45 protein-coding genes, 1 tRNA gene and 1 pseudogene (1 of these 47 running past the window's edge) are annotated in these 57,671 nt (G+C 61.9%); 30 read left to right on the top strand and 17 right to left on the bottom strand.

What is annotated here, in order from left to right; genetic code table 11:
* The 3 genes from hemH to RSO67_RS13930 all read left to right on the top strand — a co-directional run.
* On the top strand, positions 1-772 hold the 3' portion of the coding sequence (gene hemH, locus RSO67_RS13940; protein ID WP_315843928.1) for a ferrochelatase. 266 nt of this gene lie to the left of the window's left edge; the window shows 772 of its 1,038 coding nt (coding positions 267-1,038); the start codon falls outside the window, past its left edge; its stop codon occupies positions 770-772.
* 148 nt (positions 773-920) lie between these two features.
* Positions 921-1,910 (top strand): SPFH domain-containing protein, encoded by a 990-nt coding sequence (locus RSO67_RS13935; protein ID WP_089265787.1) that lies wholly within the window; start codon positions 921-923, stop codon positions 1,908-1,910.
* A gap of 10 nt (positions 1,911-1,920) precedes the next feature.
* Positions 1,921-2,364 (top strand): NfeD family protein, encoded by a 444-nt coding sequence (locus RSO67_RS13930; RefSeq protein ID WP_093757207.1) that lies wholly within the window; start codon positions 1,921-1,923, stop codon positions 2,362-2,364.
* On the opposite strand, the gene RSO67_RS13925 is transcribed toward RSO67_RS13930, so the two are convergent.
* Positions 2,365-2,706 (bottom strand): helix-turn-helix domain-containing protein, encoded by a 342-nt coding sequence (locus RSO67_RS13925; protein WP_315843927.1) that lies wholly within the window; start codon positions 2,704-2,706, stop codon positions 2,365-2,367. It abuts the gene before it with no gap.
* Between the two features lie 72 nt (positions 2,707-2,778).
* Between RSO67_RS13925 and RSO67_RS13920 the strand changes: the two genes are divergently transcribed.
* On the top strand, positions 2,779-3,327 hold the full coding sequence (locus RSO67_RS13920) for a carboxymuconolactone decarboxylase family protein (RefSeq protein WP_315843926.1): 549 nt from the start codon (positions 2,779-2,781) through the stop codon (positions 3,325-3,327).
* A 6-nt stretch (positions 3,328-3,333) separates the two neighbouring features.
* Here RSO67_RS13920 and RSO67_RS13915 read toward each other — a convergent pair whose 3' ends face one another.
* The gene (locus RSO67_RS13915) at positions 3,334-4,311 is read right to left on the bottom strand and encodes an SIS domain-containing protein (RefSeq protein WP_410001886.1); all 978 of its coding nucleotides are present in this window, start codon (positions 4,309-4,311) and stop codon (positions 3,334-3,336) included.
* Positions 4,312-4,653: 342 nt separating this feature from the next.
* Between RSO67_RS13915 and RSO67_RS13910 the strand changes: the two genes are divergently transcribed.
* The gene (locus tag RSO67_RS13910; protein WP_315843925.1) at positions 4,654-6,258 is read left to right on the top strand and encodes an outer membrane beta-barrel protein; all 1,605 of its coding nucleotides are present in this window, start codon (positions 4,654-4,656) and stop codon (positions 6,256-6,258) included.
* Between the two features lie 34 nt (positions 6,259-6,292).
* Here the strand turns inward: RSO67_RS13910 and RSO67_RS13905 are convergent, their stop codons facing one another.
* On the bottom strand, positions 6,293-6,565 hold the full coding sequence (locus tag RSO67_RS13905; RefSeq protein WP_089266229.1) for a hypothetical protein: 273 nt from the start codon (positions 6,563-6,565) through the stop codon (positions 6,293-6,295).
* Positions 6,566-6,765: 200 nt separating this feature from the next.
* Here RSO67_RS13905 and RSO67_RS13900 point away from each other — a divergent pair, with 200 nt between their 5' ends.
* A complete protein-coding gene (locus RSO67_RS13900) occupies positions 6,766-8,262 on the top strand; it encodes a diguanylate cyclase (protein WP_410001854.1) in 1,497 nt (498 codons plus the stop codon).
* 3 nt (positions 8,263-8,265) lie between these two features.
* Here RSO67_RS13900 and RSO67_RS13895 read toward each other — a convergent pair whose 3' ends face one another.
* Positions 8,266-9,150 (bottom strand): UTP--glucose-1-phosphate uridylyltransferase, encoded by an 885-nt coding sequence (locus RSO67_RS13895; RefSeq protein ID WP_315843923.1) that lies wholly within the window; start codon positions 9,148-9,150, stop codon positions 8,266-8,268.
* Between the two features lie 262 nt (positions 9,151-9,412).
* Here RSO67_RS13895 and RSO67_RS13890 point away from each other — a divergent pair, with 262 nt between their 5' ends.
* Together RSO67_RS13890 and RSO67_RS13885 are read left to right on the top strand one after the other, a co-directional pair.
* Positions 9,413-10,810 carry a lytic murein transglycosylase gene (locus tag RSO67_RS13890; RefSeq protein WP_315843922.1) on the top strand — a complete coding sequence of 466 codons (1,398 nt, stop codon included), beginning with the start codon at positions 9,413-9,415 and terminating at the stop codon, positions 10,808-10,810.
* A 94-nt stretch (positions 10,811-10,904) separates the two neighbouring features.
* The gene (locus tag RSO67_RS13885; RefSeq protein WP_315843921.1) at positions 10,905-11,870 is read left to right on the top strand and encodes a tripartite tricarboxylate transporter substrate binding protein; all 966 of its coding nucleotides are present in this window, start codon (positions 10,905-10,907) and stop codon (positions 11,868-11,870) included.
* A gap of 52 nt (positions 11,871-11,922) precedes the next feature.
* Here RSO67_RS13885 and RSO67_RS13880 read toward each other — a convergent pair whose 3' ends face one another.
* Both RSO67_RS13880 and RSO67_RS13875 read right to left on the bottom strand, forming a co-directional pair.
* Complete coding sequence (locus RSO67_RS13880; protein ID WP_315843920.1) at positions 11,923-12,810, bottom strand: TauD/TfdA family dioxygenase; 888 nt, start codon at positions 12,808-12,810, stop codon at positions 11,923-11,925.
* Between the two features lie 117 nt (positions 12,811-12,927).
* Positions 12,928-13,707, bottom strand: a complete 780-nt coding sequence (locus tag RSO67_RS13875; protein ID WP_315843919.1) for an SDR family NAD(P)-dependent oxidoreductase — start codon at positions 13,705-13,707, stop codon at positions 12,928-12,930.
* A 107-nt stretch (positions 13,708-13,814) separates the two neighbouring features.
* On the opposite strand from RSO67_RS13875, the gene RSO67_RS13870 reads away from it, so the two are divergent.
* Positions 13,815-14,549 carry an SDR family oxidoreductase gene (locus RSO67_RS13870; RefSeq protein ID WP_315843918.1) on the top strand — a complete coding sequence of 245 codons (735 nt, stop codon included), beginning with the start codon at positions 13,815-13,817 and terminating at the stop codon, positions 14,547-14,549.
* An 82-nt stretch (positions 14,550-14,631) separates the two neighbouring features.
* A complete protein-coding gene (locus RSO67_RS13865) occupies positions 14,632-14,994 on the top strand; it encodes a CsbD family protein (RefSeq protein WP_089266232.1) in 363 nt (120 codons plus the stop codon).
* 144 nt (positions 14,995-15,138) lie between these two features.
* Here RSO67_RS13865 and RSO67_RS13860 read toward each other — a convergent pair whose 3' ends face one another.
* Positions 15,139-16,839, bottom strand: coding sequence for a GDSL-type esterase/lipase family protein (locus RSO67_RS13860; RefSeq protein WP_315843917.1), 1,701 nt, complete (start codon positions 16,837-16,839; stop codon positions 15,139-15,141).
* 167 nt (positions 16,840-17,006) lie between these two features.
* Positions 17,007-17,387: a DUF930 domain-containing protein gene (locus RSO67_RS13855; protein WP_093757198.1), complete on the bottom strand. Its 381-nt coding sequence runs from the start codon at positions 17,385-17,387 to the stop codon at positions 17,007-17,009.
* Positions 17,388-18,131: 744 nt separating this feature from the next.
* Between RSO67_RS13855 and RSO67_RS13850 the strand changes: the two genes are divergently transcribed.
* Positions 18,132-18,815, top strand: a complete 684-nt coding sequence (locus RSO67_RS13850) for an adenylate kinase (RefSeq protein ID WP_315843916.1) — start codon at positions 18,132-18,134, stop codon at positions 18,813-18,815.
* Between the two features lie 99 nt (positions 18,816-18,914).
* Here the strand turns inward: RSO67_RS13850 and RSO67_RS13845 are convergent, their stop codons facing one another.
* Both RSO67_RS13845 and gltB read right to left on the bottom strand, forming a co-directional pair.
* Positions 18,915-20,372: a glutamate synthase subunit beta gene (locus tag RSO67_RS13845; RefSeq protein WP_315843915.1), complete on the bottom strand. Its 1,458-nt coding sequence runs from the start codon at positions 20,370-20,372 to the stop codon at positions 18,915-18,917.
* Positions 20,373-20,502: 130 nt separating this feature from the next.
* Positions 20,503-25,259 (bottom strand): annotated as a pseudogene (gltB, locus tag RSO67_RS13840) (glutamate synthase large subunit).
* A gap of 554 nt (positions 25,260-25,813) precedes the next feature.
* Between gltB and RSO67_RS13835 the strand changes: the two are divergent.
* Positions 25,814-26,659 carry a hypothetical protein gene (locus tag RSO67_RS13835; RefSeq protein WP_315843914.1) on the top strand — a complete coding sequence of 282 codons (846 nt, stop codon included), beginning with the start codon at positions 25,814-25,816 and terminating at the stop codon, positions 26,657-26,659.
* 93 nt (positions 26,660-26,752) lie between these two features.
* Here RSO67_RS13835 and RSO67_RS13830 read toward each other — a convergent pair whose 3' ends face one another.
* Entirely contained in the window at positions 26,753-27,229 is a 477-nt protein-coding gene (locus tag RSO67_RS13830) for an Hsp20 family protein (protein ID WP_068730352.1), read from the bottom strand.
* A gap of 198 nt (positions 27,230-27,427) precedes the next feature.
* On the opposite strand from RSO67_RS13830, the gene RSO67_RS13825 reads away from it, so the two are divergent.
* Together RSO67_RS13825 and RSO67_RS13820 are read left to right on the top strand one after the other, a co-directional pair.
* Positions 27,428-28,375 carry an alpha/beta hydrolase gene (locus RSO67_RS13825; RefSeq protein ID WP_315843913.1) on the top strand — a complete coding sequence of 316 codons (948 nt, stop codon included), beginning with the start codon at positions 27,428-27,430 and terminating at the stop codon, positions 28,373-28,375.
* Positions 28,376-28,387: 12 nt separating this feature from the next.
* On the top strand, positions 28,388-29,026 hold the full coding sequence (locus tag RSO67_RS13820; protein ID WP_315843912.1) for a LysE family translocator: 639 nt from the start codon (positions 28,388-28,390) through the stop codon (positions 29,024-29,026).
* Here the strand turns inward: RSO67_RS13820 and RSO67_RS13815 are convergent, their stop codons facing one another.
* Complete coding sequence (locus RSO67_RS13815; RefSeq protein WP_315843911.1) at positions 29,027-29,779, bottom strand: sulfite exporter TauE/SafE family protein; 753 nt, start codon at positions 29,777-29,779, stop codon at positions 29,027-29,029.
* Between the two features lie 94 nt (positions 29,780-29,873).
* Between RSO67_RS13815 and RSO67_RS13810 the strand changes: the two genes are divergently transcribed.
* Entirely contained in the window at positions 29,874-30,767 is an 894-nt protein-coding gene (locus tag RSO67_RS13810) for a LysR substrate-binding domain-containing protein (protein ID WP_315843910.1), read from the top strand.
* A 10-nt stretch (positions 30,768-30,777) separates the two neighbouring features.
* Here the strand turns inward: RSO67_RS13810 and hisN are convergent, their stop codons facing one another.
* From hisN to RSO67_RS13795, 3 genes are all read right to left on the bottom strand, one after another.
* Positions 30,778-31,560, bottom strand: a complete 783-nt coding sequence (gene hisN, locus RSO67_RS13805; protein WP_315843909.1) for a histidinol-phosphatase — start codon at positions 31,558-31,560, stop codon at positions 30,778-30,780.
* A gap of 619 nt (positions 31,561-32,179) precedes the next feature.
* Complete coding sequence (locus RSO67_RS13800) at positions 32,180-32,344, bottom strand: Flp family type IVb pilin (protein WP_315843908.1); 165 nt, start codon at positions 32,342-32,344, stop codon at positions 32,180-32,182.
* A gap of 230 nt (positions 32,345-32,574) precedes the next feature.
* The gene (locus RSO67_RS13795; protein ID WP_315843907.1) at positions 32,575-33,462 is read right to left on the bottom strand and encodes an N-formylglutamate amidohydrolase; all 888 of its coding nucleotides are present in this window, start codon (positions 33,460-33,462) and stop codon (positions 32,575-32,577) included.
* Between the two features lie 291 nt (positions 33,463-33,753).
* Here RSO67_RS13795 and cpdR point away from each other — a divergent pair, with 291 nt between their 5' ends.
* The 3 genes from cpdR to RSO67_RS13780 all read left to right on the top strand — a co-directional run bounded on the left by cpdR (position 33,754) and on the right by RSO67_RS13780 (position 35,302).
* Complete coding sequence (cpdR, locus tag RSO67_RS13790; protein WP_015669438.1) at positions 33,754-34,113, top strand: cell cycle two-component system response regulator CpdR; 360 nt, start codon at positions 33,754-33,756, stop codon at positions 34,111-34,113.
* Positions 34,114-34,241: 128 nt separating this feature from the next.
* A tRNA-Val gene (locus RSO67_RS13785) sits at positions 34,242-34,316 on the top strand.
* Positions 34,317-34,480: 164 nt separating this feature from the next.
* Entirely contained in the window at positions 34,481-35,302 is an 822-nt protein-coding gene (locus RSO67_RS13780; protein WP_315843906.1) for a gamma-glutamyl-gamma-aminobutyrate hydrolase family protein, read from the top strand.
* Here RSO67_RS13780 and RSO67_RS13775 read toward each other — a convergent pair.
* Positions 35,262-36,680 carry a DHA2 family efflux MFS transporter permease subunit gene (locus tag RSO67_RS13775; protein ID WP_315843905.1) on the bottom strand — a complete coding sequence of 473 codons (1,419 nt, stop codon included), beginning with the start codon at positions 36,678-36,680 and terminating at the stop codon, positions 35,262-35,264. The genes RSO67_RS13780 and RSO67_RS13775 overlap by 41 nt on opposite strands.
* 161 nt (positions 36,681-36,841) lie before the next feature.
* On the opposite strand from RSO67_RS13775, the gene RSO67_RS13770 reads away from it, so the two are divergent.
* The 11 genes from RSO67_RS13770 to RSO67_RS13720 all read left to right on the top strand — a co-directional run bounded on the left by RSO67_RS13770 (position 36,842) and on the right by RSO67_RS13720 (position 54,912).
* Complete coding sequence (locus tag RSO67_RS13770; protein WP_089265826.1) at positions 36,842-37,759, top strand: amino acid ABC transporter substrate-binding protein; 918 nt, start codon at positions 36,842-36,844, stop codon at positions 37,757-37,759.
* A 247-nt stretch (positions 37,760-38,006) separates the two neighbouring features.
* Positions 38,007-38,738, top strand: a complete 732-nt coding sequence (locus tag RSO67_RS13765; RefSeq protein ID WP_089265827.1) for an amino acid ABC transporter permease — start codon at positions 38,007-38,009, stop codon at positions 38,736-38,738.
* Between the two features lie 3 nt (positions 38,739-38,741).
* Complete coding sequence (locus tag RSO67_RS13760; RefSeq protein ID WP_068728918.1) at positions 38,742-39,434, top strand: amino acid ABC transporter permease; 693 nt, start codon at positions 38,742-38,744, stop codon at positions 39,432-39,434.
* A gap of 51 nt (positions 39,435-39,485) precedes the next feature.
* A complete protein-coding gene (locus RSO67_RS13755; protein WP_089265828.1) occupies positions 39,486-40,217 on the top strand; it encodes an amino acid ABC transporter ATP-binding protein in 732 nt (243 codons plus the stop codon).
* Positions 40,218-40,533: 316 nt separating this feature from the next.
* Positions 40,534-42,564, top strand: coding sequence for a HAMP domain-containing methyl-accepting chemotaxis protein (locus RSO67_RS13750; RefSeq protein ID WP_315843904.1), 2,031 nt, complete (start codon positions 40,534-40,536; stop codon positions 42,562-42,564).
* A 4-nt stretch (positions 42,565-42,568) separates the two neighbouring features.
* Positions 42,569-44,656 carry a methyl-accepting chemotaxis protein gene (locus tag RSO67_RS13745; protein WP_410001853.1) on the top strand — a complete coding sequence of 696 codons (2,088 nt, stop codon included), beginning with the start codon at positions 42,569-42,571 and terminating at the stop codon, positions 44,654-44,656.
* 279 nt (positions 44,657-44,935) lie between these two features.
* Complete coding sequence (locus tag RSO67_RS13740) at positions 44,936-46,936, top strand: methyl-accepting chemotaxis protein (protein WP_315843903.1); 2,001 nt, start codon at positions 44,936-44,938, stop codon at positions 46,934-46,936.
* A gap of 527 nt (positions 46,937-47,463) precedes the next feature.
* Complete coding sequence (locus tag RSO67_RS13735) at positions 47,464-49,224, top strand: HAMP domain-containing methyl-accepting chemotaxis protein (protein ID WP_315843902.1); 1,761 nt, start codon at positions 47,464-47,466, stop codon at positions 49,222-49,224.
* Between the two features lie 54 nt (positions 49,225-49,278).
* Complete coding sequence (locus tag RSO67_RS13730; protein ID WP_315843901.1) at positions 49,279-50,970, top strand: methyl-accepting chemotaxis protein; 1,692 nt, start codon at positions 49,279-49,281, stop codon at positions 50,968-50,970.
* Between the two features lie 284 nt (positions 50,971-51,254).
* Positions 51,255-52,934 carry a methyl-accepting chemotaxis protein gene (locus RSO67_RS13725; RefSeq protein WP_315843900.1) on the top strand — a complete coding sequence of 560 codons (1,680 nt, stop codon included), beginning with the start codon at positions 51,255-51,257 and terminating at the stop codon, positions 52,932-52,934.
* Between the two features lie 286 nt (positions 52,935-53,220).
* A complete protein-coding gene (locus RSO67_RS13720) occupies positions 53,221-54,912 on the top strand; it encodes a methyl-accepting chemotaxis protein (RefSeq protein ID WP_315843899.1) in 1,692 nt (563 codons plus the stop codon).
* A 65-nt stretch (positions 54,913-54,977) separates the two neighbouring features.
* Here the strand turns inward: RSO67_RS13720 and RSO67_RS13715 are convergent, their stop codons facing one another.
* Positions 54,978-56,780: a carbamoyltransferase gene (locus RSO67_RS13715; RefSeq protein ID WP_315843898.1), complete on the bottom strand. Its 1,803-nt coding sequence runs from the start codon at positions 56,778-56,780 to the stop codon at positions 54,978-54,980.
* A gap of 388 nt (positions 56,781-57,168) precedes the next feature.
* Here RSO67_RS13715 and RSO67_RS13710 point away from each other — a divergent pair, with 388 nt between their 5' ends.
* Positions 57,169-57,483: a hypothetical protein gene (locus RSO67_RS13710; RefSeq protein WP_089265834.1), complete on the top strand. Its 315-nt coding sequence runs from the start codon at positions 57,169-57,171 to the stop codon at positions 57,481-57,483.
* The last annotated feature ends 188 nt before the right edge of the window (positions 57,484-57,671 follow it).

Raw genomic sequence — 57,671 nt, 5'->3', positions numbered from 1 at the left:
CGAGTCTCCGCTGAAGACGATTACCCGTGCGCAGTCGGACAAGCTGGCTGCGTCGCTCGATAGTCATACCCATCTTGTGGTGGACTGGGCGATGCGCTACGGCAATCCGTCGATCCGTTCCCGCATCGCTGAACTCACCGCAAAGGGCTGCAACCGCATTCTGGTGGTGCCGCTCTATCCGCAATATTCTGCCGCGACCTCTGCGACCGTCTGCGACGAAGTGTTCCGCGTGCTCGGTACCATGCGGGCGCAGCCGACGCTGCGGGTCACGCCGCCTTATTATGACGAGCCGGATTATATCGGCGCGCTGGCGATCTCGATCGAGAAGCATCTGGCGACGCTGTCCTTCGTGCCGGAAATGATCGTGGCGTCGTTCCACGGCATGCCGCAGAAATATATCGACAAGGGCGATCCCTATCAGGCGCAGTGCGTGGCCACGGCCGAAGCGCTGCGCAAGCGGCTTGGACCGGACGCGCCGAAGCTGCTGCTGACCTTCCAGTCCCGTTTCGGCTTCGATGCCTGGCTTCAGCCGTATACGGACAAGACCATCGAGCAACTCGCCAAGGACGGTGTGCGTCGCATTGCCGTCGTAATGCCTGGCTTCTCGGCCGACTGTCTGGAAACGCTGGAAGAAATCGCGCAGGAGAATTGCGAGATCTTCATGCACAATGGCGGCGAGCAATTCTCTGCGATCCCCTGCCTCAACGATAGTGATGAGGGTATGGATACGATCCGCCAGCTGGTGCTGCGCGAGCTGCAGGGCTGGATCTAGAAGCCATCAAGCTCCGCGGTCCGCGGAGTTTCCTCGCGCAGACGTGACGGCGCTCGCTTTTCCCGGTCTCGAACCTTAAAATCCTTCACGCCGACAAAACAACGAGGCGCCATATGTTGCGCGTCCATTTTGCCGCAGGGAGACTTTGATGTCCGGTTACGACATTTTCGCCATCGCCGTTGTGCTGCTGATCATCTTCACGCTGTTTGCCGGTGTGAAGACTGTGCCGCAGGGCTATGACTGGACCATCGAGCGCTTCGGTAAATTCACCCGTACGCTGTCGCCGGGCCTCAATCTCATCATTCCGTATTTCGATCGCGTCGGTCGCAAGATGAACATGATGGAGCAGGTGATCAGCATCCCCGAGCAGGAAGTGATCACCAAGGACAACGCCACCGTCACCGTGGACGGCGTCGCGTTCTTCCAGGTGTTCGACGCGGCCAAGGCAAGCTACGAAGTGTCCGACCTCAATCAGGCGATCATTGTGCTGACCATGACTAATATCCGTTCGGTGATGGGCTCGATGGACCTCGATCAGGTGCTGTCGCATCGCGACGAGATCAATGAGCGGCTGCTGCGCGTCGTCGATGCCGCGGTGTCGCCATGGGGCCTCAAGGTCAACCGTATCGAAATCAAGGACATCGTACCGCCGGCCGATCTGGTCGAAGCCATGGGCCGGCAGATGAAGGCCGAACGCGTCAAGCGCGCCGACATTCTGCAGGCCGAGGGTCAGCGCCAGTCGGAGATTCTCCGTGCCGAAGGTGCCAAACAGGGCCAGATCCTGCAGGCGGAAGGCCGCCGCGAGGCTGCGTTCCGTGACGCCGAGGCACGCGAGCGGTCCGCAGAGGCCGAAGCCAACGCAACGCGGGTGGTGTCGGAGGCAATTTCGAAGGGTGACGTTGCGGCGCTGAACTACTTCATTGCTGACAAATACATCAAGGCATTCGGCCAGCTCGCGGAATCGCCGAACCAGAAGGTCATCATGCTGCCGGTGGAAGCCATGAGCATGCTGGGCTCGCTGGCCGGTATCGGCGAGATCGCCAAGGCGACCTTCGGCGAGAACTCGACCTCGGCCCAGGCTGCCGCGCGCCGCAGCGGATCAGTGCCGCCGGCGGGTACAACGCCGCCGCGCAGCTAGGGATTTCGCAATGGCCGAAATGTTCGTCACTTTGGGTAGCTGGAACTGGTTGATCTTCGGCGTGCTACTGATGGCGCTGGAGCTGCTGGCGCCCGGCGTCTTCATGTTCTGGCTTGGGCTGTCCGCTTTCCTGGTCGGCGTGCTGTCCTTCATCGTCACGCCGTCCTGGCAAGTGCAGATCCTGCTGTTCGGGTTGTTCGCGCTGGCAGCCGTCCCGCTGTGGCGACGGATTGCGCGTCAGAAGCCCGGCGCCAATCCGAACCCGTTCCTCAATAAGCGCTCCGATGCGCTGGTCGGCCGTGTCTGCACGCTCGATCGGCCAATCATCGACGGTGAGGGCATCGTGCGCATCGACGACACGGTCTGGCGCGTCAGTGGCCCGGATACGCCGGCAGGCACCAAGGTGAAGATCGTGAAGGCGGACGGAGCGAGCCTGACGGTGGATGTGGCTTGATCAGTCAGCCGCCAGCGATTTGCTCCACCGCTCCGCAAAACGATGCAGTGGCAGGAAGGTGTCCTGCAACTCCCGGCCTGTATCCGTCAGCCCATAGCCGTCCGGCTGCAGCGCGATCAGACCCGCGTCCCTGAGATCGCTCAGGCGTGCTTGGAGAACGGTAGGGGACGCGTCGTCGCAAGCCTCGCGCAGCGCTCGTGAGGTCAGGGAGCGCTCACGCAACTCCCAAAGAATGCGCAGCGTCCAGCGCCGGCCTAGCAGGTCGAGCAGCGCCATGATCGGTCGGCCGGTCGTCGAGCCACGCACAGCGCGTCTGGGCTGTTTGGAAACGGACTTTGCCATCACATTCTCTCTTGCAGGGTGCTACAGAATATGTAGCATATCGCTACGATTATTGTAGCGCTGGAGTTGGCTATGTCACGCATCGCGCCGTTGCAGCCGCCCTATGATCCTGACATTCAGGCGCAATTCGATGCGATCATGCGCGGCGCGCCGCCGCTGATGCTGTTTCGCGTGATCGCCGGTCATCCGAGGGCATGGAGCAAATTTCGCACAGCTGGCCTGCTTGATCGCGGACCGCTGTCGCTGCGGGAGCGCGAGATTGTCATAGATCGCACCTGCGCACTGACGGGTTGCGAATACGAATGGGGCGTCCATGTCGCGGCCTTCGCAGACGCAGCGAAATTGACGGATGCGGAGGTGAGGGCGACCGTCGATGACGACGCACAGGCGACATGCTGGTCGTCAGCGGAACAAGCTCTGATCGCGGCAGTCGATGCGCTCCATCATCGCGCGACGCTCAGCGATGAGGAATTCAAGACGCTGGCCGCTCACTACGATGACGCGAAAACCTTCGAGATCATCCTGCTGTGCGGATTCTATCGCACGGTGTCGTACATCGCGAACGGCTTGGCATTGCCACTCGAAGCGAATGCGGCAAGGTTCCCGCGAACTGCCAGCTGACGTGGCTTACGCCACGCCTGCCCGCAGCAGATCATGCAGATGCACGATGCCGACGGGCTTTCGCGCATCCGTCACTAGCAGCGCGGTGATCTTCGACGAGTTGAGGATTTCCAAGGCTTCGCCGGCGAGCAGGTCACGGCTGATGGTCTTGGGGTTCTTGGTCATGACTTCATCGACCGACACCGTCATCAGGTCGGCGCGCATGTGACGGCGGAGATCGCCATCGGTGACGATGCCGACCACATGGCCGTTGCCGTCGGTGATGCCGACGCAGCCAAAGCCCTTCGATGACATTTCCACCAGCGCGTCGGACATCTTGGTGCCGAGCGGCTTGAGCGGCACGGCGTCGCCTGAATGCATGAGGTCGCGGGTGTATTTCAGCATCGCGCCCAGCTTGCCGCCGGGATGCAGCACGCTGAAATCCACCGACGTAAAGCCACGGCCTTCCAGCAGCGCGATCGCCAGCGCGTCGCCCATCGCCAGCATCATCAGCGACGACGTCGTGGGGGCGAGATTATGTGGGCAGGCCTCGCGCGCCTTCGGCAGCGTCAGCGCGACATCGGCGGCCTCGGCCAGCGTCGAGGTGGCTTCGGAGGTGATCGCGACCACGCCGATCCTGAAACGCTTGGCATAGGTGATGAGGTTCTTCATCTCCGGCTGCTCGCCGGACCAGGACAGCGCCATGATGACGTCGTCGGGCGTGATCATGCCGAGATCGCCATGGCTGGCTTCGGCGGCGTGCACGAAAAAGGCGGGTGTACCGGTCGATGCGAAGGTCGCGGCGATCTTGCGGCCAATATGACCGGACTTGCCGAGGCCCGTGATGATCAGGCGGCCTTTGGCCTTGAGGATCAGGTCGGCGGCCGCGACGAAGGCCGGGCCGAGGTCGGATTGCAGCGCGGTTGCCAGCGCAGTGACGCCGCTGGCTTCGGCCTCCAGCGTACGCAGCGCCGAGGCAATCGCTTCAATGGCCTGATCGCTCATCGCTGCCGTCGTTTTCGTCGGAAGGCCGGGTGTCTTGGAGAGGGGCATCAATCGCATCCTGGGGCCGTAAATTGTCCGGCTGTGTCGCCGTCCTCTTAGCACGGCTGGGCCTGCCTGGCGAAACCCCGCCGATGCGATCTCAACGGGCCATTAACCATAAGCGTTTTAACTCCCTTAACCATGAGTTGTCGCGCGCGCCTCCGGCGTCGCTCTTGGTGGATTTTGTAAGCTTTTGATGGTGTTGGAGTTTTTCTGATCGTGAGGATGGGTCGAGTACGCGACCGCCGCAACCGCGCCTGGGCCAACGGCGCGGTTTCGGCATGTCTGTGTCTGAGCCTCCTGATGCCATCTCCGGCATTCTCGCAAGCATTGACGTCAGACCTGCTGGCGCCGGTCCCGGGCGGCTTCGTGTCGCCGCAGAATCTGCCCACGCGCCGGACGACGGATGCGCCGCTTCAGCCAAATGGAACGCTGCAGAGCAGCCAGCTATCGCCGGATCGCCTGCCACAGTCGATCATCACACCGCCCATACCCGCCGCATCGGGCGCCGCCGGCACCGGATTCGATGCGCTCAACCGCAAGCGCAAGCAGATCAAATATTATCCGGGCGCGAAGAAGCCAAAGCCGCCGGTGGGGCCTGGCAGTCCGCCGCCACCGCTGGTGCCCGAGACGCGGCCGGCCCCGCCATCGGCCAAGGCCGCGAAGCCTCCCGTCGCGCCATCGGTTGCCGGCACCGTGGTGGGTCAGCCGCCGCGCCGGCGATTGCCGGTTGATCCCGATCCTTATGCGCCGACCGGCGTGCGCGTCGGCAGCTTCCTCGTGAAGTCAGCCGTGGAAATCTATGGCGGTTTCGACAACAACCCGGCGCGCTTCGTGCAGCCGAAGGGGTCGTCGTTCTACAAGGTCGCGCCGGAACTGCTGGCCGCAACCGACTGGACGCGGCACTCGATCATCGTGGATCTGCGCGGTTCCTTCACCGGCTATGAGAAGCAGTTTCCCGCAGCGCCATTCCAGACTTCGCCGGCACCCGAAAATGTCGATCGCGCCGAATTCAACGGCAAGATCGCCGGTCGTCTCGATGTCGCCCGCGACCTGCGCGTTAACAGCGAAATGCGTATGCGGGTCGGCGCGGATAATCCGGGCAGCCCGAACATTCAGGCCGGCTTGAAGGAGTTCCCGCTGTTCACGACGACTGGTGGGTCGCTCGGGGTCGAGAAGGACTTCAACCGCCTTCAGATCAAGGTCGATGGTCTCGTCGATCGCACCGTCTATCAGGATTCGAAACTGACCGACGGCACCCAGACCAACAACAATGACCGTAATTTCAATCAGTATGGCGGCGTCGGCCGCGCCACCTATGAAGTGCTGCCGGGTCTGAAGCCATTCGCCGAAGTCCAAGGCGATGTCCGTGTGCACGACGATCGGGCGGATCGCTTCGGCTATCTCAGGGATTCCAGCGGCGGCTATATCAAGGCCGGCACGACGTTTGAATTCACGCGTCTGCTGACGGGCGAAGCGTCGATCGGTTATGCAGCGCGCAGCTATACGGATACGCGGCTGGAGGTTCTCAAGGGCCTGCTGACGTCAGCGTCGCTGATCTGGACGGCCACACCGCTGACGACTGCGAAATTCGTTTCGACCACGTCGATCGACGAGACCACCGTGCCCGGCGTTCCCGGCATTCTCACGCGCACCTATACGGTTGAGGTCAATCACGACTTCCGGCGCTGGCTGACGGCCACGGGCAAGTTCACTTACGTGACGCAGGACTATCAGGAAAACTTCCGCTTCGATAAGATCTACTCGCTGCAGGGTGATCTCGTTTACAAGCTGAACCGTGAAATCCAGCTCAAGGCGCAGGTGCGCCGCGATATCCTGGATTCAAACATCCTTGGCGCGAGCACGGCCTCGACGGTGGTGATGCTGGGTGTGAGACTGCAGCGATAGCGGTCAAAAATCGCTGGGCGCCACGTCGCTCGTCCTAATTCCACTTCCGCATGAACTTGGCCGTCTTCCGGCGAAATTTCACACCGGAGCCATCGGGCAATCGGATGGCGATGAAGCCGGCTGCGATACAGGCCTCGCGCTGCGGCATGTGCTCATCGGGCGCGCGCTCGGTCTCCCACCACGAGGCCCGGTGCGACGCGCGCGGCAGCGCGTCGTCGATGATCTCCTCGATCGCATCCATGCTCAGCACGAATTCGTCCTTGGTCTGGCTGGCCAGGTAGGCGCGGAGCAGGTCGTAGTCAGGCACGGAATTGTCCTCGGTATAATCTCGCAAACGTCATACGCGCCCGCGCGACCGGGCGCTACAGCTCCGATTCGGTAAATCAGCACCGGGGGTGCGTCATCCGAGCATTTTCCGCAACCGTTCGTTAACGCCGTGTGGAACCCGGGTCGCGGTATTTAAGCGCTCGGCAAGCATTGGCGTGCCATCCGTCTGGTACGGAGCACATGATGACGTCGGGGAATGCAAGCACGGGAATTCGACGCTGGCCATTATCGGCCAAGCTGTTGATTCTGTCGTCGCTGGTCACGATCATTGGCTTTTCGGCCGTTTGCGGCACTGTGATGCTCGATATGCGCCGCGGCGAGGAAGCGCTCGCGCGACAGACTGCCGAGAACCTCGCCACCTCCATCGATTCTGATATAGGTCGAACCGTTGAACAATACGATCTGTCGTTGCGCGCTGTCATCTCCGGCATCAATACGCCCGAGATCGACAAGCTCAGCAAGGAAATGCGCCAGCTGATCCTGTTCGACAATGCGGCATCAGCGCGCCAGTTCGCATCCATTCAGGTGTTCGATGCGTATGGCGATCTTATCATCGATGCGGCATCGCTCGATCCTGCCAAGCAGAGCAGTGCCGACGAAGAGTTCTTCAAGGTACACAAGTTCGATGGTGAGCGCGGGCTCTATGTCAGCAAACCGATGCTGCACCGGGGCGCGTATTCCGTCGTGCTGAGCCGCCGCATCACCGACATCGATGGCAATTTTGCCGGCGTCGTCGCGGGTGCCATCCGGTTCGCCTACTTTCATGATTTGTTCGGCCGCTTGCGGCTAAACAAGGACGACAACATCACGGTGATCCGCCGCGACGGCGTCGTCATCATGCGTACGCCGTTCGATCTCGATGTGGTCGGCAGGGATCTGAGCAAGACCCCCGGCGTGATGCGGGCGCTGAGCCGGTCCAACGGGTCGTATTCGGGCGTCGGTGTCGTTGACCAGATCGAGCGCCTCTATGTGTGGCGCGACAGCGGTCGGCCGTTGCTCGTGATCGTCGGCCGACCGTGGGCCGGCATCTACAGTCTGTGGTATCAGCAGGCGATCAAGATCGGCGGCATCATGCTGGCGCTGATTATCTTCATCACCGCGGTGACACTGTTTCTGGCGCGCGAAATAGGCCGCCGCGCACACGCAGAGCACAAGCTCGAAGAACTGGCCACGACCGATGGTCTCACTGGACTGCGCAATCGCCGCAAATTCGATGCGGCGATGGAGCTGGAATGGCGCCGTGCCATCAGGCATTCACGGCCGATGGCACTGCTGTTGATCGACGCCGACCATTTCAAGGTTTTCAACGACAGCTTCGGTCATCAATCCGGAGACACCGCCCTGATCGCGATCGCAAATTGCATCGCAGGAGCGGCGAAGCGCGCCGGCGACTGTGCCGCGCGCTATGGCGGGGAAGAGTTCGCCGTGCTGCTGCCCGGTGCGACCGTGCAGGATGCCTATGAGGTTGCCGAAACCATTCGGCGCCGCGTCGAGCAGGTGCCGGCGGATCCCGCGATGCTCACGGTCAGCGTCGGCGTCGCCAGCGTGAAGCCGCTGGTGACGATGGAGTGGACGGGACTGGTCGAAGCTGCCGACAAGGCGCTCTATGCGGCGAAGGCGGCAGGCCGCAACCAGTGCGTCATCGCAGGCGATGCGCACCAGGCGATCGCAGCCTAGCGCTTACTCTCCGAGATAACGCAGCATTTCGGCGCGCAGACCTTCGCGCAGATCAGGGCGTTGCAGGCCGAAGGCGATGTTAGCGCGCAGGAAGCCCGACTTCGAACCGCAATCGTGCCGCTCGCCTTCGAATTCCACGCCGTAGAACGACTGGCTCTTGGCGAGGCCGATCATCGCATCGGTGAGCTGGATTTCGCCACCCGCGCCGCGCTCCTGGGTCTCCAAAATTTTGAATATCTCCGGCTGCAGGATGTAGCGGCCGGTAATCGACAGGTTGGACGGCGCGGTGCCCTTCGGGGGTTTCTCGACCATGCCCTCGATGCTGAAAGCGGTCTCGTGGGTCGGGTGGCGCTCGCCGACACCGCAGATGCCGTATTGATGCGTCATGTCCATCGGGACTTCCTCGACGGCAACAAGGTTGGATTTTTCGCCAAGTGCTCCCGCGATATCGACCATCTGCTTCAGGCAGCCCGGGGAATTCAGCACCAGCTCATCCGGCAGCACCACGGCGAAGGGCTCATTGCCAACGATATCGCGGGCACACCAGACAGCATGGCCAAGCCCCAGTGGGGCCTGCTGGCGCGTGAAGCTCATGGCGCCGGCAGCAGGCTGGGACAGCGCCAGCTGTTCGATCTCGGCAGACTTGTTGCGGCTCTTGAGTGTCTCGTCGAGCTCGAACATGCGGTCGAAGTGATCTTCGATGATGCCCTTGTTGCGGCCGGTAACGAAGATGAAATGTTCGATGCCGGCCTCGCGGGCTTCGTCGACCACATATTGGATCAACGGCCGATCGACGATGGTCAGCATTTCCTTCGGCATCGCCTTGGTGGCGGGAAGGACGCGGGTGCCGAGGCCGGCGACCGGGAAAACGGCTTTGCGAATTTTCATCAGGGGACTTTGCAATGACCTTGGAGGGGAGCGACACAGGCAGGCCAACGAAGATTGCGCCTGCTGGTTCCGTTTGCAACCGGGAACAAAGGCGGATGTGTGGTGCCGGGCTGTGTGTCTGCAATTATCCTTTCTGCCGCGCGGCACGTTCGCCCAGCCGGCCAAAACTGGAATAGTGTTAAGCTGATGGAAACCCTCGCCGGGCCTCCTGTCATGCCACAGTCATGACCAAATTCCGGTCAGATTCCCGAGATGGATAGTGATGAAATCTGCGACGAAGATGGCGCGTAGCCTGACATGCGGTGTAGCTGCGCTCGGCGCAGTTTTGCTTACGGCAGCCCTGCCCGTGGCGGCGCAGGCGCAGAGCAAGAGCGGCCCTTTCAGCCTGTTCGACAATATCTTTAGCGGATCGTCGCAGAGCCAGGACCCGCCGCCGCAGGCAGCCTTGCCCGGTGCGCCCAGTGTGCAGCCATGGAGTGGTGAGGACGGCGCATCCGGCCATCCGCTGATGACCGCACAGGCGATCCGCGAGGCCGCGGGTAATTTCGACAACTGCATTGCCGGGCTGTGGCCTGATGCCGCACGCCGCGGCATCTCGCAGGACAGCTATCAGCGCTTCACGGCCGGGCTGACGCCGGATCTGCGAATCATGGACCTGATGGATTCGCAGCCGGAATTCACCAAGGCGATCTGGGACTATCTCGACATCCTGGTGAACGACAATCGCATGGCCAAGGGCCGTGAGGTGCTGGCGCAGTACAAGACGATCTTTGACGCGGCCGAGAAGGCCTATGGTGTCGATCGCTACATTATCGCGTCGATCTGGGGCATCGAGTCGAACTACTCGACGATGATCGGCGATCGCAGCGTTCTGCGCTCGACGGCGACGCTGGCCTGCGTCGGCCGCCGTCAGGCCTATTTCAAGGACGAGTTTCTGGTCGCACTGGAAATCCTGCATCGCGGCGATCTGAGGCCTGAACAGATGCGCGGCTCCTGGGCTGGCGCATTCGGGCCGACCCAGTTCATGCCGACCGCGTTCAAGCGTTTTGCGGTGGATGGTGACGGCGACGGTCGCCGCGACGTGGTCGACAATCCGACCGATCTGATCTTCTCGACGGCCAATAACCTGAAGAAGGATGGCTGGCAGAGCGGCCAGACCTGGGGCTACGAGGTCGTGGTACCGCAGGGCTTCAACTACATGCTGGCCGACAAGGCCAAGGCGATGACCCTGCCGCAATGGGAGCAGCTCGGCCTCAAGCGCGCCAACAACCAGCCGTTTCCGCGCATGACGGAAAAGGCCTATCTGCTCGCGCCCGCCGGTTCGCAGGGGCCGGGCTTCCTCATGATGACGAATTTTCGCGTCATCATGAAATACAATCCGGCTGAGGCCTATGCGATGGCCATCGGCCATTTCGCCGACCGGTTGCGCGGCGGTCCGCCCTTCGTGCAGCCATGGCCGCGTCAGGAGCGCGTGCTGTCCCGCGCCGAGCGGCTGGAGCTACAGCAGCTGCTGGCGCAGCGCGGCTTCTACAAGGGCACGCCGGACGGCCAGTTCGGCGGCCAGACCCGTGAGGCTCTGCGCAACTACCAGGCCTCCATCGGCGCGCCCGCCGACGGGTTTGCGTCATCGGAGATGCTGGATCGGCTCCGGGTGAGATAAGCGCCCTGTGCAGAGGGCCATAGCGCATAACATTATACCGCAATGCAGCATGCGTGTTAGGCTGCTCCCCTTGAGGCATTCTTGGGGACTATCGATGTTGAACAGGCGCGCGCTGCTGGCCGGATTGTCGGCAAGCCTTCTTCCATTTCAGGCCAAGGCGGCGTGGCCGGAACGGTCTATCACCCTGCTGCACGGTTTCGCGCCGGGCGGTGGCACCGATGCAACCTCGCGTGTGCTCGCCGAAGGTCTGTCGAAAATCCTCGGCCAGACGGTGGTGGTCGAAACCAAGCCGGGCGCCGGCACGACGCTCGCCGGGGCGCAGCTCGCCCGCGCGGCGCCTGACGGCTACACGATCTCGCTGATCACCGCGACCTATGGCGCGTCGTCGGCCTTCTACAAGAGCCTGCCTTACAAGCCGGTCGATGACCTCAAAGGCATATGCCAGGTCTCCGAAGCGCCCTACATGTTCTCGTGTAATGCGGACGCGCCATTCAAGAATCTCGCCGAGTTGATCGCGGCTGCCAAGAAACAGCCGGACAAGCCGCTCACTTACGGCACGCCCGGCGTCGGCTCCGGACCGCATTTGATCGTCGAGCAGATCGGGCAGTTGGCCGGCGTGAAGTTTCAGCACATTCCGTTCCGCGGCGGCGCTCAGGCCGTTGTCGAAGTCCTCGCGGGTCGCATCGACTTCATGGTCGATCCGCCGATCTCGATGGTCGAGCAGATCAAGGCCGGCAAGTTCCGCGCACTGGCCGTCACCACGGCTGAACGCTTCCCGTCTTTTCCCGATATTCCGACCGTGGCCGAAGCAGGTTTTGCGGGCTATGCCGCGCCGGGCTGGTACAGCCTCGTCGGACCGATCGGCCTTCCCGATGACGTCGTGGCGAAGCTGAACGCCGCAACGGTTACGCTGCTCAAGGATGAGAGCGTGAAGGAACGCCTGCTGTCGCTGGGCAGCCAGGCGAAGGCCTCGGAGCCAAAGGAAGTCACCGACCTCCTGGCGTCCGACGTGAAGCGCTGGAGCGAAGTGCTGGAGAAGGCGAAGATCGAGCGGATCTAGAACGCACACAGGCGCGCTGCATCGCGCGGCGCGCCTGTCGTTTGATGGCAGGCTATTCCGCGGCCTGCTGCGCCACGGTCGGTGCATTGCCGGCGACGGTCGCGCGGCGCATGTCGCGCGGCTGCGACTGGTCATAGCGGCGGACACGATGCATGGTCTGGCGATTGTCCCACATCACGAGATCATGCAGTGTCCATTTGTGGACATAGACGAATTGCGGCTGCGTGGCGTGCTCGTTGAGATCGCGCAGCAGCACGCGGGCTTCGGGCACCGACATGCCCTGGATCGCACCGGCATGCGACGACAGATACAGCGACTTGCGGCCGTGCACCGGATGCGTGCGCACCAGCCGCTGCAGCACCGGCTTGAACATCTCTTTCTCTTCGTCAGTGTAGTCGAGAAAACCGAGCGCACCGCGCGATGTCATCAGCGAATGTTCGCAGATCATGTCTTCGATCTCGGCCTTGGTGCCGCTGTCGAGCGCATCATAGGCGGCGCGCATGTCGGCAAATTCGGTATTGCCGCCTTTCGGATTGACCACGCGCGCCGACAGCAATGAGAACTTCGCGGGGATAGGCCGGAAGGAACTGTCCGAATGCCACAGGCAGTTGCCCAGATTGAAGAGATGAGCGCGGCTGTCTTTCGGTAGCGGCTTGCCGTCCTTGCCGAGATTGGACACATCTGCAAGCCCCGATGTCAGCCGGTAATCTTCCTTCTTGGTGACGGAACCGCCTTTTCGATTTTCGCGCTCGCCGAAATTCTGTGCGAAAGCGAGTTGCTGTTCGTCGGTGATATCCTGCTTCGGGAATATCAGGACGGCGTAGTCATCCATGCCGCGCTCGATGGCAACGGCGTCATCGGGGCTGACCGGCTTGGTCAGATCGACGCCGGTCACTTCGCCGACGAACAAGGAATGCAGTTTGCGGATCGTCACGGGCATTGCAGATTTCCTCCGTGTGGAATGGTTGACCCATTCGATTGCGGCTTCCGATCATGTCGGGCCGCTTGAGAAAAATGCTACGCCCGCAAGGTGCGAAGTCAACCGGCGTGAATGCCGTCAGGCATTGCGTGCCATCAGGCCGCCGTCGACCGGGATCACCGCGCCTGTGATATAGGACGCGGCCGGCAGGCACAGGCTTAGCGTCATATGCGCGACTTCTTCCGGATCGCCGTAGCGGCGCAGCACGGTGCGGCGTTTGGCGAAGATCACTTTGTGTTCGTCGCTGATACGCTCGGTGATCCCGGTCGTGATCGGCCCGGGACAGATGCAATTCACCGTAATGCCGTCGCGGCCAAGCTCCACCGCGAGCGAGCGCGTGAGGCCGGTGACGCCGGCTTTCGCTGCGGAATAGGGACTGTGCAGTGCGGTGGCGCCGAGCGCTTCGGTGGACGCGATGTTGACGATCCGCGGCGAGGGTGATTTGCGCAGGTGCGGCAGCGCGGCGCGGATGATGCGCTGGTGCGAGGTCAGCATCACGGCGATGGCGCGATCCCACGCGGCGTCATAGCCGTCCTGATCAATCGCGGTGGAAACCGAGATGCCGGCATTGTTGACGATGATATCGAGACTGCCGAAATGTGCGGCGACGTCGCTGACCACCGTGCGGATACGATCGGGATCGGCGACATCGAGCGTCCAGGCGTGAGCGCTTCCGCCGCCAGATGTGATCGCGTCAACGACGGCAGCAATGCCGTCTGCCGAAATATCCGTGACGGCGACATTGGCGCCTTCGTCGCCGAACACGCGTGCGGTCGCGCGGCCCATGCCGCTTGCGGCGCCGGTGACGAGGACTGTGAGGCCGCGCACCGAGCGGCTGAGCTGTTTGAAATCCGACACGGTATCCTCCGAATTTTGCGCCTTCATGATGAGGCTTGATTGAAGGCTTGCACCGATCGCGGGCGCGGTCAAACATGCGCCGATAAAATCAAGAAGGACAATCAGGGATGAACGAACTCGATTTCAGCGGCCAGCAGGTGCTCATCGTCGGAGGATCCAGCGGAATCGGCAACGGCATGGCGCAGGCATTTCGCGCGCGCGGTGCGCGCGTGCATGTGTGCGGGACGCGCGCCAAGGCCAACGACTATTCCATCGATGACGGCTCCGATCTCGACGGACTCGGCTACAGCCAGCTCGATGTGAGCAGCGCGTCGGCCATCGAGGCGTTCGATCCGAAGCTCGATCGGGTCGATGTGCTGATCCTCGCGCAGGGTGCGGTGATGTATCGCCGCGGCGAATTCGAGATGGATGGCTTCCGCAAGGTGATGGAAGTCAACCTGATGAGCCTGATGGGCTGCGCGACGAAGCTTCATGCACAGCTCAAGGCAAGCCAAGGGCGATTGATTATCGTCAGCTCTACCGCGGCCTATCATGCGACCAAAGGCAACCCGTCCTACAACGCGTCGAAGACCGGTGCGGTCGGTCTCACGCGCACATTGGCGCAGGCGTGGTCGGAAGACGGCATTCGCGTCAATGGTATTGCGCCGGGGCTCGTTGACACCAAGATGACAAAGGTCACGACAGCGAATCCGAAGCGGCTGGAAGGTGCGATTGCCAGGATCCCGCTGCAGCGTCTCGGCACGCCCGCCGATATGGCCGGCGCCGCATTGTTCCTCGCGTCGCCGCTGTCATCCTATGTTTACGGTCATACGCTGGTTGTCGATGGCGGTTTGATCCTTTAAATTCACGGCGCCCGCATCGCGACGGAACCAGTACTAGCCTCAGGCATTACACCGGCGAGAATTTCCTCACGGAGTAATGGACATGGACAAGGACCGTATTGCGGGCGCAGCCAAGGATGCAGCCGGCAAGGTTGAAGGTGTGATCGGCCGAGCCACGGGCGATGAACGGACAGAAGCCTCGGGCCGGGCGCGCGAAGCGACGGGCACCGTGCAGAACCTCTACGGCCAGGCCAAGGATGCCGTGCGCGACGCATCGGACGCGGCCACCAGCTATGCCAAGGATGCGCTCGACAGCGACGTCTATCGCGACGGAACGCAGGCGATCACCGACAAGGTCCGCGACAATCCGCTCGGCTCGCTACTGATCGCAGGCGGTATCGGCTTTGCGCTGGCGATGCTGATGACGCGTCCACCGCGCCGTCGTCCGAACCGTTTCGGCTACTGATCGCGTATCGCGACTGACTAACAGACGCCGCAGAAGCGTCAGCAGTCGCATCTGAGAAGACGTGCAAGAAGTGAAAATCCCTCAGGCCGCAAAGGCCGAGGGATTTTTTTGACTCTGAAATTTCGCGTCGGAATTTTTCGCGCTCTAGCGCGTGAAGAAACCGGAGGGGGCGGAGGCGGCGGGGCCGACATTGGCCGGCGGACGCGGGCCGGGTGCCTGGGCAGGGCGGGGGCGCTGGGGCGCCTGCTGGACGGGCGCGCGGCGCGGCTCGTCGAACCCGAAGAAGCTACCGAAGGATGACGGCGCTTCGGTGGCGATGACGGGCTTCGGCTTTTTCTTCGGCGCGGCCGGCGGCGCCATCACCGGAACGATTCCATCCGGCCCTGTCGCCGCAGCGGTGCCGCTCGTGCCTGAGGTAGCAGGTGTGGCCGCAGCCACGGGAACGTCGCCCTTGGCTTGTTCGCGGCCGATCTCGCGGCGCGGCCAGGCGAAGTCGTCGGCGCGGCCGGCGGGCGCAGCGAGCGGCTCGCCCTTCACCAGCACGCGCGCCACCAATGCATCGACGCTCACCGGCTTCACGCCGGGGCCGCCGAGCAGTTGATCGGTGCCGACGGAGGAGGCGACCAATGGCACGATGGGGCCGGCAAGCGGACGCGGCGCCGGCGCGCCGGGCACGGCATTGAGGTCCGGCGTCGCAGGCTCGCTCGGCAGCGCGATCGGCGCGGAGCGGCCGGAGAGCAGGCGGGTGATCTCGCGCTCGACGTAATGCGCCATCTTGCGGGCGCCGGCCTTGGAGAAATAAACGCCGTCGGCCGAGCGCAGCCGGCGGATCTGGCCTTCGAAATCCGGGCCCTGCTGCAGGAAGCGGCCGGCCTCGTCGACGAAGCCGTCCCAGATATCGACATAGGTGATGCCGGCCTTGGTCGCAGCATCGCGATAGAGATTGTCGAGATAGAGCATGTCGGCGGTCGCCTTGGTGCCGCGCACTGCGGGCAGGCCGACCCACAGCACGGGCACGCCCTTCGCCTTCACGACATTGATCATCTCCTCGATCTTCTTCGAGTAAAGCTCGCCCCAGCGCTCGTCGCGGAAATCGACCATGCCGCCGGTGCGCGCGCCGCGCTCGGCGACGATCGCGCCGGGATCGGGGATGTCGGCATCGTCAGCTTCCGGCTCCGCCGGCTTGTCGCCGGGCTTCACCTCGGCCGCGCTGTCCTTCTTCTCGTCCTTCTTGGCGCCCTTCTTCTCGGCCGCCTTGTCAGGCTCGCGGATCGCGACACGGTCATTGAGACCGAGCATGACGACAATGGCATCGGGCTTCTCGGTGGCGAGAATGCCCTTTGCCGCCGCGGCCCAATCCGCGGGATCGCCCTTCGGCTGATAGCGCAGCAGGCCGGAGACGGTCTTGTGCTTGCGGATCACGCCCATGTCGGGCTGTTCGGCATAGGCGTCCTCGAGACCATAAGCGAGCCAGTCGGCCATACTGTCGCCGAGCACCAGCACGTTGCGTTCGGCCGGGGCATCGCGCTTTTCCGGCGACGGTGCGCGCGAATAGTCCTCGCGCGGAGCGGCTCGCTTCGGCGCCTGCTGTTGCTGGAACGGCGCGAAGAACGGGCTGTCATTGCCACCGCCGAACCAGCCGAAGCCGCCACCGCCGCCTTGCGGCACATTGCGCTGCGGACGCGGAGGAGGTTGCTGCGGACCGCCGAAACCGAAGAACTGCGCCGATGCGGGAGCCACGATGCCGATCAGCAGGCCCAAGGCCACGGCGAGCACCATCAGCGTGCCCTTTTCGGCACGCCAGTGATCGATCCGCCATCTCGGCAAGTTGGGCTTCTGTGACATGCGCCTCGACCGCAATCGCAGGGTCCGCAGACCCGGGTTCCCGCTCGACATACTACCGGATTCGGGCCGCAAGCGGGCAGCCTCAATCCCGCCATCAAGCGCCGCGCGGCGTTAACGTCAAGCAAATCCCGGAACTTTTAGCGGCAGGGTGAACGGCGAGGCCTGGATTACTTCCAGAGCCCCAAAGACTGCCATTTGGCGGGCGGAATGACCGTTCCCGTCTTGTAGGTGAAATCCAGCACCGTCTTGTGGTCCGGCGTCGCCTTGCAGGTGAAGGCGACCTGCATCCATTTGCCGCCCGCGCGATAGGCGCCGCCCTTGGCGATCAGCGTGTTGCCGAGATGCTGCGGCGGCACCAGCGCGTCGGATTTGGCGCGCTCGACGCGCGGGCCGCCCTTGCTGATCCGGCGCATCGCTTCGAAATCGCAGACCTGTTCCAGCCGGGTCTTTGGATCGAGCTTACCGAGGGCAGCCATGAAGCGGGCATCGCTGGCATGCGCCTGTGTGACAAGCGCCACCAGGCCGAGCGGAATAAGCAGGAATTTCATGCGGGAAGGGACAACACGTTTGGAAGGACGAACCGGCGGGATGACATTCGCTTAGCGTGTCCGGAGGTTGCTGACTACCCACCCAGAGATGCGCCGCGCGCCCGGTCGCGCTGTGCGAGTCTTTGTACTGTTCTGGATGACGTCATGCTCCGGATGATGCGCGCACGCGCCGTCTGCCCCGCGCCGCCGCGCAAGTTGGCCTTTCGGTGGTCCCCCCCTTTGATGTGAGGGGGATGAAGCGCCGAAAGGCGCAACTTTGTAGTCAGTGGCGCGTCCCGTCGGCTGCCTGCGACAGCGACCCTCGGTGGGCGCACGCCTTTCGGCGCTCCATCGCGGCTTTTCTGTTCCCGGGGCCGTGCTTCCGGGTACTGGGTACGGGCATCGTGCCCGTCATCCGGCCGGCTTTCGCCAGCCTTCACCCGCACCCGTCCAGCCGCAAGCGGCAGAGCCCCGTAGTGGGCCCGGACGGCTACCTAGGACCTCCCGAGTCCGTGCTTGCGAGGCACGTCCGCGGGCGCCGCACCCTGTCCCACCTCCAAAGACGCCCTCGAGAAGCGCCCCTCGTTGGACAGGGTGATGGAGAATATAAGCCGCTGTAGGAATTGTGTCAATATCGGAATATATCGTTAAAGTCATAGCCGCCATGAGTAAGAATGGCGAAGGTCCCTTGCTCCCTCAAGCTGCGTACTCGCTGCGTTATGCAAGAGCGGGGAAAGGGCATTGCTGCTCCGCGGAGTTCTTGCTTTGAAGCGCATCTTGATTGTTGGCTGTCCAGGCGCGGGAAAGAGTACGGCGGCTCGTGCGCTGTCTGACATCACGGGCCTGCCGGTGATCCATCTCGACCGTCATTATTGGCAGCCTGGTTGGCGCATGCCGGATAGCGACGTCTGGCGCACGACAGTCGAGGCGTTGGCGGCTGAACCGCGCTGGATCATGGATGGCAACTACAGCGGCACACTCGTGTTGCGGCTGACGCGGGCGGACACGCTGATCCATCTGGATTATCCGACCGGGCTTTGCCTGTGGCGCGTTTTACGTCGGACGACGTTGGGATGGGGACGGGTGCGTGCGGATACGGGGCCGGGATGCCCGGAGCGTTTCAATGCAGAGTTTCTGCGTTTTGTCGTCAACTACAGACGTGACCAGCGGGCTCGTGACATGGCGCGGATGGCGGACTTTGCCGGCGAGGTGCATCGGTTTACAGGGCCGACAGAGTTGGCGGCGTTCATCGCGAGATGCCGGACTTTCACGGCAGCGAATGCGGCCGGTGAGTTTATTCTTGGGGCTGCTTGTTATGAGAAAATCGCTGCTGTCGAGGGCGTCGAACTGACGCCTGCGATGAAGCAGCGCTTCAGAGACGCAACGAAGACGAACGCTTCACCCGACGAGTACCGAAACACGATTATCGACGCTCATCGAAAGCCGTGATCTCGACCAATCCTGTGATCCTACTGTTGCGCTTGGTAAAATAAAAAGGGCTCCAACACTTACGTGCGGAGCCCCTATCATTCGATCTTGAGAGATCAATTACCTCGGCAGCGTCGTGGTCCCCATCAGCGCCTGATCGATCGCACGCGCGCACAAACGACCTTCGCGGATCGCCCAGACCACCAGTGACTGGCCGCGGCGCATGTCGCCGGCGGAGAACACCTTCGGCAGCGAGGTCGCGAAGTCCGTCGTTGCGGCGCGGACATTGCCGCGCTGGTCGAGATCGACGCCGAGGGTCTTCAGCATGCCTTCGTGGACGGGATGGACGAAGCCCATGGCCAGCAGCACGAGATCGGCCTGCAACGAAAATTCCGAGCCGGGGATCGGCTTGAACTTGTCGTCGACCTGCACGCAGTTCAACTTGGTGACCTTGCCGTCCACACCTTCGAAACTCTGGGTCAGCACGGCGAATTCGCGCTTGGCGCCTTCGGCCTGGCTCGACGAGGTCCGCATCTTCAGCGGCCAGTTCGGCCAGGTCAGGCCCTTGTTCTCCTGCTCGGGCGGAGCCGGCATGATTTCAAGCTGGGTGACCGACAGCGCGCCCTGACGCAGGCTGGTGCCGATGCAGTCGGAGCCGGTGTCGCCGCCGCCAATAACGACGACATGCTTGCCGCCGGCCAGGATCTCCTTGACGTCGCCGAGCGGCTCGTTGCCGACGCGGCGGTTTTGCTGGGGCAGGAAGTCCATCGCGAAATGGATGCCGTCGAATTCGCGGCCGGGGATCGGCAGGTCGCGGCCGTGCTCGGCGCCGCCGGTCAGCGCGATGGCTTCATATTCCTTGAGCAGTTCGGCGGGGTCGATGGCGCCGGGCGACGTACCGCCAACAGCCTTGCCGTAATGGAAGGTGACACCTTCGCCTTCCATCTGCGCGACGCGGCGATCAATGATGTGCTTTTCCATCTTGAAGTCGGGAATGCCGTAACGCATCAAGCCGCCGGCCTTGGCGAACTTCTCATAGACATGGACGTCGTGTCCGGCGCGCGCGAGCTGCTGCGCGCAGGCCAGGCCGGCCGGGCCGGCACCGATCACGGCGACCTTGCGGCTGGTCTTCACGGCGGAGACCTGCGGCTTCAGCCAGCCATTGTCCCATGCCTTGTCGACGATGGCGCATTCGATGGTCTTGATGGTGACCGGGTTGTCATCGATGTTCAGCGTGCAGGACGCTTCGCACGGCGCCGGGCAGATGCGGCCGGTGAATTCCGGGAAGTTGTTGGTCGAGTGCAGGTTGCGCGAGGCTTCTTCCCAGTTGCCGGTATAGACGAGGTCGTTCCAGTCCGGGATCTGGTTGTTGACCGGGCAGCCGGGCGTGCCGGGCTGAACCGAGCCGGTGCCGTGGCAATAGGGAATGCCGCAATTCATGCAGCGCGCGGCCTGATCGCGGGTGTCTTTCTCGCTGAGCGGAATGACGAACTCGTTATAGCCCTTCAGGCGCTCGGTAACCGGCGCGTACTTGCGGTCGTGACGATCGATTTCCAGAAAACCCGTGATCTTGCCCATTACAACTGACGCCTCTGCAGTCTGTCCCACCGTCATCCCGAGCGTTACGCATTGGCGCGCCTCGAAGGATGATTTGCTTGTTTCGATCTCAGTCCCGCCGCCTGATGAGGGCGGCGGTTCAGTCCGTGTCTTACGCGCCGATCGCGATCTGCGGCTCGGCCTCGGCGCTTTTTGCTTTCAACTCGCGCAGCGCGCGGCGGTACTCGACCGGCATCACCTTGCGGAATTTCGGCAGCCAGGTTTTCCAGTCCGCGAGGATCATCGCAGCCTTGGCCGAGCCGGCATATTTCGCGTGACGCGTGATCAGCACATGCAGGCGCTCGATATCGGAGTCGAGCAGATTGGCGAACACGTCAACCTTGCCATGGGCTTCGAGATCGCCGGAGTGGTGATAGGTGTTCTCGGCGATCATCTCTTCCGAGAGGACTGGTTCGAGTTCGACCATCGCCATGTTGCACAGCTTCGGGAAGTCGCCGGTTTCGTCGAGCACATAAGCCACGCCGCCGGACATGCCGGCTGCGAAGTTACGGCCGGTCTTGCCCAGCACCACGACGATGCCGCCGGTCATGTATTCGCAGCAATGATCGCCGGCGCCTTCGACGACGGCCACAGCGCCCGAGTTACGCACGGCGAAACGCTCGCCGGCGACGCCGCGGAAGTAGCATTCGCCTTCAATAGCGCCGTACATCACGGTGTTGCCAACGATGATCGACTCTTCCGGAACGATGGCGGAGTGAGCCGGCGGGCGCACGATGATCTTGCCGCCCGAGAGGCCCTTGCCGACATAGTCGTTGCCTTCGCCTTCGAGATCGAAGGTGATGCCCTTGCACAGCCAGGCGCCGAAAGCCTGACCGGCGGTGCCCTTCAGCGACACCTTGATGGTGTCGTCGGGCAGGCCGGCATGGCCGTAGATCTTGGCTACCGAGCCCGCCAGCATGGCGCCGGCTGAACGGTTGGTGCTGTTGATCTTGGTGTCGATCTTCACCGGCGCGCCGCGATCGAGCGCGGGCTGCGCCTGCTTGATCAACTCGCGATCGAGCACGGCTTCCAGGTGATGGTCCTGATCCTCGGTGTGGTAGATCTTCTGGCCGGGCAGTTCGGGCTGACGCACGAACAGCTTGGAGAAGTCGAGACCCTTGGCCTTCCAGTGCGACACGAGGGCCGACTGGTCGAGCATCTGCACCTGGCCGACCATCTCGTCGAAGTTGCGATAGCCGAGCTGGGCCATGATCTCGCGGACTTCCTCGGCGACGAAGAAGAAGTAGTTGATGACGTGCTCGGGCTGGCCGGTGAAGCGCTTGCGCAGCACCGGATCCTGGGTGGCGACGCCAACCGGGCAGGTGTTGAGATGGCACTTGCGCATCATGATGCAGCCGGCAGCAATCAAGGGCGCGGTGGCGAAGCCGAATTCGTCGGCGCCGAGGAGCGCGCCGATGACGACGTCGCGGCCGGTGCGGAAGCCGCCGTCAACCTGGACGATGATGCGGCTACGCAGCCGTTCACGCACGAGGGTCTGGTGGGTTTCGGCAAGACCGATTTCCCACGGCGAACCCGCATGCTTGATCGAGGTCAGCGGCGATGCGCCGGTGCCGCCTTCGAAGCCGGCGATGGTCACATGATCCGCGCGCGCCTTGGCGACGCCCGCGGCGACTGTACCGACGCCGATTTCCGACACCAGCTTGACCGAGACCTGGCCCGTCGGATTGACGTTCTTGAGGTCGTAGATCAGCTGCGCGATGTCTTCGATCGAATAGATGTCGTGATGCGGCGGCGGCGAAATGAGGCCGACGCCCGGGGTCGAGTGACGCACGGCAGCAATCGTCGCGTCGACCTTGTGGCCGGGCAGCTGACCGCCTTCGCCGGGCTTAGCGCCCTGCGCCATCTTGATCTGCATCATGTCGGAATTGACGAGATATTCCGTGGTGACGCCAAACCGTCCCGACGCGACCTGCTTGATCGCCGAACGCATGCTGTCGCCATTCGGCATCGGCTTGTAGCGATCCGACTCCTCGCCGCCTTCGCCGGTGTTCGACTTGCCGCCGATCCGGTTCATGGCAATGGCCAGCGTCGTATGCGCCTCGCGCGAGATCGAGCCGTAGGACATGGCGCCGGTGGCGAAGCGCTTGACGATGTCCGCGGCGGATTCGACTTCCTCGAGCGGCACAGGCTTGCGCTTCTCGTCTTCGGCCGTCTTGATCTTGAACAGGCCGCGCAGCGTCAGCAGACGCTCCGACTGTTCGTTGAGGATCTTGGCGAAGGCGCGATAACGCTCCTGCGAGTTGCCGCGCACGGCATGCTGCAGCAGCGATACCGACTCCGCGTTCCAGGCATGGTCTTCACCACGGCTGCGATAGGCGTATTCACCGCCAACATCGAGCGCGTTCTTGTAGATCTCGATCTCGCCGAACGCCTCGTTGTGGCGACGCACGGTCTCCTCGGCGATTTCGGCGAGGCCGACGCCTTCGATCTTGGTGTGGGTGCCCGTGAAGTACTTCGTTACGAATTCCTGACGCAGGCCGACGGCGTCGAAGATCTGCGCGCCGCAATAGGACTGGTAGGTCGAGATGCCCATCTTCGACATGACCTTGAGCAGGCCCTTGCCGATCGACTTGATGAAGCGCTTGACGATTTCGTAGTCGTCGAGCTGCACCGGCAGCTTGTCTTTCATCGCGATGATGGATTCGAAGGCCAGATACGGGTTGATCGCTTCGGCGCCATAGCCGGCGAGGCAGGCGAAGTGATGCACTTCGCGCGGTTCGCCGGATTCGACGACCAGACCCACCGAGGTGCGCAGGCCGGTGCGGATCAGATGGTGATGCACCGAGGCGCAGGCCAGCAGCGACGGGATCGGAATGCGATCCGAGCCGGCCATGCGATCGGACAGGATGATGATGTTGACGCCTTCGCGCACCGCAGCTTCGGCGCGGGCGCACAGTTCATCCAGCACCTGCTCCATGCCCGCCGCGCCGAAACCGGCATGGAAGGTGGTGTCGAGGGTGCGCGAGACAAAGTGCGACTCGGCAACGTCGGTGATCGAGCGGATCTTTTCGAGATCCTGGTCGGTCAGGATCGGCTGGCGCACTTCAAGACGCTTGGTGGTGGCGACGCCCTGCAGGTCGAACAGGTTCGGCCGCGGTCCGATGATCGAGACGAGGCTCATGACGAGCTCTTCGCGGATCGGATCGATCGGCGGGTTGGTGACCTGCGCGAAGTTCTGCTTGAAGTAGGTGAACAGCGGCTTCGGCTTGCTCGACAGCGCCGAGATCGGTGTGTCGGTGCCCATGGAGCCCGACGCTTCCTCGCCCTGCGACGCCATCGGCGTCAGCAGGATGGTGACGTCTTCCTGGGTGTAGCCGAAGGCCTGCTGGCGATCGAGCAGCGGCAGGTTGGAGCGCTGGCCCTGGGCCGCCGCGTCCGGGAGTTCTTCCAGAACGATCTGTGTATGTTCGAGCCACTCGCTATAGGGATGGCTTGCGGCGAGCGTCGCCTTGATCTCGTCGTCAGGGATCAGGCGGCCTGGACGAGGTCCACCAGCAGCATCTTGCCGGGCTGCAGGCGCCACTTGGTGATGATGTCTTCTTCCGGAATCGCCAGCACGCCCATTTCGGACGCCATCACGATGCGGTCGTCCTTGGTGACGAGATAACGCGCGGGGCGCAGACCGTTACGGTCCAGCGTCGCACCGATCTGGCGACCGTCAGTGAAGGCGAGCGCAGCAGGACCGTCCCACGGCTCCATCATCGCGGCGTGATATTCGTAGAAGGCGCGGCGCTGCTCATCCATCAAGGGATTGCCGGCCCAGGCTTCCGGAATCATCATCATCACGGCGTGGGGCAGCGAGTAGCCACCCTGCACCAGGAATTCGAGCGCGTTGTCGAAGCAGGCGGTGTCCGACTGGCCTTCATAGGAGATCGGCCACAGACGGCTGATGTCCTTGCCATAGAGTTCGGACTCGATGGACGCCTGACGCGCCGCCATCCAGTTGACGTTGCCGCGCAGCGTGTTGATTTCGCCGTTATGCGCGACCATGCGGTACGGATGCGCGAGCGACCAGGTCGGGAAGGTGTTGGTCGAGAAGCGCTGATGCACCAGCGCCAGCGCGCTTTCGAAATCCTCTTCGTGCAGATCGGCATAGTAGCTGCCGAGCTGGTCGGCGAGGAACATGCCCTTGTAGATGATCGTGCGGCACGACATCGAGCAGGGGTAATAGCCGGCGAGGCCGCGCTCGCGGCGCTGATAGATCGCCTGCGAGATCGACTTGCGGAGAATGTAGAGACGGCGTTCGAATTCGTCCTCGTCGGCGATCTTGGCTTTGCCGATGCCGATGAAGACCTGCATGTTGGCAGGCTCGGTCGGCTTCACGCTCTCGCCGAGCGAGGCGTTGTCGGTCGGGACGTCGCGCCAGCCGAGCAGCTTCAGGCCTTCAGCCTTGATCTGGTCGCCGATGATGCCCTGAATGACTTTCCGCCACGCGGTATCACGCGGCATGAACAGCGCGCCGATGGCGTATTTGCCAGGCTCCGGCAGGCTGAAGCCGAGTTCCGCCGTCTTGCGGACGAAGAATTTGTGCGGGATCTGCACCAGAATACCAGCGCCGTCGCCAAAGCGCGGATCTGCGCCCGTGGCGCCACGGTGCTCGAGGTTGCAGAGGATGCTGATCGCGTCAGACACGATCTGATGCGACTTGCGGCCCTTGATGTTGGCAATGAAGCCGACGCCGCAGGCATCCTTTTCCTGCGACGGGTCATAGAGGCCCAGCGCCGGCGGACGGTAGGTATGGAGTTCCGGTTTGATGGCGGTATCTTTCACGTTAGCCGATTTGATAGCCGGGGCCGCCGAATGCGTGCCGGTTTCGATCAATTGGCGCTCGTGCTCTGATCCGCTCATCTTCGTCCTCTCAACCCCCGTCGGGGTTCTGCCACCCTTGTCGGCGCACCTTTGACGCTCGCGGAACCCGTTCGGGCTACCGCTCGCGCGCCTTGCGAGCCTCGTTTTCAGAATTCAGACTGGTGGTGCCCATCGTCCCCGGCGGCCACCCCATGTCTTGCCTTAAAGGCATTTCGTCTCAGCAGGCGTGTTTTTTAGTCCCGACGCCTGCTTATGTTGCAAACCCTGTGCCGGATTTGCCACCAAAAATTGCGACAGTGATGCTGTCCTAACCAGGACTTTGCCAAATTTTTATCTAGCACACAAGCGCGCTTGAGTCCGTCGTCGCATAGCAACAACGCATGCCAAATTGTCCATGTCTCGAAGACACATTCAGCCCGGAGGTGCCGCGTTCCGGCCAAAGGCTGGCCCAAGGGCTGCCGGATTCAGCGGTGAGGTTGAGCACTGTCCGTTAACGCCCGTGGCAGCGGTGGTTGCTGCAGCGGGACGGATGAGAGCGAGAGGTTCAGGGAGCTGAACACACTCCGGGCGCGGGGGCGTCGAAGGAGCATGCAATGAAGGTACTTGTGGGATGTCTGGCCTCGGCCGGTCTGTTGCTGGCGAGTGGCGCTGCACAGGCGCAGGCGCTGCCGCCGATGCGCGGCGACGTTGCCGCTGTGGCGCAGGTATCGGATGTCGGCGGTCCCTATGCGGCCATGCCGCCCGTGGAATATGCGGAGCCGCGCCCCTACGGCGTTTTGCGCCGGGGCTATGATCTGGCTGTGCTGCCGCTGCGGGAGGTCTATTCGATCCTGCGCGAGGCCGGCTTCTCTGCCCTCGGCATGCCGCAGCAACGCGGCCTCATCTACACGGTCTCGGCGATCGATCTCAACGGCGAGGACGGCCGGTTGGTGATCGATGCGCGTAGCGGGCGGATCCTGCGCTTCATTCCCGCCTACCGCATGGGCGACCGGATGAGCGAGGAAATCGACACGCGCTACGGCCCGCAAGGCGCGGTGCCGACGCTGCCGCAATATCGCCGCCCGCCGTTTACAGCCGGGACGGCAACGCCCGCACCGAAAGTCGCAAGCCGTGCAACGACAGTGCCGCTGCCGAAGCGGCCACCGGTGCGCGCGGTTGCGGCACCGGCCAAGCCTGTCACTCCGGCCGAGACCAAGCCGGTCGCAGTCAAACCACCTGAAACGCCGCCGGCTGCGGCGCCTGTGCAGCAATCGGCTGTGACTGAGCAGAAGCCGGCTGAGACGAAACCGCCGGAGACGACGGGTGCTGCTCCGTCGACCTCTACTGCCTCGAAGCCGGAGGCCGCAGCACCGACGGTTCCGCCTCCCGCGACGGAAGCAAAGCCTACAGAGTCTAGTAAGCCTGCGGACACTCCTCCGCCCGTCCAGGGCATGGAATAGTTAGTGCAGCGCTGCGCACAATAACAAAACGCCCCGGATTGCTCCGGGGCGTTTCATTTACAGCTACACTTACTTTGCTTCACAAAGTCGCGGTTACGCGGCGACTTTCTCGGCCGAGCCGTCGACCACCTGCGGCGCGCTCACGGCGCTGGTGGAAATCGGAATGCTGCGCGGTTTCTTGGCTTCCGGGATCTCGCGGACGAGGTCCACATGAAGCAGGCCGTTCTCGAGCGAGGCGTTCTTCACCTGTACGAAGTCGGCAAGCTGGAAGGCGCGTTCGAAGGCACGGGCGGCGATGCCGCGATAGAGCACTTCGGCCTTGCTGCCATTCTCGTTGGCAGCCTTCTCGCCCTTGATCGTCAGCGTGTTTTCCTTCGCGACGATGGAGAGCTCGTTCTGCGCAAAGCCTGAAACGGCAACGCTGATACGGTATTCGTTCTCGCCGGTGCGCTCGATATTGTAGGGCGGATAGCCCGGCGCTGCGTCACCTGTGCTCTGATCGAGCAAATTGAACAGGCGGTCAAAGCCGACGGTGGAACGATAAAACGGGGTGAGATCGTAGCTACGCATAGGATAGTCCTCCATTGAGCGACTGTTGCAATAACCCGCCCGCCATAGGGCCGGGCTTTCGTGTGATGCAGCCTAGAGAGGCCTGCACGAAACTGATATGGGAGGGGTCTGGCGGCTCGCAAGGGGGGCCTAAAGATTCGCGCAGACCTGTCTCCAGCCCTTGAAATCCCGCGTTTTTCGCCTAGCCGGTCCCCCGCCATGACACTCGTCTCGATTCCCGCCAATCCTGTTCCCGAGGGCGCCGTGTCCGGCACCATCAAGACCCCGGACGGGGTCGAGCTGCGTTTTGCGCGCTGGGCGCCGACGGGCGGGCGCAAGGGCACGGTCTGCGTCTTCGGCGGGCGCGGCGAATATATCGAAAAGTATTTCGAGACCGTGCGCGACCTGCGCGACCGCGGCTTTGCCGTGGCCATGATCGACTGGCGCGGGCAGGGCCATTCATCGCGGCAGTTGCGCGATGGCCGCAAGGGCTATGTGCGCAGCTTCTCGGATTTCGAGATCGACGTCGAAACTTTCGTGCAGCAGGTGGTGATGCCGGATTGCCCGCCGCCTTACTTCGCGCTGGCGCATTCGATGGGCGGCGCGGTGATGCTGCGCGTCGCGCATTCCGGCAAGCGCTGGTTCGATCGCATGGTGCTGTCGGCGCCGATGATCGATCTGCCGGGCCGCTCGACCTCGCTGCTGGCCCGCCTGCTGCTGCGCGTCATGCGCTGGACCGGGCAGGGCGGCAACTACATTCCCGGCGGCAATGGCGAACTGGTCGGGACCTCGTCATTCCCCAACAACAAACTGACCAGCGATCCGGTGCGCTATGCGCGCAACGCGGCGATCCTCGAAGAGGACCCGACGCTCGGCATCGGCTCGCCGACGGTGGCCTGGGCCGATACGGCGATCCGTGGGATGCATGGCTTTCGCGAGGCCAGCTATCCCGTGAAGATCCGTCAGCCGATCCTGATGCTGGCGGCCAGCAACGACCAGGTGGTGTCGACGCCGGCCATCGAGGAATTCGCCTATCACCTGCGTGCCGGCTCGCATCTGGTAATCGCCGGCTCCCGTCACGAGATCCTGCAGGAACAGGATCGCTACCGGCAGCAATTCTGGGCGGCGTTCGATGCCTTTGTGCCTGGTACGCCGCTATTCAAGTAACGAAAGCCACTCATGCTCGGTATCCACGGCCTCTGGCTCTTCATCCTCTCCGGCATCCTGCTCAACATTACGCCGGGACCGGACACGGCTTACATCGTCGGCCGTAGCGTGCAGATGGGCTGGCGCGGCGGCGTGGCGGCGGCGCTGGGGATCAGTGCGGGATGTCTGGTCCATGTGTTCGCCGCGGCGGTCGGATTGTCGGCGCTGCTGGCGGCCTCGTCCTATGCTTTCACCGCAGTGAAATGGATCGGCGCAGCCTATCTGCTCTATACGGGCGTACAGATGCTGCGGGCACGGGCATCGACAGTTGCGACGAACGACGCCGCGGAAAAGCCGCTGCTGTCGCTTCGGCAGGTGTTCTGGCAGGGCGCCTTCACGAACGCGCTGAACCCGAAGGTCGCGCTGTTCTTTCTCGCCTTCCTGCCGCAATTCGTCGACGTGGATGCGCCCAGCAAGGCGTTGGCTTTCATCGTACTTGGGCTGATCTTCATCAGCACGGGCACGATCTGGGGACTCGGCACGGCCATTGTCGCTGCCAAAGCCGCCACCCGCGTCCGGCGATCCAGTCAGGCAATGGTATGGATCAACCGCGCCCTCGGCGGCGTCTTCATCTATCTCGGCATCCGCGTGGCGATGCTGGAGACGCGTTAATTACTTCAGAATTTCCCACGTCTCGACGCCGGCCAGATAGACGCCGAGCAGCATCATCGCGATCAGGAACCAGCGGCGGAATTGGTCGGGATGCATCCGCATACGCACCATCTGGCCGATGAACATGCCGGCAAAGGCCATCACCATGGCAACGAGGCCCGACAGCGCTATGGAGGCATTCAGCAGACCGGCGCTGGAGAGGTTGAAGGCCTGTGCGAGAGTACAGACGGTGAAATAGACACCGAGTGCCTGGATCAGCTCGTCCTTTTCCATGCCGATCGACTGCATGAAGGGCATCGACGGGATCACCTGCACGCCGGTGGCGGCAGCGACGACACCGGTGATAAGGCCGACGACGCCGCCGACCCACCCTTCGTTCTGTTTTGCGACGCTTAGCTGGAATTTCACGAGGCTGATGGCACCATAAATCACCAGCAGGATGCCGAGCACGATGGTGCCGTAGCGCGCATAGGGGCCGGTCATCAGCCCGCCGCTGCTCCAGATACCGAAAGCGGTGCCGAGCATCAGCGGCCACAGTCGGCGGATGATGTCGCGCAGATAGCCGCCCACGAAGGTCTGCCAGATATTGGTGACGATCGCGGGGGCGATGACGATGGCCAGTGCCTGCACCGGGGGCATGGCGACGGCGAGAAGGCCCATCGAAACGGTCGGGAGGCCGAGGCCGATGACCCCTTTGACGAAGCCCGCAAGAGCGAAGACTGCGGCGATCAGAATGAGTGAGGAATCGAACATGATGCAGGCACATTGACCGATCGGACGGACAGGCACAATCTGGAGGTTACGGAGATTGCCTTCGTTTCTAACGAAGGCTGATGCGGAGAACGCCATGCATGCCGACCTTGTTGATCTCAGGCTGTTCGTCGCGGTGGCCGAGGCGCGCAGTATCACCGCGGGTGCTGCCGCTGCCAATCTGGCGCTGGCCTCGGCGAGTGCGAGGATCAAGGGACTGGAGGCAACAGTCGGCGTGCCGCTGTTGAAACGCGGGCGGCGCGGTGTCACGCTAACGGCGGCCGGCGAGAGCCTGCTCGGCCATGCCCGCATCGTCATGCAGAATGTCGAGACCATGCGCGGTGACATGGCGGCCTATGCCAATGGCATGAAGGCCAGCGTGTCGATGCTGGCCAATACAGTGGGGCTCTCCGAACATCTGCCGAAGGCGCTGGCGAGTTTCCTGCGCGAGCACCCCAATGTCAGCCTCGAGGTTGAGGAGCGCGAGAGCGCCGATATTGCACAGGCAATCGCTGCCGGCATCGCCGATTTCGGCTTCGCGGCCGAACATACGCTGCCGGACAGTCTGGAACGTTTCACCTTCAGCGAGGACCGGCTGATGCTGGTGACAGCGCCGCGCAGCGATCTCGCCGGCCGCCGTCACATCGATTTCCATGAGATCATCGACCGTGACTTTATCGGTCTCACCAATGCGACCGCGCTGCAGAACCACATCGGCAAATACGCAGCGAAGCTGGGCGCGCGACTGCGCTACCGGGCGCAGATGCGGGATTTCGATGCGATGTGCCAGATGGCGGCGGCGGGGGTCGGCATTGCGATTGTGCCGGAAGTTGCGGCACGGCGCTGCGCACGGTCGACGGCGCTGGCGCTGATCCGGATTCGCGATCCCTGGGCCAATCGAAGGCTGGCAATCTGCTTTCGCAGCCTGAAGACGTTATCCCGTCCCGCGCAGCAGATGATCGAGCATTTACGGGCTGCTGCGCGGGCGTAGCTGCGCCCGATCAGGCGTTGAGGATCTTCAGCGCGGCCTCATGCACGCGCGGATCGCCGGCGGCGACGATGCGGCCACCGTTCTGCGCGGGTTTGCCCTCCCATGTCGTCACGACACCGCCAGCGCCGGTGATGATCGGGATCAGGGCTGCGATATCGTAGGGTTTCAGCTCGGTTTCGATGACGAGATCGAGATGGCCAGCGGCGAGCATGCAATAGGAATAGCAATCGCCGCCGTAGCGCGTCAGCCGCACACCTTTTTCGACGTCGTGAAATTTCGCGCGATCGGCGTCGTTCATTAGCCGCGGGCTGGTCGTGAACAAAGTCGCGTCTTTCAGCGATGCGCAACGGCGCACGGCAAGCTTGCGGGTGGTGTTGTTGGCGCCCTGGTAGCGCGCCGAACCGCTGTCGCCGCTGAAGCGCTCGCCGATATAGGGCTGGTGCATCATGCCATAGACCGGTGTGCCCCGATGCAGCAGCGCGATCAGCGTGCCCCAGATCGGGAAGCCGGAGATGAAGGATTTGGTGCCGTCGATAGGGTCGAGCACCCAGACATATTCGGCGTCTTCGCGTTCGGTACCGAATTCCTCGCCAACAATGCCGTGCTGGGGGAAGTTGGCCTTGATCAGCCGGCGCATCACCGCTTCGGCAGCTCGGTCGGCTTCCGTGACCGGGTCGAAATCCGTGCTGTTCTTGTTGTCGATACTCAGCGAGGTGCGAAAGAACGGCAGGATGGTCTCGCCCGAGGAGGTCGCAAGACGACCAATGAAGGCGTTGAAGTCGATGACCGTCACGGAGAGGTCCTTTGTTGCGGCAGCTGGATGGGGACGTGTCGCTTCCTATACAGCGCAGGGCAACGACTCGCATCTGCGGTGATCGAAATCTCTCTGCGATTTCCCTAGGCCACAGCGCTGAATCGGATTGCGATTTCTCTAAGATTTCTGATGTCCGGCATCAGAAATTGGCCAATGAAATGAATAAGTAATCATATCTTAAATAGGTCAAAGCTACTGTCGTTTCTATATCGTATTGATTTTGCTTATAGAAATTATGACGCCCATGCCTGAACGGTGCGATCACCATGCGAAATTTGCATAGAAATTTGCCCGAAAACTCTTGCACTTGGTGCGCCGCGGCTGCATATTGTTGCGGTGCGGTAGCGCTTGCGCTATCGCTGCCCTCCTTGGGCGTTTCCTCCCTAGACTTGGACCGCTTGCTATCGCAAGCGGTCCTTTTTTCTTTTCGGAGGAGTTTTGCATCACGGCGTGCCGACGTGGCTGCCGGCGATTGTCTTTATGTCGCTTGGCCTGTTCGTCGCCTGGCACCCCGACAGCCTCGGGCCCATTGCGACGTCAGTCATCAAGCAAGACTTATTCGGCTGAGAACCTCAAGCCGGTGTCCACGTCGCAGGGGCTACTTCAGTGATCCGTTGATTTCGCTGAACTTGCCATTGAGGTTGGTGCCGAGTCCGTTGACGACTGCGATAATGGCCAGCGAGATGCCGGCCGCGATCAGCCCGTATTCGATTGCAGTCGCTCCCGATTCGTCCGACCAGAATTTCTTGATCACGTTCTTCATGTTCTCTCCTGCCCATTGTTGTGCGGTTCCAATCCGCGGAACCACGCTGGTGGGAAGAACCTAAGGTTGCATGAATCCCGATGGTAAAACTCTGCCCCATCTCTAAATCCAGCGAAAATTGACAATTTGTCGCAGGAAATAAGCACCTTTTATGATCCGGCGGTCACGGTTCCAAATACCACATCTGATTGAGTGACGGTTCGAACCCCGGCGAGATGTTTGGCCCCGGCCTATTCGGCGGCGGCCTGGAACGGGCCGAGGCTGTCCAGCGGAATCTTTGCCAGCGCGTCGGCCAGAACGGTAAAATCGGCAGCAATTTGGTCGAAGCGCGCCGTCCTCTCGCGGCGGCGTTCGTCCATATAGATCGCCCGGTTCAGCTCGATCTGGATGGCGTGCAGCCCGCTGGCCGGGTTGCCGTAATGCTCGGTAATGAAGCCGCCGGCATAGGGCTTGTTACGGCCCAGGGAATAGCCGAGGCCGCCGAATGTGTGTTCGACCACCTCGGCCAGGATAGTGGCGCAGCTGGTGCCATAGCGGTCACCGACGACCACGTCCGGGCGGCGCGGCTCCTCACGGGAAATTCCGATCGAGGGCATCGAGTGGCAATCCACCAGGATCACCGTGCCGAATGTCTGGTGCGCCTTGTTGATCAGGCGGCGCAGGGCGCGGTGGTAGGGCTTGTACAGCGCCTCGATCCGGGTGAGGGCGTCATCGACGTCGAGCCGCTCGCGGTAAATCTCCTGGCCGTCGCCGACCACCCGGGGAATCGTGCCGAGGCCGCCCGCGACCCGCATCGAGCGGGTATTGGCAAAACTGGGCAGCCGGCCGTTGAACATCCGTGGATCGAGCTCATAGGGCTCGCGGTTGACGTCCACATAGGAGCGCGGGAAGTGCACCCGGACCACCGGGAAGCCGCGATCACTTAATCCCGCGATCAATTCGTCCATGAACGAATCTTCCGAGCGGCGCAGTGCCGTCACGTCGATGCGGGACGCACTGAGGAATTCCGCTGGATAGACCGAGCCGGAATGCGGGGAATTGAAAATGATCGGGGCGCGCCAGTTGGCGGGCTCGACGATCTCGAAGGGAGGCGACAGCTCACCGTCAAACTGGGTCATCGTCGCGCATCGTCCCTGCAGCCGCGTTCTTCGGTGTGCCCAGTCTGGCAGAAAACCGGCGCTTTGTGAGGCTGCATTGTCGATAACCGAAACAAGTCTGCCAAGTTAAAAACTTCCGCAGGCGCTGCGACCGCGAGAAACGCGCTCATTTGTTGTGTTTCACGGCGTTCTGGCGCACCATCTTGAGACGCTTATGCACAGTCTGCGCTGATCACCTTCACCCGAAATTTACCAGACCTCGGGCTTAGTGGGCGAACAGGTCCTCTCATTCGGGTTCGACATCCAACCGCCATGCACAAAATCCTTCTCGCAGAAGACGACAACGACATGCGCCGCTTCCTGGTGAAGGCGTTGGAAAACGCCGGTTTTCAGGTGTCGCACCACGATAACGGGATGTCAGCCTATCAGAGACTCCGCGAGGAACCCTTTGAAATGCTTCTAACGGACATCGTGATGCCGGAGATGGACGGGATCGAACTGGCGCGCCGCGCCAGCGAACTCGACCCCGACATCAAGATCATGTTCATCACCGGTTTCGCCGCCGTGGCGCTGAATTCCGACTCGGAAGCGCCGAAAAACGCCAAGGTGCTGTCCAAGCCGGTCCACCTGCGCGAATTGGTCAGCGAAGTGAACAAGATGCTGGCCGCCTGAGGGCAGCCGGCTTTCTTGCCGAGTTTCTTGGATTTTCCTGCAAATCAGGCAAGGATTGGCCCTTCTGCATCCTTGCTTGTCCGGGTTTGACCCGTTATAGACCCCACACCCGTAACGACCGGTTCTTAGGGCGCGTAGCTCAGCGGGAGAGCACTTCCTTGACATGGAAGGGGTCACAGGTTCGATCCCTGTCGCGCCCACCATCCAAAACCGTCGGCTAAATCCTCCGAACAATGCCAGATTGGTCCTTTTCAGGCATCCGGAGGCGTTTCTTTCTCGAATGCTCCGGTTAGTGACAGTTTTGTTTCGTTTTCGCGTGGTGACTCGGCTATAGCTCAATGGTCCAGGACTTTTCGACCGGAAGCTGATGCCCACGAAGACCCGGCCGGTAATCGGCGTGATCGGCAACGCGTATCGCATTGAGAACAGGTTCTCCGTCCAGGCGGTCGGAGAAAACAACCTTCGTGCGGTCGCGGAAGTGGCCAATGCCCTGCCGATGATGTTTGCCGGCACCCCCGACATTACCGATATCGGCCAGGTGCTCGATCTGGTCGATGGCATCCTCCTCACCGGCGCTCGGGCCAATGTCCACCCGACCCGGTTCGGCATGGAAGCCCATGCCCGTCACGAACCCTATGACAACGGCCGCGATGCGGTCGCTCTTTCCATGATCGAGGCTTGTGTCGCGCGCGGGGTGCCGATCTTCGGCATCTGTCGCGGATTGCAAGAGATGAACGTCGCGTTCGGCGGTTCGCTGCATCCCGAGATCCGCGAGATTCCCGGCCGCATCAATCATCGCATGCCGCGCCTCGAGAATGGCGAGATTCATCCCGACCCTGCCGTCGTATTCGCCGATCGCCATGACGTGCATCTGACCAGCAACGGCACCTTCGCCAGCCTGTTGGGGCGCGAGACCATCACGGTCAATTCCCTGCATGGTCAGGGCATCGACATCCCCGGCGAGCGGGTGGTGATCGAGGGTATTGCCGAGGACGGGACGATCGAGGCCATCCGCATTGCCGATGCGTCGAGCTTCGCGCTCGGTGTGCAATGGCATGCCGAATATGATCCGCAGATCAATCCGATCAACCGCACGCTCTTTCAGGCCTTCGGCGAGGCGGTGGCCGCTCGCAGGCAGCGTGGGGCCTTCACGGCTGCGGCCGCGCCGCTATCAGCAGGAATGCGCTGAGCGCGGCTGCGACACAAAGCACGGCACCTGCGACCGTCGCTGCTGCAAATGCGGTGATCAGCGCCGGCCCCTTTGCGGCCATGACCGATCCGATCAGCGCCGTGACCACAAGGCCGCCCGTGCGTGCGACCGCGCTGTTGAAGCCCGATGCTGACCCGGTGTGACGCGCATCGACGGACATCAGCACGGCCGTGGTCAGAGGTGCGACAGCGCCGGCCATGCCGATGGCGATGATGACCATGGCGGGGAAGACGCTGGTCCAGTAGCTGGTGTCGGGACCGATCCGGAGCGCCATCAGAAAACCCATCGCCACAATCACCGGTCCCAGCGTCAGCATGATCTTCGGGCCGGTTCTGGCCGCGAGCGAGCCAGCGAGCGGTGATGTCAAGGAGATGACAAGCGGCAAGGGCAGCAGCGCGGCACCGGCCTGTGTCGCCGTGTAGCCGGCGGCTTCGATCAGGAGAAAAGGCGTCAGGACGAACAGCCCCCCGAGTGCGCCGTACAACAAGAATGTCAGCAGCGTCAGGCCGACGAAGCTGGCGGACCCGAACAGTGCAAGCGGCATCATCGCGCGTTCGCCTCTGCGGCCTTCGATCCACACGAAAACGAGCAACAGCAGGAGGCCTGCGACGAGCGCGCCAAGCGTGAAACCCGACCAACCATGTGACGTAGCTTCGGTCAGACTCCAGGTGGTCAGGCCAAGTCCCGCAGTCGCGATGATGGCGCCGAGACTATCGAGTGGATCGTCGCCGTCGTGTCGGTCGCGGGGGATACCAAGCCAGGCAAGCGCCATCGCCGCCAATGCGATCGGCACATTGATGAGAAAGATGAGATGCCAGCTGCCGATGTCGATCAGCCATCCGCCCAGCACCGGGCCGAGCGCGCCCGCCGCAGCGCCGCTGGCAGCCCAGATGCCGATGGCGCGGCCCTTGGCTTCGCCGGAAAACGTCTGGCCGAGGATCGCCAGACTGTTCGGCATCAGCATCGCCGCGCTGACACCCTGCAGAAAACGGGCGGCCAACAGCAAACGCAGGCTGGGCGCCATAGCGCAAGCCAGCGAGGCCAGCGCAAACAGCCCAACGCCCCAGATAAGAAGTCTGCGGCGGCCGAAACGGTCGCCTGCTGCACCGCCGAGCAAAAGAAGTGCACTAAGCGGCAACAGATAGGCGTTGATCACCCATTGCAGGTCGACGGCATCGGCCTGAAAACTCGCTGCAATGGCAGGAAGTCCGACATTCACCACCGATCCGTCGATGAAGGCCAGGCTAGAGGCCAGAATCGTGGTGGTGATCACCAGGCCGGGATGGCTGATATCATCGATCTTTTCTGTGGCGCCGGCGGCGCCTGCGTCACAAAGCGCATGCAGGGCGTTACTCATGACCGGGTTGTAGGGGGAACGGGAGCTCAGAACAAACCGTTGTCCTCCGATCGGGCAATTCCGTTTTGGCCCCGATTGTGCAAGCATCCCGGGCGGTCGTGCCGGGGCGCTCGGTAAGAGAGTCGTCGGCGTGAGATCGGACTTTGTTGAGGAGAGGGACTATGAAACGATTTTTTCTGTTGGGGACCATGATCGCCGCGGCGGTCTGCACGACGCAGGCGGGCGCTCAGGAGCTCACCGGCACGCTCAAGAAGATCAAGGACACCGGCGCCATCACCATCGGCTTCCGCGATTCCTCGGTGCCGTTCTCTTATCTGGATGACAATCAGAAGCCCGTCGGTTTCGCCATGGACATCTGCTACAAGATCGTCGATGCGGTGAAGAAAGAGCTGAAGAACGACAAGATCGAGGTGAAGCTCAATCCGGTCACCTCGGCGACACGTATTCCGCTGATTGCCAACGGCACCGTCGACCTCGAATGCGGCTCGACCACCAACAATGCCGATCGCCAGAAGCAGGTTGCCTTCACCAATACGCACTTCCTGACGGCCAGCCGCTTCGTCTCGAAGAAGGCTGCCAAGCTCGACAAGATCGACGATCTGAAGGGCAAGTCGGTGGTCTCGACCTCCGGCACCACCAACATCAAGCAGCTCACCGAAGCCAATGCCGCCCGCAATCTTGGCATCAACGTCATTCCCGCCAAGGATCACGCTGAAGCATTCCTGATGGTCGAGACCGACCGCGCTGTAGCCTTCGTGATGGATGACATTCTGCTTGCCAGCCTTGCTGCCGGTGCGCGCGATCCGAGCGCCTATGTGATCTCGAAGGACGCATTCTCCAAGGCCGAGCCGTACGGCATCATGCTGCGCAAGGACGATGCGCCGTTCAAGAAGGTTGTCGATGCGGCCACTGCCGAGCTCTACAAGAGCCCGGAAGGCGCCAAGATCTATGACAAGTGGTTCACGCAGAAGATCCCGCCCAAGGGTCTCAATCTGAACGTTCCGATGGGAGCCGAGCAGAAGAAGGCGTTCGCCAGCCCGTCGGATTCGCCTGATCCCGACGCCTACGCAGCCAATTAACTCTTGCTTACCTCTCCCCGCTTGCGGGGAGAGGTCGTCTTACATGCGCGTAGCGCGTGTAAGACGGGTGAGGGGGAGGCAGCGAGTAAAACACTGGCTCCCCCTCACCCGTCTCGAACGACCTTGGTCGTTCGATCCACCCTCTCCCCGCAGGCGGGGCGAGGGAAGAAGCAATGGCCCGGCCATTGCATGGGTTTCTGCCTGAGGTTGCCGGGTTTTCGCGTGGACGGCGCGTGGGGGTGAATGCGTGAACTATAACTGGAATTGGGGAATCTTCTGGGATCAGACGCCTGATGCGACGGGGACCTATTTTGGCTCGCTGATGAGCGGCCTTCAGGTCACGATCCTGCTCGCGCTCTGCGCCTGGTTCATCGCGTTCGTGATGGGCTCGCTGATCGGCATCATGCGGACCCTGCCTGCGCGCTGGGCGGTGTTTGTCGGCAATGCCTATATCGAGATGTTCCGCAACATTCCGCTGCTGGTGCAGCTGTTCATCTGGTTCTTCGTCATTCCCGAACTTTTGCCCGGCGATCTCGGCATCTGGATCAAGCAACTGCGCAATGGGCCGTTCATCGCCGCGATGCTCGGGCTTGGCTTCTATATGTCCTCGCGTGTCGCCGCACAGATCACCGCCGGCATCAATGCGCTGCCAAAGGGCCAGCGCATGGCCGGCACGGCAATCGGCCTCACCACCTGGCAGACCTATCGCTACATCTTGCTTCCGTTGGCCTATCGCATCATCTTTCCGCCGCTGACCTCCGAATTTCTCAACACCATCAAGAACACGGCGCCCGCACTCACCATCGGTGTGCTTGAACTGACGGCACGGGCGCGGTCCATGCAGGAGTTCTCGTTCCAGGTGTTCGAGGCCTTCTCGGCTGCGGCCGCCATCTACCTCGTCCTCAGCGCCGTCGTGACGATCGGAATGCGCATCCTCGAAAAGCGCCTGGCGATCCCCGGCTTCAACGAGGGGAAATAAGCGATGTTCAGCAATTTCGATTATGACGTCATCTGGCGCAGCCTGCCCTACCTGTTTCAGCAGGGCATGGCGTTCACCCTCACGCTGACGGCAATTGCGACGGTCTTCGGTCTCATCCTCGGCACCTTGATCGCGATGATGCGGCTGTCGTCCAGTGCCGTGCTGTCGGGCTTTGCGGTGAGCTACGTCAATCTGATGCGCTCGCTGCCGCTCGTGCTGGTGATCTTCCTGTTCTACTTTCTGATGCCCTATGTCGGACAGTGGATCATCCGCTCCGATCAGCCCGTGCAGGTCGGCGCCTACGCCTCGACCATCGTGACCTTCACGCTGTTTGAGGCAGCTTACTTCTCGGAGATCATGCGCGCCGGTATCCAGTCGGTGCCGCGGGGGCAGGTGATGGCGGGCTACGCTATCGGGCTCAACTATCGCGAGGTGATGCGCCATGTCGTGCTGCCGCAGGCATTCCGCAACATGCTGCCGGTGATCTTCACCCAGACCATCGTGCTGTTCCAGGACACATCGCTGGTCTATGTGCTGTCGATCACGGACTTTCTCGGCGCAGCCTCGAAGGTTGCGCAGCGCGACGGTCGTCTCACCGAAATGTATCTGTTCGCGGCGCTGGTCTACTTTCTGATCTGCTTCACCGCGTCATTCTTTGTGAAGCGCTTGCAGAAGCGCATCAGCATCATCCGCTAGCCACTTTCGCTTTCAGTCTTTGCCTCCAACTATCGGTCGCTCATCATGCCCATGATCACCATCGAAAAAGTCAGCAAGTGGTACAATCCGCAGTTCCAGGTGCTGAAGAACTGCACGACGGCCGTTGAGAAAGGCGAGGTGGTCGTCGTCTGCGGTCCCTCGGGATCTGGCAAGTCGACGCTGATCAAGACGGTGAATGCGCTGGAGCCCGTGCAGCAGGGCACCATCATGGTCGATGGACTGAATGTGACGACGATGAAGAAGGACCTGCCGAAGTTGCGCTCACGCGTCGGCATGGTGTTTCAGCACTTCGAGCTGTTTCCGCATCTGAAGATCGTCGAGAACCTGTGTCTCGGCCAGACCATCGTGCTCGGCCGCTCCGAAGATGCGGCGAAGGCCAAGGCCATGAAGATGCTGGAGCGCGTCGGCCTCACGGCGCATGCGCAGAAATATCCCGGCCAGCTCTCCGGCGGTCAGCAGCAGCGCGTCGCCATTGCGCGCGCGCTGGTGATGGATCCGATCTGCATGCTGTTCGACGAACCGACCTCGGCGCTCGATCCCGAAATGATCAACGAGGTGCTCGATGTCATGGTCGAACTCGCCAAGGAAGGCATGACCATGATGGTGGTGACCCACGAAATGGGCTTCGCCAAGAAGGTCGCCAACCGCGTCATCTTCATGGATGCCGGTGAGATCGTCGAAGACGCGCAGAAGGATGACTTTTTCGGTCATCCGCGCAGCGATCGCGCGCAGCACTTCCTGTCGAAGATCCTCGCGCACTGACGCAAGAGCGGGCGCATACAGCATCGCGCAAGTGCCTCAAGTTTATGCAGATTCTTGAATGCTGCATGACGGGGCAATTAACGAATGTGTCAGAAATGGAGTGGTATCCTTCAACCGTGAGGGCGAGGGCCTGTTGGTCCGCTGATTGAACTCCACCGGAGCGATCGGGTCTTTGTCCTCACGGACAATTTCACGACGCCACGTTCTCAGCCTCTGCCCAATGCTTCTCTGACCCTCTTCCAACGACCCGAGCCGAGGCTGCGCGAGCCATGCTTGCGCGCGTCCTGACTTGGCCCTTCTCCGGAAAGTGCATCGCATGATCAAGATCAACAGTGTCGGCAGCAAATTGGGTCTTGCCGGTCTCGTTGGCATCTTGCTCTCCGCCGGCGTTGTCGCAAACCAGATGAGAACCGAGACCGCGATCTCGGAGGTCAACCGTCTGGCCGATGTGCAGCAGAAAATCGCCGATAGCGCGATGGAGGCCGACGGCCAGATGCGCGCCATGCAGGTGGCCAGCCAGGGCCTGCGCATGGCCATCACGACACCCGAGATTGACAAGAACGCTGCCGAGATCAGGGCCGCCAAGGCTGCGCAGGACCGCATCATCGATGCCGCGTCCGCCCTGGCGACCAGGCAGGAATACAAAGACAATTTCGCGAAGATCAAGGCGTTCACCGCGACCTATGTCGCTGCTGCCGACGAGATCGTCGGTCTGCAGAAGAAACTGCTCGAGCTCTATCGCAACCGCAACGTCGCCGTGATCGACTGGAACCGGCATCTCGACCAGCTGCGCCTCACCACTGCCGTGACCGAAGCAACGAACTGGCCTGAAGTCGATGGACAGCTCAAGATCGCGGACAATGCCATCAACTCTGTGCAGGCGGCCGCATGGCGTTATGCGTCGATGAATGAAGTCACGCAGAAGGGCCAGATCATCACCAAGGCCAAGATCCTCACCGATGCGCTGGCCAAGGCCAGCGTGTTCGAAGACAGCGAGCTCGTGCAGAGCGGCCTGATCCAGCTCGGCACCGACATGAAGAAGTTCATGACGGCCACCGATGAAGCGATCGGCAGTAACGACCAGAAGACCGATATCGTCCGCACCAAAATCACGCCCGCCGCTGCGGCGGCATCTCAACTGGTCGCGCAATCGGTATCGTCGGCCAAGGCTGCGGTTGGAGAAGCACGGGCGCAGGCCGCCGAGGAAATGACACGCTCCGGTCAGGTCAATCTCGCCCTTGGACTAGCGGTCGTGCTGGTCCTGATCTGCACCATGGTGTTCTCCTTTGTCGGCGTTGCCCGGCCGATGACGCGCCTGAATGGCGCCATGGGCAAGATGGCGGCCGGCGATCTCGATGTCGTGATACCCGGCGCCAAGCGCGGCGACGAAATCGGCGACATCGCCAAGACCGTCACGGTCATCCGTGCAAACGCCGAACAGAAGGCGCGCGATGAGGCTGCGGCACGCCTCGACCAGGACAATCTGGCCGCGGCGTCGCGCAAGCGCGAAATGGTCGAGCTCGCCGGGACGTTCGAACGCGCCGTCGGCAATATCGTCGACAATGTCTCCTCGGCGTCGAGCAGGCTCGAAGAGTCCGCGGGCGCGCTGACGGCAACGGCTGAACAGGCCAAGGAGCTGACCGCTGCAGTCGTTGCTGCATCGGACGAAGCATCCACCAATGTGCAGGCGGTTGCGTCATCGACCGAAGAGATGTCGTCATCGGTCAACGAGATCAGCCGGCAGGTCCAGGAATCGGCGAACATCGCCAACTCGGCCGTGGCGCAGGCGCGCAAGACCAATGACCGCGTGGCGGAGCTTGCCAAGGCCGCGGCCCGGATCGGCGATGTCGTCGAGCTCATCAACACCATTGCCGGCCAGACCAACCTGCTGGCGCTCAACGCCACCATCGAAGCAGCACGCGCCGGCGATGCGGGTCGCGGTTTTGCAGTGGTTGCGTCCGAGGTGAAGGCGCTGGCCGAACAGACCGCCAAGGCGACGGGCGACATCAGCCAGCAGATCAACGGCATCCAGGCGGCGACCCAGGAATCCGTCGGCGCCATTAAGGAAATCGGCGACACCATCGGCCGTATGTCCGAGATCGCCTCGACCATTGCCTCTGCCGTCGAGCAACAGGGCGCGGCCACGCAGGAAATCTCGCGCAACGTTCAGCAGGCCGCGCAGGGCACGATGCAGGTCACGTCGAACATCACCGACGTGCAGCGCGGCGCCAGCGAGACCGGATCGGCCTCGACGCAGGTGCTGTCGGCGGCGCAGTCGCTGTCCGGCGAAAGCGCGCGTCTCAAGCTCGAAGTAGGCAAGTTCCTGGACTCGGTCCGGGCCGCATAAATTCATGCTTCTCCCACAATGGGGGAAGCAGCAACGAAGACGGCGCCTGTCGCCGAAGCAAGATCAAGTCCTACCTAGGAAGCCAATGATGTCGCTGCTCAATCTCCGTATCCGCGGTCGCCTCTATGGTGGCTTCGGCGCGCTGGTCCTGTTTGGTCTCGCCAGTTCGGGATTTGCCGTCTGGCAGATGACGGAAGTTGGAACGCAGGTCAACTCCCTGAACATCCTTTCGGCCAACACGATCCGCGCCTCGGAGATCGCTTCCGAACTGCACGCGATCCGCGGTGCCGTGTTGCGCTATTCCTTCGATCAGGATGAAGCGGCGCTTGCGGATGCCGACAAACGTCTCGCCGGCGTCACCGCCAGCCTGGACACGGTGATCAAGACCAGTCGTTCGGAAGAGCGCCGTGCCGCCTATCGCACCATCGAGAAGGACGTCGCCGACGTGAAGGCGCAGCGCCAGGCGCTTGGCGAGGCCATCAAGCAGATGGTCGCCGGCCGGGAAGTGCTGCAGGAAGCCGGCGACAAGCTGTCATCCAGCCTGCGCAAGCTGGTGATCAGCACGCGCAACACCATGTATGGCCAGGGCTCGACCAAGCTCGAATCCGATACGCTCATGGTGCAGATTGCGAATTGGCGCTTCTTCGTCAGCCGCGACGAGAAACATATCGAATCCTTCAAGGATCACGTCCGCATCGCGGAGCAGCAGATCGGCGAAATGGAGAAGATGCAGATGCCGCCGACGCTCAGCGCGTTGTTCGGCACCATTCGCAGCAACCTGAAGAGCTACGCATCCCAGTTCGAGAAGGCTGCCGCCAGCCTGCAGACGGCAGACGGTATCTTCAACAAGTCGATCAGCCCGACCGTCGTGAAAGCGATCGGCAAGGTCGAGACCATCAAGTCCGACATCCAGCAGGTTCAGTCGCAGACCGTCGCCGCAACCAGCAATCGCATGTCGACGACGAGCATGCTGCAGAAGATCGTGGCCGGTGTCGCTACTGTGGTCGGTCTAGCGATCGCCTTCCTGATCGCGCGCGGCATTATTGGCCCTCTGTCGGGCCTGACGGCCGGCATGAAGCGGCTCGCCGACGGCGATTTCAGCGTGGTGTTGCCGGGTCTCGCCCGCAAGGACGAGGTCGGCGACATGGCGCGTGCGGTCGAGACCTTCAAGGTGCGGGCCGAGGAAAAGGCGCGCGCCGAGGCCGAGGCCAAACTGACGCAAGACCAGCAGGCAGCGATTCAGCGCCGCCGGGACATGATCCGTCTCGCGGACGATTTCGAGGGCGCCGTCGGCAGCATCGTCGAGAACGTGTCATCGGCTTCGAGCCAGCTTGAAGAATCGGCGGGCGGACTGACTGCGACCGCCGAGCAATCCCGCCAGCTCACCGCCATGGTGGCCGCAGCTTCCGACGAAGCGTCGACCAATGTGCAGGCGGTGGCGTCATCCACTGAGGAGATGTCGTCATCGGTCAACGAGATCAGCCGCCAGGTTCAGGAGTCGGCCAACATCGCCAACTCCGCGGTGGCACAGGCCCGCAAGACCAATGATCGCGTGGCTGAGCTTGCCAAGGCGGCCGCGCGGATCGGCGATGTTGTCGAGCTGATCAACACGATTGCAGGCCAGACCAATCTGCTGGCGCTCAACGCCACCATCGAAGCGGCGCGCGCCGGTGATGCCGGTCGCGGCTTCGCGGTCGTTGCATCGGAAGTAAAGGCACTCGCCGAACAGACGGCCAGGGCAACCGGCGACATCAGTCACCAGATCTCCGGCATCCAGGCGGCGACCGAAGAGTCGGTCGGCGCTATCAAGGAAATCGGCGACACTATCGGCCGCATGTCGGAAATCGCATCGACCATCGCATCTGCCGTCGAGCAGCAGGGGGCGGCGACGCAGGAGATCTCGCGCAACGTTCAGCAGGCGGCGCAAGGCACGATGCAGGTGAGCTCGAACATTCTGGATGTGCAGCGTGGCGCGAGCAACACGGGCTCGGCGTCGTCGCAAGTTCTATCCGCTGCGCAATCGCTGTCCGGCGAGAGCGCGCGGTTGAAGCGCGAGGTCGGCAAGTTCCTGGATTCCGTTCGCGCGGCATAGGACAAAACGTCACACGATCACGCGCGTTCGCCCGACGAATAAAATACAACTAGCAAACAGCCCGGATGCGTCATCGCATCCGGGCTGTTTGCTTTAGTGAGTCAAACGATGAAAGCGCGACAAAAAGTCATTCTACTTTAAAGCGTTTGCGCGGCTGAAATTAACCTGAAGTTCTCGCAACCTGACGATGATCGGATTCGAGATTGCCTCTTGCGTTGCGGCGCGATTCGCGACGTGCAAGATCGGCTCTCAGTGGTTCTCCCAAGAAGGGCACGTCGCATGTCGCTACTCACTCTCCGCATCCGTGGCAGGCTGTATGGGGGCTTCGGTGCGCTCGTCCTGTTCGGGTTGGGCATGGCGGGCTTCGCTGTATGGAAGCTCACAGAAATTCGTGACGACGTCTCGGCGATGAATGCCCAGTCCGCCAATGCGATGCGCTCGATGGAAATTTCGGCGGAACTCCAGGCACTTCGCCGCGCGATGCTGCGCTATACGTTCGATCAGGACGAGGCGTCATTCGCTGAAGCCGAAAAGCTGCTGACGCAGGTCGGTGGTGTGCTGGAGGAGACGATCAAGGCGAGCTCGGAGGAGCGTCGCGGGGTCTATCGCGAGGTCGAAAAGACGATCAACGATTTGAAGAGCAGGCGCGTCGATCTCGGTAACACCGTCAAGGAGATGCTCGCCAACCGCAAGGCGCTGCTTGCTGAAGGTGAAAAGCTTCAGGCCGACTTGAAGAAACTCGTGCTCGCGACGCGTAGCTCGCCATTCGCACAAGGGGCGACCACCCTGCAATCCGAAACTCTGTTGGTTCAGATGGCGAACTGGCGGTTCTTTGCCGGTCGCGACCAGGACAATGTGACGTTGTTTGCCAACAGCGTGAAGAACGCCCAGCAACAGATCGCGGAGATGGAAAAATTCGATATGGCGCCGAGTCTTTCAGCGCTGTTCGAATCGATCAAGAAAGGCCTGGTCAGCTATTCCAGCGGGTTCGATAAGGCGTCGGCCAATCTGCTGAAGATGGATCAGCTCTATTACAATACGATCACGCCGATGGTGGTCAGCGCCATCCGCAAGACCGACGGCATCAAGGCAGCGATCCAGCAGGAGGTCGTTAGCGCAACGACAGCCAATGAGCAGCGCATTTCCGGCACGATCACGCTGCAGCAGATCGTGGCCGGTGGGGCGACCATCACCGGTCTGCTGATTGCGTTCTTGATCGCGCGCGGAATCATCGGGCCACTGTCGGGTCTGACGGCGGGCATGAAGCAGCTCGCCGAGGGTAATTTCGGCGTGGTACTGCCGGGGCTCGGCCGCAAAGACGAGGTCGGCGACATGGCGCAGGCCGTCGAGACCTTCAAGGTCAAGGCGGAAGAGAAAGCCCAGGCGGAAGCCGAGGCGCGGATCACCCAGGATCAAGAGGCGGCCCTTCAACGCAAGCAGGACATGATCCGGCTGGCCGACGATTTCGAAGGTACGGTCGGTGAAATCGTCGAGGCAGTGTCGTCCGCGTCGACCGAACTGGAGACATCGGCCAGCACGCTGACATCGACCGCGGATCGGTCGCAGCAGCTCACCACGGTCGTCGCCGCGGCATCGGAAGAAGCCTCCACCAATGTGCAATCGGTGGCGTCTGCGACTGAGGAAATGGCGTCGTCCATCAGCGAGATCGGTCGTCAGGTCCAGGAATCCGCACGTATTGCCAATGAGGCCGTGGACCAGGCCCAGAAGACCAATGATCGCGTCGGCGAGTTGTCGAAAGCTGCCGGCCGCATTGGCGCGGTGGTCGAATTGATCAACACCATTGCGGGGCAGACCAACCTGCTGGCGCTCAATGCCACCATCGAGGCGGCACGTGCCGGCGATGCCGGCCGCGGCTTCGCAGTGGTCGCGTCCGAGGTGAAGGCGCTCGCCGAGCAGACCGCCAAGGCCACCGGCGAGATCAGCCAGCAGATCGCGAGCATCCAGACTGCGACCGATGATTCCGTCTCGGCGATCCGCGAGATCGGCGCGACCATCGGCAAGATGTCGGAGATCGCGTCCACGATCGCTTCGGCTGTCGAAGAGCAGAGCGCGGCGACGCAGGAGATTTCCCGTAACGTGCAACAGGCCGCGCAAGGCACGATGCAGGTCTCGTCCAACATCATCGATGTGCAGCGCGGCGCGAGCGAGACTGGCGGCGCGTCGTCTCAGGTGCTGTCGGCAGCGCAGTCGCTCTCGTTAGACAGCAGCCGTCTGAAGCATGAAGTCAGTCGCTTCCTGAACTCGGTCCGCGCGGCCTGAGTTCTCCAACATCGCAATTCACCGGCTTGAGTAACGGTGCGTACTCCGCACACCGCCACTCAAGCCGCTGTACGCTTCGACACAACTCTGGGTCTCGAAATATCCCGTGCAGGGTATTGCACGGTGATAGTGCAATTTTAGATCGTTAGTTCAGGACCTCTGATGCCTGAACTCGGACCCCATCGCTGTCTGAAAGTCCGAATTGCTCGATGGCCATTGCTATGCCGGCTCAATTTGAGTGATCGCATCATCGGTGCGTTAACGTTTGTGTCAGAAGCGCGGTGGTAGGTTCCTGCCATGAGCAGGTGATTTGATCGATCATCGAATGTGTCGCCCGCTCATATGAGCCGATGACGTTTCTCGTTCAGGATCGGCTCACGCCAAGCTTCGCGTGCCCGTCGGATTGCCGCCGGGCTGCGCCAAAAATGACAACCGCTTAGCATTCGACCATTTCACGCGACGCCGGACTCTGTCCGGCGAAGGACGACCCGACTCATTTTTCTACCGCTTCATTCCCAGGGACTGTCATGGCCTTCATCCAGAATCTGCGTATCGGCACCAAGCTCGCGATCGCGTCCGGGCTCGGCATCATTCTCCTCGGTGTCATGATCTATATGCAGACGATGGGAAGCGCAGGCGTTCGCCAGTCATACCGGGCGGCCGGCGTCTATCAGGGCATTGCGCTGAACGCTGCCGAGGCCAAGGCCTCGTTCCGGGGCATGCAGATCGGCGTGCGTGACTTCCTCGGTGCAACGAAAGTGGCCGATGTCCAGAAGGCCGCCGACTATTTCACGGCGCGTACGACCGCTGGCCTTAAATTTTCGGCTCAGATGCTCAAGCTTGCGACAGCACCGGACGAGCGCGAGCGCATCGGCAAATTCCTCGACATGATGACGACCCTCGGTAAGGGCGGCGACAAGATCGGTGTAATCCGCACAGATATCTTGAATCTGCAGGCGACGCGCAACGAAGCTGGCGAATTGTCTGCGGATGCCTCCGCGCGCATCACCACACTGGGTGCGGAGATCGTGAAGCTCCGCACCGATGTGCTGCTACCCATGAGTGCAGAACTCGACAAGCTGGCCGATACGATCGTCAATCTGGCTAAGGAGAAGGTCGAGCAGCAGACGACCGCCGCGGCGAACGAGGCCGCTGCGACCGAGCGAGACTCGCTGATTCTCGGTGGTGTGGTCGCCCTGATGCTGATCGGGACCTGCGTGTTCTCGGTGTTCACCATCGGGCGCCCGATGCGCGCGCTGAGCCGTTCGATGGAAGAACTCGCCGAGGGTAATTTCGACGTGGTGTTGCCGGGCTTGGGCCGCAAGGACGAGATCGGCGACGTCGCTGGCGCCGTGGAGAAGTTCAAGGTCAAGGCACAGGAGCGCGCCCGCGCCGAAGCCGATGCTCAAAAGCAGCAGGAGCAGATCGCCGCCGAGCAGCGCAAGCGCGAGATGATCAAGCTGGCGAACGATTTTGAGAGCGCGGTCGGCGAGATCGTCGAAACAGTGTCGTCGGCATCGACCGAACTCGAAGCGTCGGCGGGCACGCTGACGTCGTCAGCAGAGCGTTCGCAGCATTTGACCACCATGGTGGCAGCCGCTTCGGAAGAGGCCTCGACGAACGTACAATCCGTGGCATCGGCGACCGAGGAAATGGCGTCATCGGTCAACGAGATCAGCCGCCAGGTTCAGGAATCTGCGCGCATCGCCAGTGAGGCCGTGCAGCAGGCCCAGAAGACCAACGACCGTGTCGGCGAGCTATCCAAGGCGGCCAGCCGTATCGGCGACGTGGTTGAGCTGATCAATAGCATCGCCGGGCAGACCAACCTTCTGGCGCTCAATGCGACCATCGAAGCCGCCCGCGCCGGTGAAGCCGGCCGTGGCTTCGCGGTGGTGGCGGCCGAGGTGAAGATGCTCGCAGAACAGACCGCCAAGGCGACCGGCGAGATCAGCATGCAGATCGGCAGCATTCAGTCTGCCACGGACGAATCGGTCAGCGCCATCCGCGAGATCGGCGTCACCATCGGCCGAATGTCGGAAATTTCGTCCACGATTGCTTCGGCCGTCGAAGAGCAGGGTGCCGCCACCCAGGAGATTTCCCGCAACGTGCAGCAAGCCGCGCATGGCACCCAGCAGGTCTCGTCCAACATTACGGATGTGCAGCGCGGCGCCGGCGAGACTGGATCGGCCTCGTCGCAGGTTCTTTCGGCAGCACAGTCGCTGTCGTCGGACGGCGCGCGGCTAAAGGTCGAAGTCGCGCGGTTCCTCAACTCTGTTCGCGCAGCCTAGGCCATGCGGGATCAGAACTGATCATTCTATCGAGCGATAACAGGACGTCCAGCCATGCTCTCGAACATCTCTATCAAAGCCAAGATCACCATCGTTATCGCTTTTCTGTTAATCGCAATGACGGGGATGGGGGCGCTTGCTGTCAGCAAGATGCAGACAATTAACGCCAATGCGTCGGACATCCAGAAGAACTGGCTTCCAAGCGTCCGTGTTCTCGGCGGGCTACGGGCGACGACCATCGATTATCGCAATCTGGTGCGCGCGCACATCCTCGCAGCCAATGCTGACCAGATGCAGAAGACCGAGGCTGGTATCGACACCATCGTCAAGCGGGCCGCTGACGAGCGAACTGCCTATGACAAGTTGGTATCGAGCCCCGAAGAGCGCGCAATCTTCAACGACTGGAGCAAGGAGTGGGACAACTACGTATCACGCAGCCAGGAAATCTTTGTGCTCGATCGCAAGAATCTCGGCAAAAGCAGTCAGGAAGCTCATGAGCTCAATCTGAATGTGATCAACCCGCTGGGATCCAAAGCCGATTTTGCCCTGCGCAAGGCCATCGAATTCAACGACAAGGGTGCGGCAGCATCGGGACAGAAGGCCGATGACAGCTATGGTTCGGCGCTGATGACGGTCATCGTGATCATTGCAGCGACGGCGGTCATCGGCATCGGCATCGGCATTTATCTGGTCAAGGACGTGTCGTCGGGTATCGCTTCGATCGTGCAGCCGATGCAGGCGCTGAGCGCAGGCGATCTCACGGCGCATGTGGCGCATCAGGGCGAAAAGACCGAGATCGGCGCGATGGCCGACACGCTTCAGGTGTTCAAGCAGGCGCTGATCGACAAACGCGCGGCAGATGAAGCTGCCTCTGCCGACGCCGAAGCCAAGATCGAGCGTGGTCGCCGCGTTGACAACATCACCCGCGAATTCGAATCGATGATCGGCGAGATCGTGGAGACCGTATCGTCGGCATCGACCGAACTCGAAGCTTCCGCAAGCACGCTGACCGCGACAGCCGAACGTTCCCAGGACCTGGCCACCACAGTGGCGGCAGCGTCCGAAGAAGCTTCCACCAACGTCCAGTCGGTGGCATCGGCCACTGAAGAAATGGCCTCGTCGGTTAACGAGATCAGCCGACAGGTGCAGGAATCGGCGAGTATCGCCAATCAGGCGGTCGATCAGGCGCGCCATACCAACGATCGCGTCAGCGAACTCGCCAGCGCTGCGTCCCGCATTGGGGACGTCGTCGAGCTCATCAACAATATCGCCGGCCAGACAAACCTGCTGGCGCTCAACGCAACCATCGAGGCGGCGCGTGCTGGCGAAGCGGGCCGGGGCTTCGCGGTCGTGGCTTCCGAAGTGAAGGCCCTCGCTGAGCAGACTGCCAAGGCGACTGGCGAGATTTCGACGCAGATCTCCGGTATCCAGGCGGCGACGCAGGAATCGGTTGGAGCCATCAAGGAGATCGGCGACACCATCGGCCGGATGTCCGAGATTGCCTCGACGATCGCGTCGGCGGTGGAAGAGCAGGGCGCCGCGACGCAGGAGATTTCGCGTAACGTTCAGCAGGCGGCACAGGGTACCATGCAGGTCTCGTCGAACATCACCGATGTGCAGCGCGGAGCGTCCGAGACCGGCTCTGCGTCGTCGCAGGTGCTTTCGGCCGCGCGGTCACTGTCATCGGACAGCACACGTCTCAAGAACGAAGTGGGCAAGTTTCTGAACTCAGTGCGCGCTGCCTAACGGGCCTGAACATACGTGTACAACGCAAAAGCCGGCGCGTGAGCGTCGGCTTTCTTGCGCGATGGTGTTGTTATGCGCGTGCGCTACGTTCGCTCAAGAAGCCATGCACAAGAAGCAGTCATGATGCACCGCTCCTTAACTTTATCCGGACAATCTCGATCACGAGATCGTTGATCGCTATCGACGCTCGGCCGGCAGCTCCAATGCATGCCGTGTCTTCAAACCCAGAAAATACCATTCGTGCAGTTGCGCGCCAACGGTCAAAAACCGAGGGACCATCACCTATGTTTGCCAGCCTGTCCATCCGCACCAAGATCACTCTTGTCGTCTCGTTCCTGCTGCTCGCCATGTCTGCAATGGGCGCGCTGGCCATCAAGCAGATGTACACTATCAACGGAGCTACGTCCGATATCGTCACAAGCTGGCTGCCGAGTGTGCGCTCTTTGGGTGAAGTCCGCGCTGCAACGATCAGCTATCGCTCTGTGGTTCGCGGACATCTGCTTGCAACGGATGCCGCAGATACGAAGGTTCAGGACGACACGCTGGTGCGTTACGCCGAGATGCTCGACAAGGCGCGCAAAACGTATGAGCCGATGATTTCGTCGCCCGAGGAACGCGCGATGTACAATGAATTCAGCAAGCTCTGGAGCGAATATATCGTCGCATTGCAGCCGGTTCTTGCATTGTCGCGTAAGAACGCTCGTGATGAAGCGCGAGATATGAACGTGAAGGTCAACCAGATCGGCTTCAAGGCGGACGAAGCCCTGCAGAAGGATGTCGAGCTCAACAACAAGGGAGCTTTGGCGGCCGGAGAACTGGCGACGGACAGCTTTGGAGTCGCCATCAAGATGGTGATCGGTTCGCTCTTGTTTGCGGTTGTTGTCGGCGTCGGTGCGGCTATCCTGCTTGTGCGCGATGTCTCCGCCGGTATTACGTCGATCGTGTTGCCGATGCAGGCGCTCGGTACGGGTGACCTGACTGCAAATGTTCCGCATCAGGGCGAGAAGACCGAAATCGGAACGATGGCGGACTCCCTGCAGGTGTTCAAACAGGCGCTGATCGACAAGCGCGCGGCGGACGAAGCCGCAGCGGCCGATGCCGAAGCCAAGATCGAGCGTGGCCGCCGCGTCGACAGCATCACCCGCAACTTCGAATCGATGATCGGCGAGATCGTCGAGACGGTGTCGTCGGCATCGACCGAACTGGAAGCCTCGGCGGGTACGCTGACCGCCACGGCGGAGCGCTCGCAGGAATTGACCACGACGGTGGCGGCCGCCTCCGAAGAAGCATCGACCAATGTGCAGTCAGTGGCATCGGCCACTGAAGAAATGGCCTCGTCGGTCAACGAGATCAGCCGTCAGGTGCAGGAGTCAGCTGCGATCGCAGGGCAGGCGGTGGATCAGGCACGCAAGACCAATGATCGCGTCGGCGAGCTCGCCAGCGCTGCAGCGCGTATCGGCGATGTGGTCGAGCTGATCAACAACATCGCAGGCCAGACAAACCTGCTGGCGCTCAACGCCACCATCGAAGCGGCCCGTGCCGGCGAAGCTGGCCGCGGTTTCGCTGTCGTGGCCTCTGAAGTGAAGGCACTCGCTGAGCAGACTGCCAAGGCGACCGGCGAGATCTCGACGCAGATATCCGGCATCCAGGCGGCGACGCAGGAATCGGTCGGTGCCATCAAGGAGATTGGCGACACTATCGGCCGCATGTCGGAGATCGCTTCGACCATCGCGTCGGCGGTGGAAGAGCAGGGCGCCGCGACGCAGGAGATTTCGCGCAATGTCCAGCAGGCGGCGCAGGGCACGATGCAGGTCTCGTCGAACATCGTTGATGTGCAGCGTGGTGCAACAGAGACTGGATCTGCCTCGACTCAGGTTCTCGCTGCGGCGCAATCACTGTCCTCGGACAGCACGCGACTGAAGGATGAAGTCAGCAAGTTCCTCAGCGCGGTACGCGCGGCCTGACATTCAACACAGCACAATCATGAAAGCCAGCGCGTAAGCGTCGGCTTTCATATGTATTGGATGATCTGATGAAGGCAACGTTGTCACATGGGGAGCATGCGATAACGCAGTTCGTGTTGCACTGCTTTTTAACTTTATCTCGCCACTCTCTTTCACGCGGGCTCAGACCATTGTTTTCAATCTGTGCTCGACTGGTAATTGCCGCCAAACGTCGCGCAGGCCGCGATCATAAATTGAAGCTCTGCCATTGCTGACCAACGGTAGAATACCGAGGGAACACGGACTCATGCTCGCCAACCTTTCCATTCGCGCGAAGATCACCATTGTCATTTCCTTCTTGTTGATAGCCATGGGTGGCATGGGTGCTCTGGCTGTCACCAAGATGCGTGCCATCTACGGCGAAGCGTCGGAAATCCAGAAAAGCTGGTTGCCGAGCGTCCGCTCGCTGGGCGAGCTTCGCGCCGGTGTGAACGTCTATCGGAATATCGTGCGTCTCCATATGCTGGCGGCAACGCCGGAAGCGAAGGCATCGGCCGAGAAACGACTGATCAATACTGATGCGGACAACATGAAGATCCGCGCGATCTATGAGACGCTGATTTCATCGCCCGAGGAGCGCGCCCTATATACGCAATGGGCGCAGCAGTGGGGCCTTTACATGACTGGCGTCCAGGAAGTTCTGGCACTTTCGCGCGCCAGCGTCGGAAAAATTCCCAACGAACCGCAGGATCTGAACGAGAGCAAGGTGCTGCCCATCGGTAAGAAGGCGGATGATCTGCTCGACAAGGATATTGCGCTGAACAAGATCGGCGCGGATGCGGCCGGCAAGAGCGCCGAAGACAATTACAATACAGCCTTCATGCTGCTCGCCATCATGCTCGGCACATCGGCGATTCTTGGCATCGGTATCGGCATCTATCTGGTAAAGGACGTCTCTGGCGGCATCGCGTCGATCGTCAAGCCGATGCAAGCCCTCGGCGCCGGCGATCTCTCGGCGATGGTGCCCCATCAGGGCATGAAGACCGAGATCGGAACCATGGGCGACGCCCTGCAGGTGTTCAAGCAGGCGCTGATCGACAAGCGCGCGGTGGATGAAGCTGCGGCAGCCGACGCAGAAGCCAAAATCGAACGCGGCCGCCGCGTCGATAATATCACCCGCCAGTTTGAAACCATGATCGGCGAGATCGTCGAGACGGTGTCGTCGGCATCGACTGAACTTGAGGCTTCTGCCGGCACGCTGACTGCGACCGCCGAACGTTCGCAGGAACTGACGACGACCGTCGCCGCTGCCTCGGAAGAAGCTTCGACCAATGTGCAGTCGGTGGCATCGGCCACCGAGGAAATGGCGTCGTCGGTCAACGAGATCAGCCGTCAGGTGCAAGAATCGGCCGCAATCGCAGGACAGGCGGTGGATCAGGCGCGCAAGACCAACGATCGCGTCGGCGAACTCGTCAGCGCTGCAGCACGCATCGGCGATGTGGTCGAGCTGATCAACAATATCGCAGGCCAGACAAATCTGCTGGCGCTGAATGCGACCATTGAAGCGGCGCGTGCCGGCGAAGCCGGTCGCGGTTTCGCGGTCGTGGCCTCTGAAGTGAAGGCACTCGCTGAGCAGACTGCCAAGGCGACCGGGGAGATATCGATGCAGATTTCCGGTATCCAGGCGGCAACGCAAGAATCGGTCGGCGCCATCAAGGAGATCGGCGACACTATCGGCCGCATGTCCGAGATTGCTTCGACCATTGCTTCCGCGGTGGAAGAGCAGGGTGCCGCGACGCAGGAGATTTCCCGCAACGTTCAACAGGCGGCGCAGGGCACGATGCAGGTCTCGTCGAACATCGTTGATGTGCAGCGTGGTGCGACAGAGACCGGATCTGCCTCGACTCAGGTTCTCGCTGCGGCGCAATCGCTGTCCTCGGACAGCACGCGATTGAAGGACGAAGTCAGCAAGTTCCTGAACGCGGTGCGGGCGGCGTAGTCTTTCCTCTCCACTGCGCGCCGCTTCGCGGCACTTTGGGGAGGGCGAAGAAAGAAAGCGTTCCCCTACTTCACATTCGACATGACCAGCCCCGCGATGTCCATATAGGTGCGCACCAGCGGGGCGACGAAACGATGCGCCGATGTCTTGGACACCAGCGTATCGTGGAGGATCAGATGATCGATGCCGGTATTGATGAAACACGCCATGGCATCGCGCGGGGTCTCGACGATCGGTTCGCCCTTCACGTTGAACGACGTATTGAGCAACACCGGCACGCCGGTGAGCGCATCGAATTCCTTCAGCAACCGATAGAGCACCGGATTGGTATCCTCCGTGACGGTCTGGATGCGCGCCGTTCCATCGATATGCACGATGGCCGGAATCTTCTCGCGCCATTCGGGGCGCACCGGGGCGGCGATCAGCATAAACGGCGAATCCTGATCGCCTTCGAAAATCTCTCTGGCGCGCTCAGCGAGCACAATCGGTGCGAATGGCCGGAACGGCTGACGGTGTTTCACGCGTGAATTGAGGATGTCCTTCATCTCCGGCCGGCGTGGATCGGCGATGATGCTGCGATTGCCGAGCGCACGCGGGCCGTATTCCGAGCGGCCCTGAAACCAGCCGATCACTTTCTGGTCGGCGAGCAGCCTGGCCGTATCGCGGCAGATATTGTCGCTGCGCACCGCGCTGGTCTGCGCCTTGACGAGTGTGCGCTGGGTCGCCGCCGTGATGTCCCGATCGGCGTATGTCTTTCCCGTGTAGGAATGCGTCATCACATAAGAGCGCGGCTGCTTCTGCACTTCGAGCAGGCCGTAATAGGCGCAGCCGATGGCGATGCCGTTGTCGCCGGCGGCGGGCTGGATCCAGACATTCTCGAAGCCGGCTTCGCGGGCGATGCGGCCATTGGCAACGCAGTTCAGCGCGACGCCGCCGGCAATGCAGAGGTTCTTCGCGCCGGTCGTCTCGCGCAGCCAGCGCGCGCGGGCGAGCAGCACCTTCTCGGTGTCGTCCTGCACGCGCCAGGCGATATCCTCCCAATGCCGCATCGACGGATGGGTGTCCCACTTGCCATCGCTGTCGGCGATATAGGGCTGGTTGTATTCGGGGGTCCAGCGCGGCACGCTGAGGACATTGTCGGTAATATCCATCAGCGGCTTGACCTGGTCGCGGCGGCCGTAGGGGGCCAGCCCCATCAGCTCGCCGCATTTGTTCCAGTCGCCGAACACATAGGTTGAGGCCCGGCTGTAGAGCGCCCCAAGACCCGGCATGTTGTAGAATTCGTCGCTGAGAAAGCCGCGATCCGGCTCCATCCAGACTTTCTTCAGGCAGTCGAGCTGCGTGCCCTTGAACGTGTAATAGCTCTCCGATTCCCGGGCGAGCTTCGAGCCCGGCTCGTCGCCGGGATAAGCCTCGATGACGTCGGAGCGATAGCTGCCGACGCCGTCGACGATCATGATCGCCCCCTCTTCGAAGGGGCAGACGGCAAACGCGCTATAGGCGTGCGCCAGATGATGCGAGATCGTTTTGACCTTGCCGGTGCGCGCCCGAAACAACGGATGGACGTTGGCGTCCTGCCGTTCATATTCGGGCAGGAAGCCCGGCATGTCCTGATAGATCAGGCGGTCTTCCATCTCCGGAACCGGCAGGATGTAGCAATTGCTCACAACCAGCTCGACGTCGTCCAGCGTGATGCCTTCGGCGTCGAGGACGTAGTCGATCACTTCCTTGTAGAACCCCGTCGCGTGTTTCTCGCGGGTAATCCGCTCCTTTTCAATCGCATAGGCCAGCGCGCCGTTGCGCAGCAGGCAGGCGCTGACGTCGTGATCGTAGGTGTTGAGACCGAGGATGTAGCTGGGTTTGGGCATGAATCAGCTTCTGGCAATTCGCGGGAAGGGACGAATGATGGGATCGAGCTGCTAACGCAGACGCGGTGGGTGGGACTGACCGCATATTCGCAGTTGCGAGGCGTAGCGATCAGCATAGTGCGAGGCAATATGAAGGGAAGATGAACGCAGGAGGTCAAAAGCGAGGTGACGCGTGAAGGTGCGCATTCGTTCGTAGTGACAGCGTTGCCGGCAACTTGACCGACGTTCGAGCTTGACCCTATTGTAAAGCCGTTCGTACGTGCACGCCTTGTGATGGCCATATTACTATTCTGGTTTCAGCACCTGTGTGAATCAAGAATTGCTCACTGAACGATTCGAGGCCGGAAGCATTCTAAAGCCGTGCTTCCGCAGAATGGAGATCCCAAGAATGGCTCAAACCAAAACGACGCGCCACAATATCGTGACCCGCTGCCTGGCAGCGATGGCGCTTGTGTCTGTCTACTGTGTTGGTCTGATCGGCGCGTCCACGGTGTTGCTCACCACGAGCAGCACCTCGGCCGAGGCCCGTGGCGGTGGTCGTGGTCGTGGCGGCGGCGGTTGGGGCCGTGGACGTGGCGGCGGGTTCTACCGTGGCGGCGGTCGTGGCTATGGTCGCGGCTATGGCTTCTACGGTGGACCGCGCTTCGTGGCGCCGGGCTGCTATTTCAGCCGTCGCTGGGGCCGAGTGGTCTGCCCGTACTAAGTCATCGGCGCGACGGCGCCGAATGAACGAGATGGAGAGGCGCGCCGGGTAACCGGGGCGCCTTTTGCTTTCTAGGCTCGCCTTTCTCCAAGAAACGGGCTCTCCTTCGGGAATGATTTGTCGAAAGCTACCCTCCTTGCACAATGCTGAGGTCGCTTTTGGCATGCCATCTTGTGTTTTCTCATCCA

Origin of the sequence: Tardiphaga sp. 709 (assembly GCF_032401055.1) — a bacterium.
In the GTDB taxonomy this organism is placed as follows: Bacteria; Pseudomonadota; Alphaproteobacteria; order Rhizobiales; family Xanthobacteraceae; genus Tardiphaga.
The sequence above is the reverse complement of the archived record's forward strand: the minus strand, read 5'-3'. Positions and strand labels throughout refer to the sequence as shown.

Excerpts from the sequence above, each read along its gene's own strand:
- RSO67_RS13935 (WP_089265787.1), top strand. The coding sequence starts at position 921 with ATGTCCGGTTACGACATTTTCGCCATCGCCGTTGTGCTGCTGATCATC.
- RSO67_RS13930 (WP_093757207.1), top strand. The coding sequence starts at position 1,921 with ATGGCCGAAATGTTCGTCACTTTGGGTAGCTGGAACTGGTTGATCTTC.
- RSO67_RS13925 (WP_315843927.1), bottom strand. The coding sequence starts at position 2,706 with ATGGCAAAGTCCGTTTCCAAACAGCCCAGACGCGCTGTGCGTGGCTCG.
- RSO67_RS13920 (WP_315843926.1), top strand. The coding sequence starts at position 2,779 with ATGTCACGCATCGCGCCGTTGCAGCCGCCCTATGATCCTGACATTCAG.
- RSO67_RS13915 (WP_410001886.1), bottom strand. The coding sequence starts at position 4,311 with ATGAGCGATCAGGCCATTGAAGCGATTGCCTCGGCGCTGCGTACGCTG.
- RSO67_RS13910 (WP_315843925.1), top strand. The coding sequence starts at position 4,654 with ATGCCATCTCCGGCATTCTCGCAAGCATTGACGTCAGACCTGCTGGCG.
- RSO67_RS13900 (WP_410001854.1), top strand. The coding sequence starts at position 6,766 with ATGATGACGTCGGGGAATGCAAGCACGGGAATTCGACGCTGGCCATTA.
- RSO67_RS13895 (WP_315843923.1), bottom strand. The coding sequence starts at position 9,150 with ATGAAAATTCGCAAAGCCGTTTTCCCGGTCGCCGGCCTCGGCACCCGC.
- RSO67_RS13890 (WP_315843922.1), top strand. The coding sequence starts at position 9,413 with ATGAAATCTGCGACGAAGATGGCGCGTAGCCTGACATGCGGTGTAGCT.
- RSO67_RS13885 (WP_315843921.1), top strand. The coding sequence starts at position 10,905 with ATGTTGAACAGGCGCGCGCTGCTGGCCGGATTGTCGGCAAGCCTTCTT.
- RSO67_RS13880 (WP_315843920.1), bottom strand. The coding sequence starts at position 12,810 with ATGCCCGTGACGATCCGCAAACTGCATTCCTTGTTCGTCGGCGAAGTG.
- RSO67_RS13870 (WP_315843918.1), top strand. The coding sequence starts at position 13,815 with ATGAACGAACTCGATTTCAGCGGCCAGCAGGTGCTCATCGTCGGAGGA.
- RSO67_RS13865 (WP_089266232.1), top strand. The coding sequence starts at position 14,632 with ATGGACAAGGACCGTATTGCGGGCGCAGCCAAGGATGCAGCCGGCAAG.
- RSO67_RS13860 (WP_315843917.1), bottom strand. The coding sequence starts at position 16,839 with ATGTCACAGAAGCCCAACTTGCCGAGATGGCGGATCGATCACTGGCGT.
- RSO67_RS13855 (WP_093757198.1), bottom strand. The coding sequence starts at position 17,387 with ATGAAATTCCTGCTTATTCCGCTCGGCCTGGTGGCGCTTGTCACACAG.
- RSO67_RS13845 (WP_315843915.1), bottom strand. The coding sequence starts at position 20,372 with ATGGGCAAGATCACGGGTTTTCTGGAAATCGATCGTCACGACCGCAAG.
- RSO67_RS13835 (WP_315843914.1), top strand. The coding sequence starts at position 25,814 with ATGAAGGTACTTGTGGGATGTCTGGCCTCGGCCGGTCTGTTGCTGGCG.
- RSO67_RS13830 (WP_068730352.1), bottom strand. The coding sequence starts at position 27,229 with ATGCGTAGCTACGATCTCACCCCGTTTTATCGTTCCACCGTCGGCTTT.
- RSO67_RS13825 (WP_315843913.1), top strand. The coding sequence starts at position 27,428 with ATGACACTCGTCTCGATTCCCGCCAATCCTGTTCCCGAGGGCGCCGTG.
- RSO67_RS13820 (WP_315843912.1), top strand. The coding sequence starts at position 28,388 with ATGCTCGGTATCCACGGCCTCTGGCTCTTCATCCTCTCCGGCATCCTG.
- RSO67_RS13815 (WP_315843911.1), bottom strand. The coding sequence starts at position 29,779 with ATGTTCGATTCCTCACTCATTCTGATCGCCGCAGTCTTCGCTCTTGCG.
- RSO67_RS13810 (WP_315843910.1), top strand. The coding sequence starts at position 29,874 with ATGCATGCCGACCTTGTTGATCTCAGGCTGTTCGTCGCGGTGGCCGAG.
- RSO67_RS13800 (WP_315843908.1), bottom strand. The coding sequence starts at position 32,344 with ATGAAGAACGTGATCAAGAAATTCTGGTCGGACGAATCGGGAGCGACT.
- RSO67_RS13795 (WP_315843907.1), bottom strand. The coding sequence starts at position 33,462 with ATGACCCAGTTTGACGGTGAGCTGTCGCCTCCCTTCGAGATCGTCGAG.
- cpdR (WP_015669438.1), top strand. The coding sequence starts at position 33,754 with ATGCACAAAATCCTTCTCGCAGAAGACGACAACGACATGCGCCGCTTC.
- RSO67_RS13780 (WP_315843906.1), top strand. The coding sequence starts at position 34,481 with ATGCCCACGAAGACCCGGCCGGTAATCGGCGTGATCGGCAACGCGTAT.
- RSO67_RS13775 (WP_315843905.1), bottom strand. The coding sequence starts at position 36,680 with ATGAGTAACGCCCTGCATGCGCTTTGTGACGCAGGCGCCGCCGGCGCC.
- RSO67_RS13770 (WP_089265826.1), top strand. The coding sequence starts at position 36,842 with ATGAAACGATTTTTTCTGTTGGGGACCATGATCGCCGCGGCGGTCTGC.
- RSO67_RS13760 (WP_068728918.1), top strand. The coding sequence starts at position 38,742 with ATGTTCAGCAATTTCGATTATGACGTCATCTGGCGCAGCCTGCCCTAC.
- RSO67_RS13755 (WP_089265828.1), top strand. The coding sequence starts at position 39,486 with ATGATCACCATCGAAAAAGTCAGCAAGTGGTACAATCCGCAGTTCCAG.
- RSO67_RS13750 (WP_315843904.1), top strand. The coding sequence starts at position 40,534 with ATGATCAAGATCAACAGTGTCGGCAGCAAATTGGGTCTTGCCGGTCTC.
- RSO67_RS13745 (WP_410001853.1), top strand. The coding sequence starts at position 42,569 with ATGCTTCTCCCACAATGGGGGAAGCAGCAACGAAGACGGCGCCTGTCG.
- RSO67_RS13740 (WP_315843903.1), top strand. The coding sequence starts at position 44,936 with ATGTCGCTACTCACTCTCCGCATCCGTGGCAGGCTGTATGGGGGCTTC.
- RSO67_RS13735 (WP_315843902.1), top strand. The coding sequence starts at position 47,464 with ATGGCCTTCATCCAGAATCTGCGTATCGGCACCAAGCTCGCGATCGCG.
- RSO67_RS13730 (WP_315843901.1), top strand. The coding sequence starts at position 49,279 with ATGCTCTCGAACATCTCTATCAAAGCCAAGATCACCATCGTTATCGCT.
- RSO67_RS13725 (WP_315843900.1), top strand. The coding sequence starts at position 51,255 with ATGTTTGCCAGCCTGTCCATCCGCACCAAGATCACTCTTGTCGTCTCG.
- RSO67_RS13720 (WP_315843899.1), top strand. The coding sequence starts at position 53,221 with ATGCTCGCCAACCTTTCCATTCGCGCGAAGATCACCATTGTCATTTCC.
- RSO67_RS13715 (WP_315843898.1), bottom strand. The coding sequence starts at position 56,780 with ATGCCCAAACCCAGCTACATCCTCGGTCTCAACACCTACGATCACGAC.
- RSO67_RS13710 (WP_089265834.1), top strand. The coding sequence starts at position 57,169 with ATGGCTCAAACCAAAACGACGCGCCACAATATCGTGACCCGCTGCCTG.